The organism is Hyphomicrobium sp., assembly GCF_035572195.1.
In the GTDB taxonomy this organism is placed as follows: Bacteria; Pseudomonadota; Alphaproteobacteria; order Rhizobiales; family Hyphomicrobiaceae; genus Hyphomicrobium_B.
On the sequence record NZ_DATNBA010000039.1, the window covers coordinates 1 to 53,729 of the forward strand.

Below are 53,729 nucleotides of genomic sequence, written 5' to 3' on the forward strand. Positions count from 1 at the left end.
ATGAAGTTCATTCAAACAATTTTCCGCGAAGCCTTTCTGATCGTTCCAGAACCGGTTCAGGATAGTCGAGGATTTTTTGAGCGCATCTATTGCGAGCGGGAATTCGCGACGCATGGCATTCAAGATGTCTTTGTCCAGCACAGCCGATCCTTTTCAGCGCTCAGAGGTACGCTGCGGGGCATGCATTTCCAAAAACCTCCTCATGCAGAGGCCAAAGTGGTGAGCTGCGCGAACGGCGCTATTCACGATGTCATTGTTGATTTGAGGCCGAGCTCTGAAACCTTCCGTCGTTGGCAAGAGTTTGAACTTTCTTCTGCAAACCGCCATCAACTCTATGTGCCCGCTGGATTCGCACATGGCTTTCAAACGCTCGAGGACAATTCTGAAATTAATTATTTGATCTCAAACTTCTACGATTCGAGCGCTTCCGCGGGCGTACGCCACGACGATCCGGCACTCGGCATTGATTGGCCGCTTTCGATCACCGTGATATCCGATCGCGACCGGAACTGGCCGTTGATGACCGTCTAAAAAGACTCGCTATCGTGCCTTGCACGCAATCAAAAGGCCGGCTTGCTCCAACCGAGCTGCCGCCTCTTTAATTTCGGAAAAACGCTGGTTCGAGCGCTCGGCGATGTCTAGCAACGAGTGCTCGCCGTCAGAAAAATTGAGCAGCCACAGCATGGCCATCTCATGCACAGGGCCCTCCTTGTCACCGCCCACTGTTGAATAGAGCCCGCGGCGCCCCAGTGCGGGCTCGCATTTCGGGTTGGTGTTCAACATGAAGCGGTCGTTCTCGAGGACGTCGGTGACCGACATGATCAATCGAAATGACTCGGCCAAATAATGCGGCTTGATAAAATTCAAATTGTCGGCCGACGTGTGATACTCTGGAAACGTCCCGTATTGGCTTCTCTGAAATAGGCCTACAGGCAAATTGAAACCAGGAGAGCAGTATTGTCGTTCATCATAGCCGTACGGATTGAAATCCTGAATGGCCGCAGCCGGCGCGGCGTGATGCAAAACGTGTGTCATTGCGCGGTCGATTAGCGCGTCGCCTCTCCGGCTCTTCTTGTATGTCGGCCCTCCCCCGTCGCCAACGCATGAGACCACTAGGCCGTGCTTAATCCGCTCAGTCGCGTCCTCATTCCTCGCGAGCCACGTAATGGCTCCAATCGTTCCCGGTGCAAATACGAAGCGATAGGTAAGACGTGTCTGCCTTGCACTCAACTCTTGAGCCAGAAGGGTCAGCAGCGCCAGCCCTGAGCAGTTGTCGTTAGCTAGCGATGGATGGCAGATATGAGCTGACAGTAGCACTTCGTCATCCGTCGTGCCGTGATGAACAAACTCCGCATACGTCAGGCTGCCGGGACACAATGTCGAGTCGATAACGGCTTCGTAAATTCCCGGCTCAAGCTTATCAAGCTGGGTCTGCGACATGCAAAAACCCCAGCGCTCCTGGTAATAAGATGTTCTGTATGGCACGAGGTCGGGCTGCTCGGGCAACGTGAAGATGTGACGTTTCAATTCCTCGAGCGGCAGCTTGGTTCGGATCGGGGTGCTATAGTTCAAAACATGCAGGTTGCAAGTTTTGAAGTCGACGACGCGTTCCCCTCGCTCGTTCGAAATGTAGGCATCGCTGACATTCCATTCGGGTGGAATAGACCAATCGAAGACGGACGTGCCGGTAGGAACATCGTGGATCGAAAGGTCAATGTGGCGCCCGAGAATTTGCAACGTTTGGCGCACGCCGTCGCCGGTAATGCTTCTGCAGATCGGAAACAGCTCGGCAGCGAGATCGAAGATCTTCTGGCCGAGCGCCTCCTGGCTTGGATCACCATCGTAGGGCATGCGTTACTGCATCGCTCCATGGCCGTAGTGCGCACAACCCTGAAGCATTAGAAGCTGCAGGATTGCTCTGCTCAGGCTGCAACCCTTGCGGTATGGCGAAGATCAGAGTCGATGATACCGTCCGCCAACAGCTGCTTAATATGAGCAATGCGCTGGTAGCGAGGGCCTTCGAACTCTTCGAGGGTCAGGCCGGATGCCTTATATGCAGCGTAAACCTGCTCTACGCCCATGCGCGCGGACCAGCGCGGTTTGAAATCCGGCAAGGCGCTTGCGATCTTCTGGAAGTTGACACGATAGCATCGCTTGTCGGGACCAGCATCGCTCGCATATTCGATCCGGCATTCCGGTACGATATCTGCCACGATAGCCGCAATCTCACTGATCCGGTAATTCTCTTCGGATCGTCCGACGTTGAAAGCTTCGTTGAAGATTTTCTCGATCGGCGCCGCCAGCACTGCAATGAAGGCGCGCGAGATGTCCTCGATATGAACGATCGGCCGCCAAGGGCTTCCGTCCGATTTCAAGTAGATGAGTTTCTTGGTCACTGCCCAAGCAACAAGATTGTTGAGGACGATGTCGAAGCGCATGCGCGGAGAGAGGCCATAGGCCGTCGCGGGACGCAAGAATGTTGGACAAAAGTCATCAGAGGCGAGCCGCGAGATATCGCGCTCGGACCAGACTTTCGATTCTCCATACGCTGTTACGGCATTGAGTTCTCCGGTCTCGTCGATCATATCATCACCCGCCAGCCCGTAATTGCTGCACGAGGAGGCCATCACAAATCTGCGGACGCCCGCACGCTTTGCCAATTCGGCAAGACGTACGCTCCCACGGTGATTGATTGCATAAGTTGCGTCCCGGTTGAGATCACTCAACGGGTCGTTCGACAGTGCCGCAAGGTGGACAACCGCATCGAAGCCGGCAAGATCGCGCCATTCGAGATCGCGAATGTCCTTGCGGAGTGCGGGGATATCGGTGATCCGCCCGCCATAACTATATGTGCACCTCTCATAGAGATCGCTGTCACACCCCGTCACACGGTGGCCCGCTGCGATCAACATCGGCGTCATCACTGTGCCGATGTAGCCAAGATGCCCTGTCAACAGTACTTTCATGCACGCTACCCAATGCTCTTTCGTTAAATTGCGTCCCAAACAGTGCTGGGCGGAGACAACGGTTTCTAGAGATGAATAAGGGTGAACAAAGAGGTAGCGGAAGCCCTCTTTGGTCGTGCTGCCTGGAGCGGTTACTCCGCACGAAGTATAAAATAGCCCTTTCGGCTATGAAGAATATTTTGGCGCGCCGATAATAGAAGCTGATCGGCGCGATACTGCGCATCGTACCCGTTCCGGTAACCAATACTCCGTATGCGACTGATCTGTGGAGTTGCAAGACGGAAGATACTTAAGATGTCAGAGACGCTCCGCCACGGTTTCGGCAATGGCAAGGCATGCCGTGAGCCCGGGACTTTCGATTCCGTGAACCGTAACTAATCCGCTGATGCAATGTACGTTTGAATCGTGAATGGCGAAGTCAGCTGCGGGCTCGCCTTCTCTTGCAAGCTTAGGGCGAATACCGGTGAAACCCGCATAGAGGCTGTTGTCAGGTAGGCCAGGCCAATAACGTCTTATTTCCCGGTAGAAACACTCCGAGCGCCGCCCATCCTGATCTTCGAAGTCGTAGTTGAGGCCGTCCTGCCACTTAACATCCGGTCCGAACTTGGCATTCCCTGCCATGTCCAGTGTCAAGTGAACCCCAAGACCGCCGCTTTCCGGCATGGGATAAATCAGATGACTAAACGGCGAGCGTCCCGACAATGAAAAATAATGACCCTTCGCGAAATACAGTCGGGGCACTTTGTAGGCGCGAGACCGGGCCTTATCGTGGAGACTTTCTGCGAGCCTCGTGCCATGAAGTCCCGCCGCGATTATGAGCTTTCGGCACGTGATGCTGGTTGCTTCGCTTTGCCCGCCGATCTGAAGATGGAAGCATCCGTCGTCTAAAACTTTTGCTGCTTCAACGTTCGCGTTTAGGACGACTTGACCCCTGTTGCAGCTGATATGTCCCTCGAGCGACGACATGAATGCATGGCTATCGATGATGCCGGTAGACGGCGAAAGAAGCGCTGCCTGGCAATCAATCGCCGGCTCCAGCGCCCTCGCCTCTGCGGCCGTCAACGGTATCAGGTCCGAAACGCCGTTTTTTACCGCCTGCTCGCCGATAATGGCTAATTTCGCAATTTCACTGCTGCTGGTCGCAACCAACAGCTTGCCCACGCGGCGGTGTGGGACCCCGTTGTCGGAAGCAAACTGATAGAGCATCTGCTTGCCCTTAACGCAGAGCGACGCCTTAAGCGAACCTGTTGGATAATATAGACCCGCGTGAATCACTTCGCTGTTGCGCGAACTCGTTTCGGAACCAACCCTGGCGTTGCGTTCCAATACGAGCACGTCGTGATCGGAGCGCCCAAGTTGATACGCGATCGCCAAGCCAATGACGCCACCGCCTACGACGACTATTTCAAAGTCTGGGGCCATGATTCATCTAACCCGTCGCGCGTCGAGCCGTCACGCCGCATGGCAAGAGCGTACTGCTGCCGAAAATCTGAAATCAGAACAGACTCGTTGCTCTCGTGTGCCAGCGACGACTAGCCGAGGATCGAGATCCTGCCACTGATCGAGAGGCAGCGAAGATTTAGTTTGCCTGAAGAGTAAAGAAGCCGCCGTTAGGCTGGTTCCCGGAGGGCGTTATACCGAGGCGCGCTTCAGAATCGAACGTCCCGCGTAGGTTGCGACGTCCCCCAACTCGCCTTCGATGCGGATGAGTTGGTTGTACTTCGCGAGCCGGTCAGAGCGCGACAGCGAGCCCGTTTTGATCTGCCCGCAGTTCGTCGCAACCGCGAGGTCGGCGATCATTGAATCTTCGGTCTCGCCGGAACGATGCGACATCACTGCGGTGTAGCCGGCGCGCTGCGCCATACTGACCGCGTCAAGCGTTTCGGACAGCGTGCCGATCTGGTTGACCTTGACCAGGATCGAATTGGCGACGCCTTTCGCGATGCCGTCGGCCAGCCTCTCGGTGTTTGTCACGAAGATATCGTCGCCGACGAGCTGGCAGCGCTTGCCGATGAGTTCGGTCAATGTTTTCCAACCGGCCCAGTCATCCTCGGCCATCCCGTCTTCGACCGAGACGATCGGGTAGCGCTTGACGAGATCTTCGATATATTTGGCGTTCGCGGTGCTATCGAGTGATTTGCCCTCGCCCGCCAGCTGATACTTGCCGCCCTTGAAATATTCGCTGGCGGCGCAGTCGAGTGCCAGCATCACATCTTCGCCCGGCTTGTAGCCGGCCTTCTCGATCGCCTTCATGATGAAGCTCAACGCTTCGTCGGCGCTCTTGAGGTTAGGCGCGAAACCGCCCTCGTCGCCGACTGACGTGTTGTGGCCGGCATCCTTGAGGCTCTTTTTCAGCGTGTGGAACACTTCGGCGCCGATGCGAACAGCGTCCGCAAGCGTCTCCGCCGCGACCGGCATGATCATGAATTCCTGGATGTCGATCGGGTTGTCGGCATGCGCGCCGCCGTTGATGATGTTCATCATCGGCACGGGCAGAACGTGGGCGTTGACGCCGCCGATATAGCGATAAAGCGGCAGACTGTTCGATACCGCCGCGGCCTTCGCCACGGCAAGCGAAACGCCAAGGATCGCGTTGGCGCCCAACCGGCTCTTATTTTTCGTGCCGTCGAGTTTGATCAGCGCCGCATCGATGCCGCGCTGTTCCTCGGCGTCCATGCCTGAAAGCGCATCGAAGATTTCGCCGTTGACGGCTTCGACGGCCTTCAGCACGCCCTTGCCGAGATAACGCCCCTTGTCGCCGTCGCGGAGTTCGTTTGCCTCGTGCGCACCGGTCGAGGCGCCGGAGGGAACTGCGGCCCGTCCTTCGGACCCGTCTTCGAGCAGCACATCGACTTCGACCGTCGGATTGCCGCGGCTGTCGAGGATTTCGCGGCCGATAATGTCGACGATAGCTGTCATGAGCATTCCTAAATCTTGATGTTGGCTTGCCGGGAGGTAATGGGTGTGGGAGCCTTGAACCCGGCTTTTAGACCCTATTGGCGTCGTGGCAAAGTCCGGGCGGGCGGCCTGATCCTACCCGTATGGCTGGGTCTTTAGAATCAAGGAACACAAGCGATGAGGGAATTGAAGACTTGGGCCGGCGGCTGCCATTGCGGTCGCGTTCGCTATGAGGCCGAGATGAGCCTTGACGGGATCGTGGCGTGCAATTGCTCGATTTGCCAAAAGCGCGGTTCCCTATTGGCGTTTGTGCCTCAATCGCAGTTTCGCCTGTTGGCCGGCGATGATGCTCTGACGGACTACCAGTTCAATAAGAAAGTGATCCATCACTTGTTCTGCGCGACATGCGGCGTGGCGTCCTTTGCACAGGGCGAGAAGCCCGGAGGCGGGCCAATGGTTGCGGTGAATGTCCGTTGCCTCGACGGGGTCGATGCGGCTTCGCTCAAGCCGCGGCTATTCGACGGAAAGAACCTGTAACTCGTGACATCATCGTCAGCCCTTGTACTTTTTTCCGGCGGGCAGGACTCAACCGTGTGCCTGGCATGGGCGCTCGAGCGGTATGAGGCCGTCGAGACGATCGGCTTCACGTATGGCCAGCGCCATATCGTCGAAATTGAACAACGGGCGGTCGTGCGGTCGAAGCTCGCAACTTTAAACGAGGCCGGGCGCCGCCTCGGTCCCGATACCGTGCTCGACCTTGCGGCTTTAAAAAGCGTCAGCGATACGGCCTTGACGCGCGAGACCGAGATCACGTTCGCGGCGACGGGCTTGCCGACGACGTTCGTGCCGGCCCGCAATCTGCTGTTTCTCACCTACGCCGCTGCGCTTGCCTACCGGCGCGGTATCGGCACGCTCGTCGGCGGCATGTGCGAGACGGATTTTTCAGGCTATCCGGACTGTCGCAACGATACCGTGCAGGCTCTTGCTCATGCTCTTTCTCTCGGTCTCGACAAGCCAATGAGCGTCGAAACGCCGCTGATGTTCATCGACAAGGCAGCGACGTGGGAGCTGGCGTCGAGCCTCGGCGGGCAGAAGCTCATCGACCTCATCATCGAGGACACGCACACCTGCTACCTCGGCGACCGTTCGCATCGCCACCCCTGGGGCTACGGCTGCGGCCAATGCCCGGCCTGCGAACTCAGGGCGAAGGGATGGACGGCATGGCAAGCGCGGAAGATCTAAAGCGCGCCGCGGTCCTCGCGGCGATTAGCGTTTCTGCGCGCAACTGTTATGGCTGAATTTATGACAAACTGAACCTTCTCGCGCACCTGACCAAGTCGTTCAATGCAACACCTACTTGGTTGCATCGAAGCAGCCTCAAACTGTGAAATGCAGCTCAACGTTACGAACCGACATTGGTCCGGAGTTTTATTGTATGCTCGAACTCGTTTTCATCGTTTGCTCGATTGTGCAAGGCGCTCACTGCCACGAGTTGCAACCCATTCAACTCCAAGAAAACGCTACGATGGTTGGATGCGTTATGGCCTCTCAACTTGAGGGCGCGAAGTGGGTTGAGACGCACCCCAATTTCTACATAAGGCGGGCGACCTGCCGGCCGGCCGATCGCTACGCCAATCTGTAGGCGGCTGCCCGTATAAGGCCGAAGGTAATACCGGTAGCGGCCGCTACTGGTACGCCAAATCCGGCCGGCGCTTCGACGCCTTTGCCGATGCGGGCTTCGAGCGGTCCGCGCGGCCCCCTCGTAAGTTATTATAAACATTATATTTTCTGTTACGCTTTGCTCTGTTCCGCCCGGAACAGCCGAGGTGCGCCGGCTTCGACTATCAAAGATCCATCAAACCGATATTGCCGAATTTTTTTGGATCAGCCGATGTTAGGAATTGCCAACAGCCCCACACTCAGGACGGTGAATTTCATCGTCGGGCTAGCGCTGCTGGTGATGCTGTCCCCGAAACACGGCAGCCTGCCGGAAAAGCCTGCCGGCGTGCGCACAGCCGTTGAGCTCGTCAGCAAAAAGAAGACCGCTTTTCGCGCCGTCGTTCTCGAAGCGGCTTTCGCCTAAACCGCAATTATAATCCGAAGATCAGGCACGTCGTCGTCGCGTGCGCCAGCAATTTGCCTTGCGCATCGGTCAGGCGACCTTCCGCCGTCGCCGCTCGACGGCCGCGGGAGAGTAATGTGCCCTCGGCGCGGACGGGGCCGGTCTCTTTTGTCATGGGCCGCAGCAGCGAGATCTTGAACTCCATCGTCGTGTAGCCGGTCCCTTTGGGGAGTGTCGACTGGACGGCGCAGGCCATGCATGAATCAAGCAGCGTCGCGGTAAATCCGGCGTGCACCGTTCCGATCGGGTTATAGTGATGCAGACCGGGCTCTGAGATGAATACGGCGCGGCCCTCCTCCACCTCGGCGAGGTTGAACCCAAGCGTCTTGGCGATGGGCGGGCCCGGCAGTTCGCCGCGAGCGATGGCCTGCAAAAATTCCAGGCCGCTCATCGAGGCGAGCGTCGCCAGATCTACGACGCCGACGTCCTCGGGCGTATATTGAATTGCTGTCATGGTGATGGTCCGCTCGTTCAGGCTCGCAATGTAATGTGCGGTGCTTTGCGCGCATTACTCCCCTCGACTTGACTTGCGCCGCCCGCACCGTAGGTATCGCGACATGTATGCCGTCAAAGAAATCTTTTACACGCTTCAAGGCGAAGGCGCGAATGCCGGCACGCCGGCGGTATTCTGCCGGTTTGCCGGTTGCAACCTGTGGAGCGGACGCGAAGAAGATCGCGCTAAGGCTGTCTGCCAATTTTGCGATACGGATTTCGTCGGCACCGATGGAGAGCGTGGTGGACGCTATGCGACGGCCGTCGAGTTAGCTGATGCGTGTCGCGCGGCGTGCACAGCGGCGGAAGGACCAACGCTCATCGTTTTGACCGGCGGCGAACCGATGCTGCAAGTCGATCAGGATTTGATCGATGCGCTGCATGCGCGTGCGTTCTCCATCGCAATCGAAACCAACGGCACGCTGCCGGCGCTCGACACGATCGACTGGATCTGCGTGTCGCCAAAAGCTGGCGCGGAGTTGAGACAGACGCGAGGCGATGAACTCAAACTCGTCTATCCGCAGGATGGCGTCGATCCTTCGCGGTATCTCGACCTCGCCTTCAAGCATCGGTTCCTACAGCCGATGGATGGCCCGGCACGGGAGGCCAACACGATCAGCGCCATAGCCTACTGCAAGGCCAACCCAGCATGGCGGTTATCGGTGCAAACGCATAAAATCCTGGGTATTCCGTAGGTTTGGATGGCCTTCCGCGCCGGTTTGGCGCGGCCTCCGGCATAGTCTTAGGGTGGCACGGGCAAGCGAAATCCCGTATTGAGCGACATGCGAATTTATAAAGATTTCAAGTTTGAAGCGGCGCATTTCCTGCCTTCGGCCCCGGCGGGAACGGCGAACGCGCGCGTGCATGGGCATTCGTTCCGCGCCCGCGTGGTCATCGAGGGCGAGCCGAATTCCGAGTCCGGTTACGTGTTTCATTTCGACGATCTGTCGGCAGCGATCCGCGAAACTGAAGATGCCCTCGACCATCGTTTGCTGAATGATGTCGAGGGACTTTCGGCTCCAACGCTTGAGCGTATTGCGATGTGGATCTGGAACCGGCTCGCGAACCGCGTACCGGGACTTTGCGAAGTCCAGGTGCACCGCGACAGCTGCAACGAAGGCTGCATCTATAGCGGACCTCCGAGCCCCTCGCGGCTCGCGGCGGAGTAGAGTCTCGATGTCGAAGAAGCAGCCCGCGGCAGCAGCCGGAGTGACACAGCTCGGCAAGCAGGTCGCTCAGCCCGGAACTCCGGACGAGGCCGAACTCGAGCGCGTCGCAAATCCACATGCCGATACGCGCTACGTGGCGCGGTTCACGGCTCCGGAATTCACCTGCCTGTGTCCTGTGACGGGTCAGCCCGATTTCGCTCACTTCGTCATCGACTACGTGCCGAAGGCGTGGCTGATCGAGTCAAAGTCGCTGAAGCTTTACCTGGCGTCGTTCCGCAACCACGGCGCATTCCACGAGGACTGCACGGTGACGATTGGCAAGCGCATCGCCAAGCTCACCGAACCATACTATCTCCGCATCGGCGGCTACTGGTTTCCGCGCGGTGGAATGCCGATCGACGTCTTCTGGCAGGCGGGAACTTTACCGGACGGCATTTGGTTGCCGGATCAAGGAGTTATGCCCTACAGAGGGCGGGGCTGATCGCCCGCCCTCTTTTATCGTGCGTCGCGCCTGTAGCAACGGCAGCGAGCCGCTTAGCGCCAGTAATGATGGCGGCGCCAGTAACGATGGTGGCGGTAGTGATGACCCCATCCCCAACCGCGATAGTGGCGATAGCCCCAGCGGTGGCCCCAACGACGGTGGCCCCAGCGGCGGTGATGCCAGTGACGGCGGTAATAGGCCTTCTCTACGATACCGCTACTGCCGGCATTGGCTACGGTTTTCATGACGGCGACGTTGCCGCCAACGGTTGCGGCCTGGGCGCCAGTCGTTGCGAGACCTAAACCAAGCGCAAGGGCTACTGCTAAAAGTGCACTTCGCATTACTTTCTCCCGAGCTTTACTGCTTCGACTTACGATGTCGCATGTGCCGCACAAGCTCGCCCACTGTAGGACGACGGTCGAGTTGCGCAGACAAGCGACCTACTATTGCCTGCGGACGCAAGATGCGCTGCGACGCAGTGCGAGTGATGCAATTGAGTTGATCGTTTTCTCAACTGCACCGGCATCACCCTGCGTTATCTTAGCGGTGCACGTCCGCTTTATGACGGTCACCAATCGAAATCAGGGCTTTTCGGTAAACGCCGGGTGAACAACGCATGCCGCGCTTGGTCGGTTGCGCGTGCGTCGCCGACAAAGACGACCTCGGTATTCGATTCTCGTTCTCAGTTGTTTTCAGGCAACGGAATAAATTCCGTGTCGTCGCCTGGGACGCTCGCGAAATGGCCTTGACGCCAATCGTTCTTGGCTTCGGCAATGCGCTCCTTCGAGCTCGACACGAAGTTCCACCAAATGTGACGTGGCCCTTCCATGGGCTCTCCGCCGAGCAGCATCAGCCGCGCGTTCGTTTCAGCAAGGATCGAAATGCGATCGCCGGGCTTGAAAACGAGAAGCTCGCCAGTATCAAACGACTGCCCCGCAATATCGATGCGGCCCGATGCGATAAAGACGGCGCGCTCGTCGTAGTCGGGATCGAGCGGCAGAACAGCGCCGGGAGCCAACACCGCTTCGGCATAAAAGCAATCGTGCGGGAAGGCGGCCGGCGACGTCTTGCCGAAAAGCGATCCAATGATCAGCCGAACACGCTTGCCTTCGCCTTCGAAGCGCGGCAGATCGGCGACGGCATGGTGCGCGAAAGTTGGTGCATCTTCTTCGTGCGATTTAGGCAAGGCCATCCACGATTGAATGCCGAAAAGTCTCTGGCCGGCCGTGCGCAGTTCCGGCGCCGTCCGCTCCGAATGCACGATGCCGCGTCCGGCGGTCATCAGGTTGACTTCACCTGGCCGGATCGAGAGCGCCGAACCCAAGCTGTCCCGATGCATCATTTCGCCGTCAAAGAGATAGGTGACGGTCGCCAGCCCAATATGGGGATGCGGCCTGACATCGATGCCTTGCCCTGAGAGAAATTGCGCAGGTCCCATCTGGTCGAAAAAGATGAATGGGCCGACCATTTGGCGTTTGGCGGACGGCAGTGCACGGCGCACTTCAAAGCCGCCGAGATCGCGGGCGCGCGGAATGATCACGTGTTCGATGGCGTCGCATGATTTGGCGTCGCCTGGAACGGGGTCGTTGTCTGTGAGCCAGCTCATCGATGTACTCCTCTTTCACTCCGCGGAAGCGAAGTATTTCACGCTGGAAGAAATCTTGCTCTTTCCGCTTCGCTCGGACGGCGGCACGCATCACGAGTGCCAAACCACTTGAAGCGATTGCGCTGAACCCAATCGTAAAACCGATCGCCCACGGCGTCCGGAATCAAACGCCCCGCGATTGCCAACGCGCGCCAAGGCTGCGGCATCGTGCGGGCGGCGGCGAGCGCGCCGGCCCACCTGGTGTGCGGAATGCCGTCGCTCAGCACCATGAACGTGTCGAAGACTTCCGGATCAAGACCATAGTGACGGTAAAGAGCACGCGGCAGCGAGTCTTGAATGACGGCAAAGCGGCTCGAGCCGGACGGATCGCGGTTCAGCATCCACTGGACACCCGACGAGCAGAGTACGCAATGACCGTCGAAGATGACGATTGGTGATGCGTCGTCGAATTTTGGGACGGCGGGATCGTCGCGATAACTGTATGCGGCTGGCATGATTGCGGTTCCTCCAGCGAAGGTGGGGCGCCTTCGGGGCCGGGTCAAGCTAACCCGCGCGTCGAAAATTTAACCCGTTGCCTCAAGAAGAATTCCATTCGAGCTGCCGCGCCTTTAAAGACCGTTCGTGCAAACGCGCATCAGCCATATCGGAGTCATGAACAATGCCTGTCCATCCGCTCGCCTGCATTGCAGCCACGTTGGCGCTGACGCTTGTATCGGCCGCCCACGCCGAGGATTGCAGCAAGGCAGCAACGCAAACCGACATCAACCAGTGTGCCGGCAGGAATTACGAAGCGGCCGACAAGGTTCTCAACGACGTATTCGAGAAGGCAATCGCGAAAGCAAAACAAAACGACCACGAGGTCGAGGAGGGTGCGAAGTACAGCTATGAGGAAGCGCTGCGGACTGCGCAGCGCGCTTGGATCGCCTTCCGCGATGCCGATTGCGCACAGCCGCCACGCGAGCTGGCCGGCTCGATTTCAACGATGGATCAATTGGACTGTATGACGGACCGGACAACCGAGCGCACCGATGAACTAAAAGGCGACGTGAGCGATCAATAAGCCGCCTCCGGAATTGGGAACAAATGCAGTTCTTCGCCGTTTATGTCGGGGCGGGCGGCCTTCGATTGAGCGGTGAGGAACGAAGAATGTCAGAATCCAAAACAAGTAACTCGAAAGCGGTGGTCGCGGAGAAACTCGGCGTTGTACTTGCGTCGTCCTACATGCTGCAGCTCAAGACGCAGAATTTCCATTGGAACGTGACCGGACCGAATTTCCGGTCCGTGCATCTGCTGTTTGAAACCCAGTACAAGGAACTCGCCGAAGCCGTTGATCTGGTCGCCGAGCGCATTCGCGCGCTCGAAGCCATTACACCGGGAAGCTTCGCAGAGTTCTCGAAGCTTTCAAAACTCAAAGAAGCGCCAGCAAAGCCGCCTAGCGAAAAGGCGATGATCAGTGCGCTCGCCGAGGACAACGAGGTTCTATCGAAAATGTGCACCGAGATCGGCAGCTTTGCGGACGATGCCGATGATAGAGCAACCGGGGACATCATGAACGGTCGCATCGAAGCACATGACAAAGCGGCCTGGATGCTGCGATCGCATTTGCATTGAGACGATCTTCGCCGCCTCTGGGTTAAACCGGAGGCGGCTGCTCCACCAAATTAAAATTTAAGTACAGAGAGCGGAATGACAGCGGTCGCGTTGCGTGTCGTTCCGCCCACGCCACCGTGCGGACGTTTTGACCACCCAGACTGGCGCTGCAGAAACCTCGGCGTGAAATCTAGGGAGACCGACCATGATACCGACAATTCGATTGTCTTTTTGTGCCATCGCAAGCGCTGCCGTGGCGTTCGCGGCATTGGCGGCTCAGCCATCAATGTCTGAAGCAGCTCAGGCCAAACTGGTGGCGGGCACGTTGACGTGCAAAGGGCATGGCGGCGTCGGGTTGATCCTCGGCTCGAAGGAGACGCTTCACTGCATTTTCACCTCGGCTAGCGGTGCTCACCGTCGCCGTTACGTGGCGACAATTACCAAGGTCGGCGTCGACATCGGCTTCAAGGGCGAGAGCACGCTCATTTGGACGGTTCTCTCCTCTACATCGGACATACCGAGCGGCGCGCTCGTCGGCACCTACGGCGGTGTTACGGCAGGCGCGGCTGTCGGCGTCGGCGGTAATGCCAACGCACTCGTCGGCGGCTCCAATGACTCGATCGCTCTGCAGCCGGTCAGCGTCGCGGGCCAGACGGGGCTCAACATTGCTGTCGGCGTCGCGGGTCTGACGTTGCGACAGGGCTAATCAGCCGACCATTTCCTTTCAAGCGCATGGCGATGCTCGGGATGAGGCCGAAATGACCAACGCGGAACGCGATATCGTTGTTCGCCGGTTTGTCGTTCAAACGCTTCTGTGGCTGGCGATATCCGGCGCGATACTTTTCGCGTCGGCCGGGACGGTTCATTGGCCGGAAGGTTGGGCGTACCTCGGTTTGTGGCTTGCCGGCGCGATAATCTCGGGCCTGACGCTGGCTCAGAAAAATCCCGAAATCCTGAAAGAGCGGATGCGTTCGCCGATGCAGGCGCAGCAGAAGCGTTGGGACAAGCCTTTGCTGTGGGCGATCTTCGGCGGCTGGACCGTTCTGTTGATCGTCGCCGGGCTCGATGCCGTTCGGTTTGGTTGGTCTTGGATGCCGCTTTGGCTTGAGATCGCGGGGGCTCTGGCCTTGGTGTTCGCGATCTACGTCTTTCACATCGTGATGCTGGAAAACTCCTACGCCTCCCCGGTCGTCAAGATCGATACCGAACGCGGACATCGCGTGGTCTCGACCGGCCCTTACGCTTGGGTTCGACATCCGATGTATGCAGGCGCGATTTTCTACTTTCTCGGAACGGCGCTTCTTTTGGGCTCATGGTATGCGTTCGCGATTGGCATAGTGCTCATCGCGATCATCGCATTGCGCGCCGTGTGGGAGGAAGAAACACTCAAAGCCGAGCTACCGGGATACGCCGATTACGCCAGCCGAGTGACATACCGGCTCGTGCCGGGCGTGTGGTAGTTAGTCGTTCGATGAGTGCAAGTCTGGATGTGAAGTTGCGTTGATATCGCGCAAATGGTGAACATCTTTCACGAACGACGCCGATCATTTTTTCGCCATTGGAATCGCAAGTTTGTTCCTTGACGCAGAGACGCGAGGGGGACCAATGACCGGACTTCACCAGAACATTGAAGACATACTGGCTCGGCTGCTGGAGAAATCCAGAGGCGAGCTGGACCTTGTCCGCACGCTCGCTGACGCGATCCGCCGTGTCGACGACCATCTGTTGCGCGAGGTGCGCAGCGTGACGCTTCAGCATGAAGTCCGACGCGAGGCGATTTTCGGAGAACTTCAGAATCTTGCGACGCGGTTATGCTCGCTGCCGGCACACAACGGATCGACGGTGTCGATGGCTGCGATCGATCAGCAGACGCACACCAATGGTCACGCGGCGATCGACGCGGTGCAAAGCAACGCCGGCGGCGCGGACTGGCGGCAAGCGGCGCAGAACATCACCGAAGAGCACGACGAATTCGATTTTGAATTCGCCACGCACCGGCATTGATGATTGGTTTCGAACATACACTAACGGGCGTACGTCAAGACCGGCGTTGCGGCCAGGTAAAATTCGCGACACCAACCGGTGTCATCCTCGGGCTTGTCCCGAGGACCCATTGAGCAGCAGAAACCGGGGTTCGTTGACCGATAGATCCTCGGGACGAGCCCGAGGATGACAAGTGGTTCTTATCGCAAATCCGGGGGCACGGCTTCGGTCGCGAGCGCCTTTAGCGCCTCCTCAAGTCCGAGCACCGTTTGATCTTGCGAGCCGAGGCGGCGCATCGAGACCTTATTCTCTTCGGCTTCGCGTTTGCCGACGACCAGGATGACCGGCACCTTTGCGAGGCTGTGCTCGCGCACCTTGTAGTTGATCTTCTCATTCCTGAGATCGGTTGAGACGCGCAGCCCCAAAGCCTTCGCCTTCTCAGCGACCTCGCTCGCATAATCGTTGGCATCCGATACGATCGGCGCGACGACGATCTGCAGCGGCGCCAGCCACAGCGGGAAATGCCCGGCGAAGTTCTCGATCAGGATGCCGGTGAAGCGTTCGAGCGAGCCGAACATCGCGCGGTGGATCATCACCGGCGTTTTCTTCTCGGAATGCTCGTCGATGTAGAACGCGCCGAGGCGGCCGGCGAGGTTGAAATCGACCTGCGTCGTGCCGCACTGCCACTCGCGCCCGATCGCGTCCTTCAGAACGTATTCGAGTTTTGGACCATAGAATGCGCCCTCGCCCGGATTGATCGAGGTTTTGATCTGCCCGTTCGAGCGCCGCTTCACTTCGCTCAACACGTCTGACAACGCCTTCTCGGCCTTGTCCCACAACTCATCAGCGCCGACGCGCTTTTCGGGACGGGTCGAGAGCTTGATGAAGACGTCTTCGAAGCCGAAGTCCTTGTAAATTGCGAGCATCAGATCGTTGATCTTGAGGCATTCATCCATGATCTGATCTTCGGTGAGGAAGATGTGCGCATCGTCCTGCGTGAAGTGGCGCACGCGTAGCAACCCATGCAGCGCGCCGGACGGTTCGTAGCGATGCACCTTGCCGAACTCGGCGATCCTCAGCGGCAGGTCGCGATAGCTTTTGAGGCCATGCTTATAAATCTGCACGTGACCGGGGCAGTTCATCGGCTTGCAGCAGAACACGCGCTCGTCCGGCAGCACGGTCGTAAACATGTTCTCGCCGTAGTTTTCCCAGTGCCCCGACAGCTCCCAGAAATGCTTCTCCATCATGTCAGGAGAATTGACTTCCTGGTAACCGGCGCGGTTCTGGGCGCGGCGCATATAGGCGATCAGAGTTTCAAACAGCGTCCAGCCCTTCGGGTGCCAGAATACGGAGCCCGGCGCCTCTTCCTGGAAATGGAAGAGATCCATCTCGCGGCCGAGTTTTCTGTGATCGCGTTTTTCGGCCTCTTCGAGCTGATGCAGGTAGGCTTTAAGCTCGTCCTCGGTCGTCCATGCGGTACCGTAGATGCGCTGCAGCTGCGGCTTCGTTGAATCGCCGCGCCAGTAGGCACCTGCGAACTTCATCAGTTTGAACGCTTTGCCGATCTGACCCGTCGACGTCATGTGCGGGCCGCGGCAGAGGTCGAGCCAATCGCCCTGCTTGTAGATCTTCAGCTCCTGGTCTTCGGGGATCGCGTCGACCAACTCGATCTTGAAATATTCGCCCTTGTCCTTGAAGAACTTCTTGGCCTTGTCGCGCGACCACACTTCCTTCGTGAAGGGCGCGTTGCGGGCGATGATCTCGCCCATCCTCTTTTCGATCTTGGCGATGTCTTCGGGCTCGAACGGCTGCTGCTTGGCAAAGTCGTAGTAGAAGCCGTTTTCGATGACGGGACCGATGGTCACCTGAGTGCCGGGCCACAGCGATTGCACGGCTTCCGCCATGACGTGCGCGGCGTCGTGCCGGATCAGCTCGAGCGCGGCGGGGTCAGTGCGCGCGACGAAATTGATCGACGCATCTTTGTTGATCGGATCGGAAAGATCGGCCAGGGCGCCATCGAGCTGCATGGCGACGGTGCGCTTTGCGAGCGAGGGCGAGATTGACTTTGCGACTTCGAGGCCTGTGGTCCCGGATTTTACCTTGCGCTCAGCGCCATCGGGAAACGTAAGGGTGACGTCGGTCATTCAAGCCTCCTTTGCTCACTCGCCGCAAACGAGCGCGGCGTAAGACGATTGGTGTCCGCTAATGCTTCGCGGCGGCCCTTAGTGTCAAGACGACTTATTTGCCGCGTGGCTGGCGGCGCAGGCCGTCATCATCGCCAGCGACCGTATCGCCAAGGGCGAAACGTGTGCCGGACAGAGCGGATATCCGGCACCGGATCGACCCCGTGCGTTCCTCCCGGGCCGCAGCGCGTAAAGCGCGATAAGGCGAGCCAGAAGCCGCGCCAGGCTCCGTTCAGTTCGATGGCTTGCAGTGCATAGTCCGAACACGTTGGCCAGTGGCGGCATTGACCGCCGACCAATGGCTTAAACGTGTAGCGGTAGACATGGATCGGCGCCTTGAAGAGCGCCTTTGCAACGCGGCTCATATCGACGCTTCTATACTCGAACTCGGACGCAAAAGTTGTCTGCAGCAATGCGCAATTGCGAGCTGCACCGCAAGGGCAACGTGGCGAGCGATTTCGCGGCTAGGGAGCGGCTGGCGGCGCAGGTGCCGGCGTTGACTCTGCAGGTGGTGTGGGCGCGGGTTCCGGTGTGTCGGGCGCAGGCGCTGGATTTGCGTCCGGCGGAGTTGTTGGCGCAGGCGCCGGCATCGCGGCGCTGGCCTTCGCAGCTTCGAGATCTTTTCGCGCCGTCTCGAGTTGGACTTTCAGGCTGTCGACCTCTCCGCGCAGGGCGCGTACGGCAGCTTCGGCGTCCGCCGTTGCCTTTTCAGAGATGGTCTTCGACTTGTTGGCTGCATCGAGCGCAGCGTTGAGTTTTGAAGCGTTATCGCCGGCGGCTGAAAGCTTCGTCTTCAGGTCCTCGATTTCCTTGCCCAACGCGGTCGATTTGGTTTCAAGTTCGGAGATCTTTGCCATTGCCGTCGACACGTCGGCCTTGCCTTCTTCGACCTGTCGAAGTGCATCCGACTGCGCCGTCTTCAGCCGATCGATTTCATCCTGTGACGCTTTGCGGGCACCGGCGGCGTCGTCCACCGCCTTTCTGAGCGACGCGGCTTCACCTTGCAGGGCTGCGAGTTCGCCTTCGGCAGAAGTTTTGCCCTGCACGCCGTAGATCGCCAATCCGGCAAGTACCACGATTGCGGCCCACTTCAGTGCATTCGTCGGCAGCGCGGCATCGTCGGCTGGCTTGGCGTTGCTGTTGTCGTCCGATGCCATCAAGTTCTTCTCCTATATGCTCAAGGTCGCAGTCGGCACCTAACGTCGTGCAGGGGTCGGCGCCGTTACCTCTGCAGACTGGAATACTAGGAGGCGATACGTACTTCCACTCCCACTTTTTCGCTCGCCGGTGCAGAGTGAGAGCTTGATGATACTTAACGAAGGCGCGGGGATTGCGTTGTTCTAATCGCGATTTGAATGCCGCCGCGGTTAACGCTCCTCACCGCTTCCGGTTCAATCCAGAGGTGGCCGTCGCAATGGATCCCGAAAAACTGCGGCGCAGGGTCCGAAGGCTAGCGGCCCGCCTCGATCGGGGTTTCGGTGCGGGCGGCGATGTCGTCCAGGGCCTTCTCGACGGCGTCGAACACGAGAAGGGTCGAGGCCTGACGCGCCTTATAGTTACGTACCGGCTCCAGCACCGCGAGGTCGCGCCAGCGCGCGGCGGGCGGCGGGCCCCCTTCTTTCAACATCGACCGCATCGTTTTCCCGACGAGGCGAAGCTCGTCCGGTGTCGAGCCGACGATCTCCCGGGCCATGACCGACGCCGCCGCCTGGCCCAAAAGGCAGGCTTTGACGGAGTGGCCGTAGTCGGTCACGCGACCGTCCCGCAGTGAAAGATCGACAGTAATCGTCGATCCGCAGAGTTTCGAATGTCCGGTGGCGGTAGCGTCAGGATGCGGCAGCCGGTCGGTGCGCGAAATGGCACCTGCCAGCTCGAGGATGCGCGTGTTGTAGATCTCATCGAGATCGGTCATGTGTTCCGGCGGTGCCTGGGCGATGGTGTCGAGTCTCGTCGACCCGGTTCGGGCATCGTATATAAGACGTGTCAGCAAGGAATGCGAGAACCAGGGCAGCATCCGGAAGAGTAGAACGAGCCTATGAAAGGGCTGTCTTTCTCGACCCAAGTCGCGACACTTTCTCTCACCGGGCGCCTCTCGGATTGAGCCATTTTTGAGATTCTGATGACCAACGACAACGAAGCATCGGCGCCGCTCGGCGCGGGCGAGACGATCGAAACGACGCTGAACTTCTCTCCGAGGTTCGGACGCGACGGGCTGATCCCTGCGATCGTCACCGATCTCCGGTCAGGCGACGTCCTTATGTTCGCCCACATGAACGACGCCGCGCTTAGCAAGACGCTGACGACCGGGGTTGCGCACTTCTGGAGCCGGTCGCGCGCCAAGCTCTGGATGAAAGGCGAAGAAAGCGGCAACCTCCTCAGGGTTGGCGAAATACGGACCGACTGCGACCAGGACGTCATTTGGCTGGCGGTCAACGTCGAAGGCGATGGAGTTGCGTGTCATACCGGGGAGCGATCCTGCTTCTACCGGCGCTTAGTCGGCGGTGCCGACCGCCCTGACCAGACCGCCCTCGAAATTGCTGCGCTGCCGCACCCCCGCAGCCGCGACTAGCATCCCAAAGCGACGCTTATTCAAGCGTTTGCCATTGCCGACGTTCATATCTTGATTACCTATTAGTAGTGGCCCCTTAATTCGCCAGCAGTACCATCGGCAGAGGTCTGGGACCTCGGGCGGCGGTTTCTGTGTTTACGTTCGGACACCGCAATCAGGAAAAGTCAGGGGTGCCAGTTATGGCAGGAATGACGGGCGTGAAAATCGGATTGGCACTCGGTGGCGGCGCGGCGCGCGGTTGGGCCCATATCGGCGTCCTGCAGGCCTTGCAGAAGGCCGGTATCGAGCCCGACATTATTGCCGGGACATCAATCGGCGCGGTCGTCGGCGGCTGCTATGCGGCCGGTCATCTCGACAATCTCGAAGTGTGGGCCCGCGAACTGACGCCGAAGCGCATCTTCGGTTATCTCGATTTCAACCTCGCCGGAACGGGCCTGATCAGTGGTCAGCGTCTCTGCGACCGGCTCGAGCAGCACCTCGGCGATCGCAATATCGAAGATTTGAAGACGCGGTTCACGGCGGTCGCGACGGAGGTCGGCACAGGCCACGAGCACTGGCTATCGCGCGGACGGCTCGTCGATGCGGTGCGTGCCTCGTATGCGCTCCCCGGAGTCTTCAAGCCCGTCAAAATCAATGGCCGGTGGCTCTTCGACGGTGCCCTCGTCAACCCCATTCCCGTATCCGTGTGCCGGGCGCTCGGAGCGCGCTACGTCATCGCGGTCAATTTGAATTTCGACATTCTGGGTCGCGGCAGCGTGATCTCAACGCCGGAAGCCTTCTACGCCGACGAGGACGATCAACTGCATCCGGCCGTCGACGAGACGAAACAAGAAAAGAGAGGCGTCCGCGCACTTCTTCACCGCCAGTTCTTTGGCCGTGGCGACGGAGCACCCGGAATTTCAACCGTTATGGTCGATGCCTTCAATATCGTCCAGGATCGCATCGCCCGCTCGCGGCTGGCTGGCGACCCGCCCGATGCGATGATCTCTCCGAGGCTTCAGGACATCGGACTCTTCGACTTCCATCGTGCCGAAGAAGCAATCCGGCGCGGTGCCAATGCCGTCGAGAGACAACTTGACGACATGGTTCGCGAACTCGAAACGCGCCACACGAAGCGGCCGCAAGGCCAACTCGAGCGCGCCCGCGCCCAAGCCGGCATTCTCGCAGACGCGTTTCAGCCGGTCGCCAAATAGCCGCGCATCGCCGTCACTTCGAGTTCGACCTCGGCGGTGTGATGTTTGACGACATCGCCGATCGAGATGATGCCGACAAGGGCGCCATCCTCGATGACCGGAAGATGCCGGAACCGGCCGTTGGTCATCATTTCCATGATTTCATCGATCGTGCTGGCGCTGCTGCATGACACGACATTGCGGGTCATGCCTTCACTCGCGGGCATCGCCAAAGCTTGCGCGCCGTGCTCGGCAACGAGGCGAATGATGTCGCGCTCGGAGATGATGCCATCGACTTTTCCATTGTCGCCGACAATGACGATGGCGCCGATTTTCCGATGTGACAGCCTCGAAGCAATCTCGTGAATGGAATCATTGTGCCGCGCAGTCATTACGCTGCGGCCCTTTGATTTGAGGATTTGTTCAATAATCACGGGTTCAGTCTCCGTTCTTGAGCACGTAGGGCCGAACCGAAGATCGCGTGGTACGCTTGCGCGTCGCACGAAGGTTCCCGCAAGCCTGTCCTCTGTTCTGCCGGCGCTACGCTGCGCTTTCTCTTCCTAATTTCGTCGGCTCTCGCGACGAACTGAGAGAAGGCTGAGGCAATTTCCGCACGATTGCAAGGTGTCAATCAACTTCGATGGAATTAGGTGAACCATTTTGCACTGCAGTATCGAATGCAGAAAACGCGAGGAGCCCGAATAGATATCCGCCGACGTGCGCTTGCCATGCGATCGTTCCCGATGCTCCGAATTTGCCGAAGCCGAACGTCGTCAAGAGATTGATGCCGATGAACACGAGCGAGAAGAACACGATGCGCCGGTCTGTCAAAGCCCTGATGAGTGAAACACGCGGAATAGCGGCCGGGTTCTGACGCAGTAAATATCCTTCCCCGCGATCGATGGCATTGAACAGGAAACGCATGACGCCGCCCATCATCGCTGATACGGCGCCCGACGCTCCGATGACCGGAGCCGCAAGACCGGGATTGAGTGCAAGGAAGAGAAGCGCGCCGGCTATCCCGCCAGAAATCGAGAAGGTCAGAAAACGCAGGCTGCCGATGCGCATGCAGAGGACCGAGCCGAAGGCGAGGAGCCAGAGCGAATTAAAAGCAAGATGGATGAGTTCGGCATGAACCGCCATGTGCGTCACAAACGATGTAAAGACGGCGGGTTCGCCGCCGGGCAACTGTGCCGCTAGCCCGGAGTAGCGCGCAGGGATGAAGGCAAGAGCAAGAACCCACCATGTGAATTCATCCTCCGTCATCAATGACAGCGCGACGTGAACTGCGATCAGTACGGCAAGAACTGCCAAAACCCCTGCGGGCACATTGAAAATCGGTTCTCGGTCTTCCACGTCGCCCCACTTTGATCTGATCGGCTCAATTTAGCGGTCCTGCCGGACCCGTCGTTGTTAACGGCGAGGCCAGCAGCCGGCAACCGGCGTCGTACAATACCGCGCTGGCAATCCCGCGCTGGGTTCCTTGTTCCCGATGGCATGAACGATGCTTTTTCAACGACATCTCCGGCCCGTCATCAGTGGCGTGTGCCGGAATGAAACGGGTCGGCCCTCATACGAGGGCGTCCGCCAAGCAATGCATTCGAGGCCGGGCATCGCCAGTATGAGAGAAGCTGTCAGTCAGTCGCTGTTTACATACTGGAACGGACTAAGGCGCGATCGCCTAGCGCCGAAGCGCTTCGAGATCGAGCCATCGTGCATTGCGGGCTATCTGCCCGACACCTTCATCCTCGAGCGTGTCGATCCCGCGACGGCGCGATTCCGGCTCGCCGGCACGCGCATCTCGGAGGCGTTCGGCGCCGAGTTCCGCGGTACCAATCTCTTCGATCTTTTCGATGAGCAGGACGGGGAACTATTGCAGCGGCAGATCGCGGCGGTCACGTCGCAAGGCGCCGTCGGCCTGTTCCTGATCAGCGCCGATAATGGCAGCGGCCTATCGACGACGTTCGAAGTCCTTCTGCTGCCGCTCACTCATACGCGCGATACGGTCGACCGGTTTCTCGGATCGATTGCGCCTATCGAAAAGCCGGACTGGCTGGGCACGGTGCCGTTAACTCACCGCAAGATCCTGAGCCACTCTCTTGTCTGGCCGGAAGGACGGCCGCACGCCGTCATCGAGAATATGCACCGCCAGGCACCATTCCTGCCGACCATAAGGCAGGCGAAGATCGTGCGCTCGCACCGCCGCCAGTTCCGCGTCTACGAAGGCGGCCTGAACCGGCTTAACGACGAGTGAGGAGGCGCCCGCGAGGAGCTTATGCTCCCGGTATCCTGGTGTGGGTCCCTTAACCGGGGCCTGACGATTATGACCCGTCGGTTAGAGCTTCATTAAGAAGCTGGTCGGCATAGTCGACGGACAGCCGCTTCCCGAGAGTGTCTCGTGGACGACGGACCCAAGTTTTCACCGCCCGCAAGTCTCGAGGATCGGCGATGGCCGTGCACTCTACAATTCTCCGGGGAGCCCTGCAGCTGGCCGATGCGGCCAAGACGGGCGACATGCGCCGGCATCGCCGTTTGCCACTCGCCTTGCGGGGCCGTTTCATGCGGGCCGACCGCAATGAATACACCTGCGCGCTGAAGAACATTTCTGTCGGCGGAGCGGCGATCGTCACGCAACAGATCCCTGAGGCCGGCGAACGGGTCGTTGTCTATCTTGAACAAATCGGGGGCCTCGAAGGCACGGTCGCGCGAACCATGCCGGATGGCTTTGCCTTTGTTTTCAAAGTGACAGAGCACAAGCGGGAAAAGCTCGCGGCACAGATAATGTGGCTCGTGAACCGCGATGATTTTCCGGACGAGACCGAACGGTTGCACGAACGCGTGGGAACCCGCGGCCGGAGAACTACGTTGAAGGTCGAAGAAGGCGTCATTATCGACGTCGAATTGCTCGATCTTTCGGCATCAGGTGCATCGATTGGCACGCCGGCTCGGCCGCCTATCGGAAGCTTCGTCGTAGCCGGCAAGACCCGGGCGATCGTTCGGCGTCATCACGAACACGGCATTGGACTCCAGTTTCTCGCACTGCTTTCGCCGGAAGCGTTGCGTGAAAGTTTTCCCTAAACGATTTTGCGTTGGTCGTGTGATGCCTAAAATTGCCCGCCGAGTTGCCAAATTCATCCAGTTAAATTTTTATCGACCTTTAGTACGAATGCAGCAGCGGGCATTCATGCTAAAGGTAAGTCTCTCGCGTAAAGTATCGTACCGTGTTCGAGGGCGTATCATGAAGTACGGTAGCGTAAGCGTAGCCACTGGCGTGGCTGTGGCGTGTCTCGCTGCGGCGATTCCGGCTGCAGCACAGCAAGTGGCAATGATTAATCCGGCGACCCGCGCTCCGGAATTCATGCGTATTTATGGCAGTTCGCAGCCCCCGTACGGGTTCGTGCGCTTCTGCGAAAGAGATCCCCAGGAGTGCCTTCCGACGCTAGCGAGCGATGCGCGCTTTGAAGCGACGCCCGAGCGGCTAAGCGATCTCGACGAGCTGAACCGTGCCGTCAATCACGAGATTGAACCGGCGACGGACATGGAGATATATGGCGTCGCTGAGTACTGGACGCTGCCCACGACGCGAGGTGATTGCGAAGATTACGCGCTGCTGAAGCGCCATCGCCTTATCGCCCGTGGTTGGCCGTCGGCCGCCCTTCTGATGACCGTCGTACGTGACGAAAAGAACGAGGGACACGCGGTGCTCACTGCGCGCACTACGCAAGGCGATTTCATCCTCGACAACAAGATCGACGTCGTGCGGCTGTGGAACCAGACGCCGTATCACTACGTGATGCGCCAGTCATATTTGAATCCGAAAGTCTGGGTATCTCTCGATCCAACCGATGCGACGACACCCGCCGCCATTGCCGGCGTTCAGTCGACGTCGCCAGCCGGCCCTTATGATGGCCTGGAGGCCATCCCGTAAATTGAATACCTCGTAATTAGCCTTGCAGGCCAGGATCGTACCCAACCGTTCCCAATGCTGTCCGAGCCTGTTTCACGGGCCGGGTGCTCTCCCCAGGCACCCCGGCCCGCTTTTTTACCAAGACCGCGCCGATCCGAGGCTTCGGCGTCGCGCTTCGTGCGGCTGGATTTCAGGTCTGAGGGACGAGACCGGCAGCGTAGCGTTTCCAGTTCGCAACGTACCGCTTAGCGGCGCCGCCGAAGCGCGCGACTTCGTCGTCGTTGAGTTGGCGGACGATCTTTCCCGGCGATCCCATCACCATCGAACGCGCCGGAATGTCCTTGCCTTCCGGGATCAGCGTGTTGGCGCCGATCACGCATTCCTCGCCGATCTTTGCGCCGTTCAGAATGATCGATCCGATGCCGATCAGGCTGCCGCGGCCGATCGTGCAGCCATGCAGCATGACCATATGTCCGACGGTGCAATCGGCGCCGATGGTCAGTGGAAAGCCCGGGTCGGTATGCAGCACCGAACCGTCTTGTACGTTCGAGCGCTCTCCGACGGCGATTAGCTCGTTATCGCCGCGTAGTACCGCGCCGAACCAGATGCTGGCCTCGTGTTCGAGTTTTACTTTGCCAAGCAGGACGGCATTCGGCGCGACCCAGAACTGGCCGCTGGCGGGCGTTACCACGCCGACGCCATCAAGGTTGTAGAGGGCCATCAATGCCTCGGACTTAAACGCCCTCTAGGTCCATATCCAGAATGGCCATTTGGAACTGATACGAGGTCTCGCCGTCCTCGACCTCGCGGTAGAGCGTCGCGACGAACTCATCGTTGATGAAGACCTCGGCCATGTCGTCTTTTTTCGGCTGCGCGCGCACTTCAAGATTCTGCGCGCCGAACGTCTTGCGCAGATAGGCCTGCACCCGAACGAGCTCTTCTTTCTTCAATTTAGCTACTCCTGATGAATCTTAGAGGCCGCCGAAATTGTCGACCCAGCCCTGCTCCATCGAAAGGGCAGGCTCTGCGCAGCCGGCGCTGCCGACGATCTTGGCAGGTACGCCCGCAACGGTGACGTGAGCCGGAACGTCCGATAGCACGACCGAGCCGGCGGCGATGCGCGAGCATTCGCCAACCTTAATATTACCAAGCACCTTGGCTCCTGCTCCGATCAGCACATTGTCACCGATTTTCGGATGCCGGTCGCCCTTCTCCTTGCCGCTGCCGCCGAGCGTCACCGCATGCAGGAACGAGCAATTGTCGCCGACCGAAGCCGTCTCGCCGACAACCAGGCCCGTCGCGTGATCAAGCATGATGCCTTTGCCGAAATGCGCGGCGGGGTGGATATCGACTCCGAACATGCGCGACGACTGGCTTTGCAGATAGAGCGCGAAGTCGCGGCGTCCGCGCTTCCATAGCGCGTGCGCGAACCGATGCGTTACGAGGGCGTGAAAGCCCTTGAAGTAAAGAAGCGGGTCGAGAAATCGCGTGCATGCGGGGTCGCGGTCGTAGACGGCTCCGAGGTCGGCGCGGAAAATCGCTCCAAGGTCAGCATCTCCGTCCAGCACACTCTGGAACGTCTGCGAGATAAGGCCGGCGTCGACGTCGGTATGGTTGAGCCTTTGGGCAAGCCGGTGGCACACGGCTTCTTCGAGCATCTGGTGGTTCAGCACGGTCGCGAAGATGAAGCTGCCGAGAGCAGGCTCGGCTTTCATGGCGTCTTGCGCCTCGGAACGTATTTGCGCCCAGATCGGGTCCACGACCTGGATCTTGGGTGTTGCTGTTTTGGTGTTCGACACGTGAAGGCCTCTTATTGCAGGTGGGCATATGCAGCGCCGCGCCCCGGCCCACCGCCTTAAGGAATTATCGACAGGCGATTAACAATGCCAGGCACCGCGGTCAATTGGCTATCGCCTAAGATGATAGCACTTTGGAGCGCCGCGTGCATCTGCCGCCCCGGCCGCATAATTGCCGAGCGTCCATTTGCGACTTAAATGGCCAAAACAAATGAGAGGTGTTCGGAATGCCTGAAGCAAAGGGCGGCGGCCCGGCGTTGCGCTACACCAAGGACGGCGCGATCGCCTGGATTGCGGCCGACAATCCGGCACGGATGAATGCGCTTACGGCGTCCATGTGGCAGGCAATCCCCGATGCCATTTCTGCCGCGACGTCCGATTCCGGCGTGCGCGTCGTTGTCCTGCGCGGCGCGGGCGACAAGGCTTTCTCGGCGGGAGCCGATATTTCAGAATTCGAAAACGCGCGAACGGGTGACGCAGCCAAAGTCTACGATGCGTTGAACGATGCGGCGTTCAATGCGTTGATCGATTGTCCGAAACCGACCATCGCGATGATCCACGGATTTTGTCTCGGTGGTGGCCTCGGACTGGCGCTTTGTTGCGACATGAGGATTGCCGACGAGACGAGCCAGTTTGCCATTCCGGCCGTCAAGCTCGGCATCGGCTACAATGCACGATGGGTTCGCCCTATCCTCGCCGCCGTTCCGATGGCGCGAGCCAAGGAGCTGCTGTTTACCGGGAGGCGCTTTCGTTCGGCCGATGCCGAGGCGATGGGGCTCGTTTCGCAGCTCGTTCCGAAGGCGGAGCTTGAAGCAACCGTCAGGGCGCTGGCGCTCGAGATAGCGGAGAATGCACCGTTGTCCGTTGCCGCCGCGAAGCGCGTGATCGATGAGATTTCGCGTCATCCGGAAAATCCGGATACGGAAGCGCTCGATGCGGCGGTCGGAGCATGTTTTGCGAGTCAAGACTACGCGGAGGGCCGCCGGGCCTTCCTCGAAAAGCGTAAGCCGGTGTTTACAGGCAAATGAAGCAGTGTTTTAAATTTTTAAAGTTGGCGATGGTCGCGGCTACCTTTGCAGTCGAGAGCGCGCCCTCGGCTTCAGCGGGCGATGCGGCGCTGTTGAATGCCTGCTTCTCGCCTCAGGCGCTGGCCGGTGTGGCGGGCGAGGAAGTGGCCCACAAGGGCATCCATATTTACGATGCTCCGGCAAAGATCGAAGGTTTTTCACCGGCGACGCCTGTTGTAAACAATCTTCGTGGTTCGATCCGGCGCGTCGATCTTCCGGCGGGCGAAAAGGTCATCGCCCTGACCTTCGATCTTTGTGAGCAGCGTGGCGAAATCGCCGGCTACGACGGTCGCGTGATCGACTATCTGCGCCAACAGGGCGTCAAGGCGACGTTCTTTGCCGGTGGCAAGTGGATGGCATCGCATCGGGAGCGCACCGAGCAGCTTATGCTCGATCCGCTGTTCGAAATCGGCAATCACACAGAGACGCATCGTAATCTCCGGCTCACGACGCCAGAAGTTGCGCGCCAGGAGATTCTTGCGCCACAGAAAATCTATGAAGACACGCGCGCGCATCTCGCGATGAACCAGTGTGTTGCATCGCCGGATACCTCGATGAGCCAGATACCTGCTCAGCCGAAGCTCTTTCGCTTTCCTTATGGCGCCTGCAACGACGCGACACTAAAGACCGTCAATGACGCCGGAATGCTCGCGATCCAATGGGATGTCGCGACGGGCGATCCCGACCCGCACGTCTCGGCGACCGCGATCGCCAATGCGATGGTGCACCAGGCGAAATCCGGGTCGATTGTCGTCGGGCACGCCAACGGGCGCGGCTGGCACACGTCCGAAGCCTTGCCGATCGCCATTCCGAAGCTCAAAGCGGAGGGCTACAAGTTCGTGACGGTCAGCGAATTAATGACCCTCGGCAAGCCGGTCATCGTATCGGAATGCTACGATCGAAAGCCTGGCGACACGAAGCGCTATGATTTTTTGTCGGGCCTGCAGCATCCACTCAATCCTGGTTCGCAGAACGCGGCCAAACTCGCGTCGGCGCCGATATCGATTTCCAAAAGCACCAGGAACCGCGTCGCGGCGCGCAGCAAAATTCCTAAATCGGCCGGCGTCAGAAACTGACATGACCGATGCGATCGCCAAAGCCGCTCAAGTGCCGAATGTCAGATTCATAGAGATGACATCAACGGGCGCGGAAAAGCTGGGCGCAGAGTTTGCCGCGATCGATCCCTGGGCTCGGTACGCTTACTCGGCGGCGGCGCTGACGACGTATCTCGGAACTGACGAGAGCGATGCGCCGCGTTTCGAAATAGTCGTCGATGACGAACTCGCCGGCGCTATCGGCGTGCGACGGAGCTGGCTGCGCGGACCCTATCTGCAATTTCTCGGCATCCTCCCGGTCTTTCAGCGTCGCGGCATCGGAAGGGTGGCGCTCGATTGGTTCGAAGGCGAAGCGCGGGCGGCGCAAGCGCAAAATCTGTGGGTTGCGGCGTCGGACTTCAATACGCGCGCGTTGGCCTTCTACGAGCGCAGCGGATTTAGGCGGGTCGCAACGCTCGAGGATTTCGTCGTCGACAACAGCGCGGAAATCCTGCTGCGCAAACGCCTGACCGGCGCTCCACTTCTGGGCTCCGCAAGCAGATAACGTGCCAAATTTGAGCGCGCGACGTTCAACTTTGTTGCCCGTTCAATTCGCGCCTGCCTATGCGAGCAAGTTATGCAAGGAAAAAATTTTAGGCTGTTTTGTGCGGTGCATTCGGCGTTTGAGAGCATTGTTGGACCAGCGCACGATCTGCGGTCTTCACTTTTATTCTCTCGAAGCGCCTGTAAAAGCGGGCGTCTTTTACGTGTGTTACGGGAAATTTCCGAGACGTGCGGAACTCGCGCATTCTACTCGGGTTCATCTCCTCATCGATGCAGCGGGGTTCAATCGATCGCTCCGTACAAAAATCTCTCTGCATCGCAAAATGCTTTTCGCTTGTCATCGATGCGGACTGCTGCCTAGCCTTGGTTACGCTTCGATGAAGAAGCGAAACGGAATCCAAGACCTCTCGTTCGGTGAGGTGGGACATGAATATGCAAGTAAGACTTAATGCCTTTGCTGCATTTCTGTCGTTTGGGTTCGTGATCGCGGTCGTACTCGGAATTCTCTGAGACGGTCGTCCGGGAGGAACGCCTGAAAAAGTAATCCCGCATCAAACGCTCCAAGGAGCCAACGAGACGGGCAACTTTTTTCTGGTAAATCTGGCGCGAGCCAAACGACAATGGGCGCGGTACCTCATAGGTCCCGCGCCTTTTTTGATGCTTGTCTCGGAGCCTACGCGGCTGCAGTCGCCGTTTGCCTGACGGGATCGTAGTTCAGAACCGGAGCCAGCCAGCGCTCGGTTTCCGAAACCGAGAGGCCCTTGCGGCGCGCGTAGTCTTCTACCTGATCGCGCTCGATCTTGCCGACGCCGAAGTAATGGCTATCGGGATGCGCGTAATAGAGACCCGACACGGCGGCGCCCGGCCACATCGCAAAGCTCTCAGTCAGCATAATGCCTGCGGTCTTCTCGATATCCATCAGCTTCCAAAGCGTCGCCTTCTCCGTGTGATCGGGCTGCGCGGGATAACCGGGTGCTGGCCGGATGCCCTGATACTTTTCCAGGATCAGATCATCGTTCGTGAGTTTTTCGTTCTTCGCATAGCCCCACAACTCCTTGCGCACCTTCTGATGCATCGCTTCCGCGAAGGCTTCCGCCAAGCGATCGCACAGAGCCTTTGTCATGATGCGATTGTAGTCGTCCGTTTTCTTGATGTGCCGTTCGATCGCCTGCTCTTCACCGATGCCGCTCGTCACGGCAAAACCACCGATGTAGTCGGCAAGGCCGGTCTCCTTCGGCGCGATGAAGTCGGCGAGCGCCGTGTGCGCGCGATTGCGGGATGGATCGCGCGCAATCTGCTGACGCAGCGTATGGAGCATCGTGAGTTGCGATGTTCGCGTGTCGTCGCGATAGACTTCAATATCATCGCCGACGCTGTTCGCCGGCCAGAAGCCCACGACGCCGGATGCCGTCACCCACTTTTCGGCGACGATGCGTTTAAGAAGTTCCTGCGCGTCATCGAAGAGTTTTTTCGCCTCCGCCCCGACCTTATTGTCGGTCAGGATTTGAGGATAACGACCCGCGAGCTCCCAGGCCTGGAATAATGGTGTCCAATCGATATAGGGCACGAGGGACGCGAGGCTGAAACTCGGGAACGTCCGCGTGCCGAGGAAACTCGGCTTCACTGGAGTGAAGTTTTCCCAGTCGATCTTGAAGCGGTTGTCGCGCGCAGCATTCAACGTGATGCGCTGCTTCCTCGCTTCGTTGGCGACGTGTGCATTGCGGACTTTTTCGTAATCCGCCTTGGTGGCTGCAATGAAAGGCGGCTTCTCGGCTGGCGACAGTAGCTTCGAGACGACGCCTACGGCGCGGCTGGCATCAAGCACGTAGACGGTCTGACCGCGGTGATAGTTCGGGTTAATCTTGACGGCGGTGTGGACTTTGCTCGTCGTGGCACCACCGATCAACAGCGGGCACGAGAAACCTTCGCGCTCCATCTCGGCAGCGACGAAACACATTTCGTCGAGCGACGGCGTGATAAGGCCCGAAAGCCCGATCATGTCGACCTTCTCCCGTTTTGCGGTCTCGATGATCTTAGCAGCAGGCACCATCACGCCGAGGTCGATCACCTCGTAGTTGTTGCACTGGAGGACGACCCCGACGATGCTTTTGCCGATGTCGTGCACGTCACCCTTGACGGTCGCCATCAGAATTTTACCGGCTGCGGCCCGTTGATCGAGACCCGACAGCTTTTTCTCCGCTTCGAGGAAAGGTTGTAGATAGGCAACCGCCTGCTTCATCACGCGGGCACTCTTGACGACCTGCGGCAGGAACATTTTGCCGGCGCCGAAGAGGTCGCCGACGACGTTCATGCCAGCCATCAGTGGCCCCTCGATGACTTCGAGCGGTTTGTCCGCCTTGGCGCGCGCTTCTTCGGTGTCGGCTTCAATGAAGTCCGTGATGCCGTGGACGAGCGAGTGGGTTAGACGCTGTTCAACGGACGCCTCGCGCCAAGTGAGATCCTTCTCCTTGGCTTTGGCGGAGCTGCCGCCCTTGAACTTGGGCGCCGCTTCGAGAAGCCGATCCGTCGCGTCCGGACGGCGATTGAGGATAACGTCTTCGGCGAGTTCACGCAGCTCAGCGGGTATATCGTCATAAAGCGCCAACTGACCCGCATTGACGATTCCCATGTCCATGCCGGCCTGGATGGCATGATACAGAAAGACAGAGTGCATCGCCTGGCGCACGGGTTCGTTGCCGCGGAATGCGAACGACAGGTTCGAAACGCCGCCTGAGATATGCACCAACGGCATCTTCTGTTTGATCTGGCGCGCCGCCTCGATGTAGGCGATGCCGTAGTCGTTGTGCTCCTCCATGCCCGTTGCGATGGCGAAGATATTCGGATCGAAAATAATGTCCTCTGGCGGGAAGCCGATCTTTTCCGTCAGCAGCTTGTAGGCGCGCTCGCAAATCGAAACCTTGCGCTCAACCGTATCGGCCTGGCCCACCTCGTCGAAGGCCATCACGACTACGGCGGCTCCGTAGCGCAAAACCTTGCGAGCCTGTTCGAGGAACGGCCCCTCGCCTTCCTTCATGCTGATCGAGTTGACGATCGGCTTGCCCTGCAGGCATTTGAGGCCGGCCTCGATGACGGTCCATTTCGAGCTGTCGATCATCACCGGCACCCGGCTAATGTCGGGTTCCGACGAAATGAGATTGAGGAACGTCGCCATCGCCTTTTCGGAATCGAGCAGGCCTTCGTCCATGTTGACGTCGATGATCTGTGCGCCCGCCTCGACTTGCTGGCGCGCGACGGCGAGGGCACCGCTATAGTTGCCCTCCTCGATCAGCTTGCGGAACTTGGCGGAGCCCGTAACGTTCGTGCGCTCGCCTATGTTGATGAACGACTGCGCTGCATTGGTGGTGGTCATTGCTCTTATTCACCCGTGTACGAATGGTTCGAGGCCAGAGAGACGCAGTTTTGGTGCGTTCTTCGTAAGCTGACGTGGTTTGTGGTCCTTGGCGTGGTTAGCGATGTGCGCGATGTGGTCTGGCGTAGATCCGCAGCAGCCGCCGACAATGTTGATCAATCCATCAGCAAGCCACGGTTCGATCTTGCAGGCCATGTCATGTGGGTTTTCATCATATTCGCCCATGGCGTTCGGCAGGCCCGCATTCGGATAAGCCGAAATGCGCGTGTCCGCTATGTGGGCGAGTTCGGCGATGTAAGGCCGCATCAGCTCGGCACCGAGCGCGCAATTCAATCCGATCGAAAACGGCCGCAGATGACGCATCGAATACCAGAAAGCTTCCGCCGTCTGGCCCGACAAAGTCCGCCCCGAGCGATCCGTGATCGTGCCTGAAATCATGATCGGCAGCTCGATGTCCTTTTCCTCGAAGACCTCGAGTGTCGCGAAGCCCGCGGCTTTGGCGTTGAGCGTGTCGAAAATGGTTTCGATCAGGATGATGTCGGCGCCGCCATCGATCAGCCCACGCACCTGCTCCTTGTAAGCGTCGCGCAGTTCGTCGAAGTTGACATTGCGGTAGCCGGGGTCGTTGACGTTTGGTGAAATCGACGCCGTGCGGTTCGTCGGACCGACGGCACCCGCAACGAAGCGCGGCTTCTCGGGCGTTTTAACGGTCCAGGCATCGGCAGCGCGGCGGGCGAGTTTTGCCGCGTCGACGTTCATCTCGTAAGCCAGGTCCTGCATGTGATAGTCGGCCATCGAGATGCGTTGCGCGTTGAACGTATTGGTCTCGATGATATCGGCGTTCGCGGCCAGATACTCGCCGTGGATTTCCTCGATGATCTCAGGCTGCGTCAACACGAGCAAATCGTTATTGCCCTTGACGTCCTTGGAGTGATCCGCAAAGCGCTGCCCGCGATAGTGGTCTTCGCCGAGTTTACGCTGCTGGATCATCGTGCCCATGGCGCCATCGATGATCAGAATACGTTCGTCCGCGGCCTTCTTAAGCGCGGCCCAGCTTGGCTTGCGTCTCATGTTACGCCTCGTGTTTCATTTCCAAAAAATTGCGGTCTTGGCTCGTATCACGCCGCATCTGCTTTCGCCGCCTTGAGCGGACGAAGCCCCAGGAGATGGCAGATGGCGTAAACGAGATCGGCGCGGTTCAGCGTGTAGAAGTGGAATTTCTTGATCCCCGCATCGACGAGATCCATGACCTGCTCTGTCGCGACCGCTGCGGCGACAAGGTGCGTGGTCGTGTCGTCGTCCTCGAGCCCTTCGAAGCGCCGCGCGAGCCACGTTGGTACGGTTGCTCCGGCGCGTTTGGCAAAGTTTGCGACCTGCTTGAAGTTGTGGATCGGAACGATGCCCGGCGAAATCGGCACCCAGATTCCAGCCGCGCGGGCCCGTTCCAGATAACGCAGGAAGTACACATTATCGAAGCCGAATTGAGTGATGATGCGGTCGGCACCGGCATCGACCTTGGCCTTGAGATTATCGATGTCGGCCTCCAGGGACGCGCTGTCTGGATGCTTTTCCGGATAGCCCGCCACCGAAATCTCGAAATTCCCGATGCGCTTCAAACCTGACACGAGATCTGCTGCGTTCACGTAGCCACCTGGATGCGGCACATATTTGGTGCCCGCGCCCTGAGCGGGATCGCCGCGCAGTGCCACGATGTGGCGAACTCCTGCATCCCAGTAGGCCTTGGCGACGGCGTTGACTTCGTCTTTCGTCGCATCGACGCACGTCAGATGCGCGGCCGGCTTCAAGCCCGTCTCCCGGATCAGTCGGGAGACAGTTGCGTGCGTGCGTTCGCGCGTAGATCCGCCGGCGCCATACGTGACCGAGACGAATTCCGGACGCAACGGTGCAAGGCGCGTGATCGACGACCACAGCGTCTCTTCCATCTTTTCCGTTTTGGGCGGAAAGAACTCGAAGCTGGCGACGATGTCGCCCGATCCAAGCAATTTGCTTTTGCGCTCGTTGATCTCGGTCATCAGCGGGCCTCCTGCAGTGTCCCGGCCGAAGCCGTGTCCCTCGACGTTTTCGCCAGTGGTTCGCCGGGTCGCTCCGCGAGCCAGATCGTGACGGTCAGGATTTCATCCTGACCACTCGACTTGTGTGTCAGGTCACGCACGGCTCCCGATACAAGTCCGGCATCTTTCAGCCAGCCTATAATCTGGTTGTGCGAAAACCCCAGGCGCTCGTGAGCCTCCTGTACACGCAAAAATTCAAGCTCGTGCGGAGCGAAATCGACGATGAGCAATTTGCCGCCCGGGGCCAGCACGCGAGCGGCTTCGCGGATCGCGAGCGCCGGATCGGACAAGAAATGCAGAACCTGGTGCATGACGATCGCATCGGCCTGACGGTCGGCCAGTGACAATGCATAAATATCGCCGTGGCGAACCTGCGCGTGGGCGAAACCCTTGGTATTGAGATTGGCGCGCGCATAGGTCAGCATCGTCTGGTTCACATCGAGGCCGAGGCCGCGGTGGAAGCGGTCGGCAAAAAGCTCGAGCGTTCGGCCGGTACCGGTGCCGAGATCGAGGAAGAATGAGAACGGTCCTTCGCCCAGCGCTTCCTGCATGGCCTTTTCGACGTCGCGCTCAGCGACGTGGAGCGCCCGGATGTGATCCCAGTCCGCCGCATGTTTTTCGAAGAAGATCTGAGCCGCAGCTTCGCGGTCACGTTTCAGCGCATCGGCGCGCTCGCGATCGAGCCGTACCGAAGCTTCGGCCGGATCGACGTCGGCGACCAAGCGCAGTGCCAAGCGACCGCCGACCTGCCGATCGGATAGATGGAAATAGACCCAGCTCCCTTCCCGAAAGCGCTCGATCAGCCCGGCTTCGTAAAGCAATTTCAGATGGCGGCTGATGCGGGGCTGACTCTGCCCCAGGATGAGAGTGAGGTCCTTGACGTTCAATTCCCCTCCGGCGAGCAGCAGGAGGATGCGCAGACGCGTCGGCTCGGCCGCAGCTTTCAGCGCCGCAACCAAGTGCGATGTTCTTATTTCGCCAGAACTGATCATCGCCACTAAGATATAAAGATATGTTTATATGTCAAGTGTTAAAGTGCGCTTGTGGACCGGCAACAAACAATCCCGAACGGCGACGCCGCTTAACGCTGCCTTAGCGAACTTTCGCCTAACGTCATGTGGAGCGATGAGCCCAGCCCGAGTGATGCATATGCAGCGTCAGACGTATGAATTCATTGAAGTTTCGGACGGACAGTTTCCGCTGCCGATCACACTCAAGCAGAACAACCGAAAGCTTGCGCGGGTGCCTGGGCTTGTTCTGATGACGACGCTGGCAGGGCTGATCGTTGTCCCGCAGATCGTGCTGGCAGCTTACGCCTTAGCTTCACCTGAGGTTCGGGCATCCCTGATCGACCACCCGTGGGCGACCGTCGAACTCGCCGTCGCGCTTCTCTTCTGGGTGGGTCTGGTCTGCTGGCCCTTGCGCAGCATGTTGATGGCCACGATCTGCCACCGCTTGGTCGAAATCCGCGACCGGGAAGTTAGAGTCATTGACGAAACACCGTTTTCGACCGTTGCCTGGCGGGCGCCGCTCACAACCTATGAGGGTATCGCGCTCGACGTGTGCTCATCCCTTTCCGGCGTTCGCTATGAGGCGACCCTGGTACACCCGAATAGCAGCCGCAGCGTCGTCTTGATGGTCGCGGAGCGCATTGGTGACCGGGAAATCGAGGAACTCTGCCGTATTTTTGGTCTGCCTCGTCTGCCGGCAGGGCGCATGCGCGGTTTCGGGCCGCCGGGCAGCCGAAATCCAGGGGCCGACCTCGCCGCTGTGGCGGCTTAGACAGCCGGCTTTGTTTTGACGATATTATCGCTTTGATACCGCGGCAGAAGACTTGTGTGGACAGGTCGTGGGTTGCACAGTCCGGCTCGGACTGAATGCCAGACCAGAATTGACGGGGGCGACGGATGCGAGGGTTTAAGTTGCAGCAGGTATCATGGACGCGGGTGCGTTCGGCCTGCTGGTTACTGGCGGCGATCGCGTGCTTTGCGGCAGTGACTGCAAGTGGCGCGAATGCGGAGTCACCGGCCGTCTATATGCAGCGTGTTCAAAACGAACTGCTCGCCGCTCAAAAAAGCGGAAGCGTTTCTGCGTTCGGAAACGTATTGCGCCAGAATATGGACGTGGCCGGCATCGGCTTGACCGCGCTTGGACCTCACGCACGTACGCTTCCGAAGTCCGAACGACCCACCTACTACAGCGGCATGATCAATTTCATCGCCAAGTACGCCGCCAAGACGAGCCCGCAGTATCCGGTCGCGAGCGCAACCGTGACCGGTCAGGGGCCGGGCGATGCGGGCGGCACGAATGTCGACAGCCGCATAACATTGCGGTCGGGCGACGGCTATGACGTGCGCTGGCTCGTGGTGAAGTCGGGTTCGGGCTATAAAGTTCGCGACGCGCAAGTCGTCGGTTTCTGGATGACGTCGTTTCTCAACGATCTCTTTCAGAACTACATCTCGGAGAACGGCAACAATCCGCGGGCGCTCGTTCTGGCTTTGAGCCGCTAGGCCGGTACTACTCTTCGCGCATCACACGAAAACCTACGATGGTCAGCGCGGCGCGATGCGGCAGCATTCGACGCGCGCTGGGCCGGCGCCACTTCGCGTCGTCCGGGGCTGATGCGCCTTTGATCATTCGCGCCGGGCAGTTGAAATCGCCACTCTGAGAAGCGAGAATCTCTCGTCCTGATGGCGGGAGCCTGTCTTGCCAGCAATCGGCGACGATCTCGGCGACATCCCCGAAGGTGAGAGCCTGTGCGCCGGCGGTGCGCATCGCGTACTCCCATTCGACGGCGGTTGGCAGCCTGTATCGCTTGCCGGTGCGCGCCGTCAGCCAACTAGTGTAGGCATCGGCGTCGGCGGCGGTAACGCAGCGTGCGTAGACCGCGTCGTCCGGCCGAGGCCCTACGGCGTTGCCGTCATTCGAGGCAACCGTCTCGCCGCAGACGCCCGCTGCTCGTTCCGTGTCTTTCAAAAAGACGCGATAGGAGACCGATGTCACCGCGGTTTTCGAGAGCGCGAAGCCGGGCCAGATGCGGGCTCTATACGCAGGGCGCTCGGCGCGTGTGGCGTCTCTATCGGTATCGGCTGCCCCGATCGTGACGGTACCGGCCGTGACATGCACCATCTCGGGGCAGTCGGAGCAATCCTTGAACGACTTGACGCTGCTGTCGTCAGGTTCGCTATCAGTGGAAATTCCCAGCATGGGGGCAATGTGGTGCAACGAGCGTTCGCTCGAACGTAGCGCCGATGCACCAGCCTCGGAGAACGTGACGCCCTCGCCTGCCGTGGCGGTGGATGCCGCACGGTGACCGCCGCGAGCGTGCCGCTCCGCAGGATCGCCGCCGTCGCCCGGTCCAAGTTCGCCGTCTTCATCTTCGGGATCACGGGTTGTGCCTGCATGGCGCGGTGGCACCCGCCAACCGTCCTCGTCGAAGGGAGTCCGGTTGATGTGGGCCGCGTAGACCCAGGTCGAGCCACCCAGTGTGGCAAGAACAATTGCCATTTGCGCCCATCGCCGTGCCAAGCGCGACGATCGCGTAAATTCCAAACAGAGGACGCAAACAGCCATCGCCGCGTAAGCGTATTTAACGAAGTCGAGCAATGACATGCTGGAACGATCCTGATGCAATCGAAAAGAGGCCGCACCACGCTCAGGAGCAGTATCCGTGCCATCGCCGGCTGTATTTTGCGACGAACCGCGTAGCTTGAAATGGCCGGCAAGTGCCAGATTGGTGCAGGCGCGCGTTAAGACGAGAGGTTAGCCCGACATCGCAGTCCTTCACGCGTTTACCTGCGGGTTCTCGTCACAACCCCACCGCCGGCTGGATTTTGCCGTATTGGCGCTGGGATTGCGGAGACAGTGACGTTTGCAGCGGAACACTCGCGAGTCGGGAGCGTTTGTTCCGGAGTAGGACTTGGTTGACCCGAGAACGAACCCGGCGTGCGGTTAGGCGCGGTCGCTACATGCGCCAATTTTTGGCTTTGCGTATTCATATGAACCTCGGACGCGTCTTCACGTTTCGCGAGGTCAAATTGGGAGGCAATGATGATCTTTTCGAAATTCATGGCGACTTGCGGCGCGGCCGCTCTTGCGATCACGCTTGGCCTTGGTATGGACGGCGCGTACGCAACCGAACAGCCGGGCGCCACGCCGACGACAGCGGCAGGCGAACAGGCAGCTCAGCCCGCGCATGAAGAAGCTGATGCGGCTTCGCCGGCGGCAAGCCTGGCGGCCGACCAACTCAAGGTCGGGGCGGCTGTCTTCGGTTCCGACGGCGCGAAGATCGGCGAACTCAACCGGGTGACGTCCGATGCTTCAGGCAAGGTCGAAGAAATTCGCGTTACGGCCGGTGGAGAAGCCGGCCTCAACGCCAAGGTTTTTGCGGTTCCGGCCGACAAGATCACCGGCGTCAAGGATGGCGTCAGGCTGTCGCTGAGTTCGGACGACGCGAAAAAGCTACCGATCATCGACAACGGCAACGGCTAGCGATTTCTAGCCGAAGATGCCGAGAGCAAATGACTGGGTCACGCTCCAAAGCGCAACGTGGCCTTTTCGTTTTGCGCGATCGGCGCCCCTTACCGCTCGAACCGTTTGTACTTGATGCGATGCGGCTCGACGGCCTGGTCGCCAAGCCGGCGCTTCTTGTCTTCCTCGTAGTCAGCGAAATTGCCTTCAAACCATTCGACGTGGCTATCGCCTTCGAAGGCGAGGATATGCGTCGCCAGACGGTCGAGGAAGAAGCGGTCATGCGAGATGACGACGGCGCAGCCTGGAAAGTCCTCGAGCGCGGCTTCGAGTGCGCCGAGCGTTTCGGTATCGAGATCGTTGGTCGGCTCGTCGAGCAGCAAAAGATTGCCGCCCTCCTTCAGGAGTTTCGCAAGATGGACGCGGTTGCGCTCGCCGCCTGACAGCAGGCCGACTTTCTTCTGCTGGTCGGCCCCCTTGAAGTTGAACCAACCGCAATAGGCGCGCGACGGCATTTCCTTTTTGCCACCGAGCAGCATCTGATCGAGGCCGCCGGAAATTTCCTCCCAGACGGTCTTCTTGTCATCGAGGTGGGCGCGCGATTGATCGACGTAGGCGATCTTGACCGTATCGCCGAGCCGGATCGTACCCTTGTCGGGCTGTTCCAAACCCGTCAACATTTTGAACAGCGTCGTCTTGCCGGCGCCGTTCGGGCCGATCACGCCGACGATGCCGCCGGGTGGCAGCTTGAACGAGAGCCCGTCAATCAGCAGCCGGTCGCCGAAGGCTTTGGAAAGTTCTTCCGCTTCGATAACGATGCCGCCCAGCCGCGGACCGGTGGCGATCTGCATGCTGGCGCGACCTGTTTCTTCGCGGCTGGCTTCATCGGCGAGCTTTTCATAGGCCGTGATACGGGCCTTCGATTTCGCCTGGCGCGCCTTTGGCGAAGACCGGATCCATTCGAGTTCGCGCGACATAGCCTTCTGCTTGCCTTCCTCCTGCGCCTTCTCGACGGCTTCGCGTTTGGCACGCTGTTCGAGCCAGCTCGAATAATTGCCCTTCCACGGCACGCCGTGACCGCGATCGAGTTCGAGTGTCCATTCGGTGATGTTGTCGAGGAAGTACCGGTCATGGGTGACGAGGATCACGCAGCCCGTGTATTCCTTCAAATAACGTTCGAGCCAGGCGACGCTTTCGGCGTCGAGGTGGTTAGTCGGCTCGTCGAGAAGCAGGATGTCGGGTTTCGACAGCAAGAGCCGCGTCAGCGCCACGCGGCGTTTCTCGCCACCCGACAGCTTCGTCACATCGGAATCGCCGGGCGGCGAACGCAGCGCGTCGAGCGCCTGTTCGACTTGCGCATCGAGGTCCCAAAGATTTTGCGCATCGATCTGGTCCTGCAGCGCTGTCATCTCGTCCGCAGTCTCTTCCGTATAGTTGGCGGCGATCTCGTTATAGCGATCGAGGATGGCCTTCTTCTCGGCCACACCCTCCATCGCATTGCCGAGCACGTCCTTCGAGGGGTCAAGCTCGGGCTCCTGTGGCAGGTAACCGACTTTGACGCCATCGGCGGAACGCGCCTCGCCGATGAAATCGTCGACAATGCCGGCCATGATCTTGAGCAGCGTCGATTTGCCGGCACCGTTCAAGCCGACGACGCCGATTTTGGCGCCGGGCAGAAACGAGAGCGAGATGTCCTTCAGCACCTGCTTTCCACCCGGGTAGGTCTTGGAAAGCTTGTGCATATGATAAACATACTGATGTGCGGCCATCTTCGGCGCCTCATGGGATCGAAGTTTCAGGAATTGGCCGGGTTCTAACCGATCGTCGCGACTTGCTCAATTGCATCATTGCGCCCATGTCCTAGTGCCGCGGGCGAGCACCGACCGGCAGGAAAAAAGACGTTGAGACCGCAACAATGTCGGATCAGATCAGCGACAACGGCAAGCCGAACAAAGCCAGGACCGTCTGTGCCCTAACGGGCAACGAACTTTCGCGAAACAGGGCTGTGCACCTGGATGCGGTTCGGCCTTCCCTCGTCGAGAGGATCCGCAAGGATCACCCCGATCTCAAGGACGACGCTTTCATTTCGCGTGCGGAGCTCGATCGCTACCGCAGCCTTTATGTCACTGAATTGCTTCGCGCGGAGAGCGGCGATCTCGACGACATCGAGCGTCAGGTGGCGGAGAGCCTCGCCACGCACGAGACCCTTGCCGCAAACGTCGAGGAAGAATTCTCAGCTGACCGCTCGCTCGGCGAACGCCTCTCGGATGCCTTGGCCAGTTTTGGCGGAAGCTGGAGTTTCCTGATTGTCTTCGCGGCGTTTCTTGCCGCGTGGATGCTCTACAATTCCTATCGCGCCGGAACGGCCTTCGATCCCTATCCGTATATTCTTCTAAACCTCATCCTTTCGACGATCGCGGCAATCCAGGCACCTATCATCATGATGAGCCAGAAGCGGCAGGAGACGAAGGATAGGCTGCGGTCGCTGAACGACTATCGTGTCAATCTCAAAGCCGAACTCGAGATCCGGCATTTGCATGAGAAGATCGATCACTTGCTCAATAAGCAGTGGCAGCGCCTGGCCGAAATTCAGCAGCTTCAACTCGAAGAGATGCAGGAACGGCGAAAATAGCCGGTATTGCGAGGCCGGCGGGCGCAGCGAAGCATTGTCCGATGTCTTCCGTCGTCGCGGGCGTCATCAGGCCTTGCGGCCAACTAGACCCGGTAACATTTCTACGCGCCGCCGCCAGCGCCGGGCGATCTCATCGGCAATGACCTCGGCGGAGTGAAGAGGCTCGTAGGTCCACCTTTCAAGAGGCTCGCCTGCGAGGGGGAGTAGACGTGTCGCGCCGTAGGCGGCAAGTGCTGAATGAAACCGATTGAATTTAGCGCTTCCACCCGACGGCGCGAAAACATAGATCGGCCGCCCCGTCGCCGCAGCTTCGCACGTCATGCTGACGCTATCGGCGGTGATGACGAAAAGATCAGCGTGCGCCAGGAAGTCGGCATAGGGATTTTGGCCATTGCCGTCCCAAATGAGCGCCGGCACGCCGTCCAGGGCGGCCCTAAGCCTGTCGACAAAGTGTTCCGGGGTTCGGCGCGAGGCCGTCACCATCAAGCCAGTTCCACTTCTAGCGATTGCTTCGAGACCCTGAGCGAGCCGGTTCTCGTCGGCAGCGGTGTATGCATAGTCGCCGTTGGGACCGCCGATGAGGCATGCAACGCGCGGGCACGGTAACTCGGCGATGGCTGGCGGAACGTTGGCGCGGAGTGCCTTTATCCTCGCGCGCGAAAAACGGTGCGGCGCCGTCAGAGTGCGAAGGACGTTGGCGCCGCGGCGGCGATCGTGCTCGGGGACCCAAATCAAGTCGGCGCTCTTCGGTCCGGTCCGCGGGTCCATCAGGATCACCGTGTACGTCGCAAGACCGGCGCGGCGTTTGAGCGCCCGGATGTAAGGGATCGTCGTCCGGCCCGTCGCGAAGGCGAAGGCCGGCCAAGGAGGACCAAGCCGCGAGCCTTCGACGCCGAAAGCCTCCTGCCGCGCCACCGGCCCCCAGGGTGCCGCCCATTTGGCAATGCCCGAAGGGCTGACGCGCTTAATCTCGGCCTCGAGGCCCAGGGCCTCGACAACGCCAAGGCACTGCGCTTCGTGGCCCGCCTTGCCGTCCGAGAAGATCCAGGCCGTCTGATTTTCAAGACGTCGGGAGTGGGCAACCAAGCTTGTCATGGCGTGATGTTGTGGTGGTTGGCGACCGGGGTGTCGAGACCCGCAGACGCAATGCCGGAAATTAAAGAAAAGGAATGCCCGCAGCCACATTCCTGATATTACAATCGAGCTTTTAGCCCAAGATTGCCCCATGCCGATAGAGCTCGACGAAACAGACTGGCGGATCATCAAAGAACTCCAGGCCGACGGGCGTATGACGAATATCGCTCTGGCCAATCGGATAGGTCTTTCGCCGCCACCGTGCCTGCGCCGCGTGCGCGCGCTCGAAGAGGCCGGCCTCATCCTGGGTTATACGGCGCTGATCGATGAAGCGATGCTTGGCTATGCGCTGACGGCGTTTGCGATGGTCAGGCTGCACAATCAAGCGGAATCGGATCTGCGCACCTTTGAAAATCGCATCCTCGGCTGGCCTCTGGTTCGAGAGGCCTACATGCTTTCCGGCGACAGCGACTTCATGCTCAAATGTATCGCGCGCGATTTGCCGGGTTTCCAGGATTTCGTGCTCAACGAGTTGACGGCCGCGCCGAACGTCGCCAGCGTAAAGACACATTTGACGATCCGCCGTGCCAAACGCGAACCGGGTGTGCCAATTGGAGCGGCCGCCCTGGAAGGAAGCTGAATAATTGCGGCTGACTTGGAGCGTTACCGATGAAACCCTCTTTGAAGTGCGCAATCTCTTTCTTCGCAGCCGCACTCGCCGGCATCGCCTCTCAATTTCTGCCGCGTACTGCGGCCGCAACGCCGGATGATCTTTTCAACCGCTTCTTCTCCAACGTGCTCGACGGACGGCCGTGCTATGCGCGGACCTATGACGAAAAGCATCTCAAGGCGCATGCCGCGCAGCGCGTTCAGCGGATTGAGATCGATTTGTCCAAAACCAATTCGGACGGCACGCCGAATACTTCCGACCGTTTCGAACTCGGCTTCGCTCTGATGCTGACGACGAGTCCGGAGTGGTATGGTCAGGCCGCGAGCTGCAAGACGGGCGCGGTCGACTTCGAATGCTTTCTCGAAGCCGACGGCGGATTGTTCCGGCTGACGCCGATGGACGGTGGGGGGCTGCGGCTGAAGACCGGCGAAACCGGTCTTGCACTCGAAGGCTCCGATGCCGTCGAACTCTCGGGCAAATCGGGAGAGGACCGGGCGTTCGATCTCGTCCCATCAAAAGAGGAATGCGAGGCGGCAACGACTTTCTTCGAGAGAGGCAACGAGTGATTACGGCGCCGCGCCCGAGTTCCAGCTCACCTTCAGCACTTCGAACGTCCGTGTGCCTTTCGGCGTTGTGACGTCGACGCTCTCGCCCTTTGATTTGCCAATCAGCGCCCGGCCGATCGGCGACGATATCGAGATCTTGCGATCGCGCAGATTTGCTTCCGTATCGCCGACGATGGTGTAGGTGACCTTGTCACCCGAATCCTCGTCCGAAAGCGTCACCGTCGCGCCGAATTTGATCGTGTCGCCGGACATCTTCGAGATGTCGATGACCTCGGCGCGATTGATCTTGTCTTCGATCTCCGCAACGCGAGCTTCGTTCATCCCCTGCTGCTCTTTCGCAGCATGGTATTCGGCGTTTTCGGACAAATCGCCGTGCGCACGTGCCTCGGAGATCGCCGCGATGATGCGCGGACGCTCGACGGCCTTCAAGCGCTGCAGCTCATCTTCAAGGTTCTTCAACCCCTCGAGCGTGATCGGCACCCGTTCCATCATCTTCTCCCACGTCTCCGAACGGCTCTGTCTCTCGGCGGAGTATTCACCCCCGCACACTTAACTGTAAGGCTGGCAAAAGGAAAACGGTGAAGCCGGCTGTGGGCGGGTGGCGTTTCGGCCACCCTGCATCCTACGGCTCAGCGATGCGCAAACGCCTGAAGTGGAGACACCTGAAGCGCGTCGGATTTCAAGGCCTTGATGGCTCGCGTAACCGCTACCGCCCCTGACAAGGTTGTATAGTAAGGGATGTGGCGTAGCAAGGCGGTGCGCCGGATGTCCTTGCTGTCGCTCAGGGCCTTGGAGCCCTCGGTTGTATTAAAAACAAGGTCAATATCGCCGTTTTTCATTGCATCGACGATATGCGGCCGGCCCTCAAGAACTTTATTGATGGCATCGCACTGGATACCGTTGGCTTCGAGATAGCGCTTCGTTCCGCGCGTCGCGACAATATTGAAACCCATCGCGGCCAATTCCTTCACCGGAGCGACGATGCGCGCCTTATCGCTTTCCTTCACCGACACAAAAACCGTACCGGTTGACGGCAATATCTGCCCGGCGCCGAGCTGACTTTTGCCAAACGCCATCGCAAAATCGCGGTCGATGCCCATGACCTCGCCCGTCGAGCGCATTTCAGGTCCGAGGATCGGATCGACGCCGAGGAAGCGGGCGAACGGGAATACGGCCTCCTTGACGGCGATGTGATCGTAGTCGGGCTTTTTGAGATTGAAAGCGGCGAGCGGCTTACCGCCCATGATCTCGGCCGCGATCGAAGCGATCGGCAGGCCGATGACTTTCGAGACGAACGGCACTGTGCGCGAGGCTCGCGGGTTCACTTCGAGAATGTAGACGTGTCCGTCCTTGATTGCGTACTGCACATTCATCAGTCCGACGACGCGCAAGGCAAGAGCTAGCTCGCGCGTCTGGCGTTCCAGCTCCGCGATGATCGCCGGCGCCAACGAATGCGGTGGCATCGAGCAGGCGCTGTCGCCGGAGTGGATGCCCGCTTCCTCGATGTGTTCCATGATGCCGGCAACAAAGGTGTCCTTGCCGTCCGACAGACAATCGACGTCGACCTCGACCGCGTCGGTCAGATAGCTGTCGATCAAGAGCGGCCGCCTGTCTGAGACGACAAGCTCCGAAGGCCGATCAAGGGTTGCCGAAAGCCGTGCGACGTAGCGGTCAATCTCGGCGCCGTCGTGGACGATTTCCATCGCCCGCCCGCCAAGAACGTAGGACGGACGAATGACGACCGGATAACCGATCTTTTCGGCGACGGCGCGAGCTTCGCCCGGCGTCTTGGCTATGCCGCTGTTGGGTTGCGAGAGCTTCAGCTTTTCGATCAGGTCTTTGAAGCGGTCGCGATCTTCCGCCAGATCGATGGCATCGGGAGAGGTTCCGAGAATAGGCACGCCCGCTTCCTCTAGGGCACTAGCAAGCTTCAGCGGCGTCTGGCCGCCGAACTGGACGATGACGCCCTTGACCTTGCCGTTGGCACTTTCGACGCGGATGACTTCGAGCACGTCTTCGGCGGTCAACGGTTCGAAGTAGAGCCGGTCGGACGTGTCGTAGTCCGTCGAGACGGTCTCGGGATTGCAGTTGATCATAATCGTCTCGAACCCGGCCGCCGTCAGTGCGAAGCAGGCGTGACAACAGCAATAGTCGAACTCGATCCCCTGCCCGATGCGGTTTGGACCGCCGCCGAGGATGATGATCTTCTCTTTATCGGTCGGCGCAGCTTCGCATACCGGCGCGCTGTCGAGGCCGGTTTCGTAAGTCGAATACATATAAGCGGTGGGAGACGCGAATTCCGCCGCGCACGTGTCAATGCGCTTGAACACCGGAACGACGTTGAGTGCCTTGCGGGCTTTCAGTACGTCGGCTTCGCTGACATTGGCGAGCTTTGCAAGACGCGCATCGGAAAATCCCTGCGCCTTGAGGGCACGCAGCTGCGTGGCCGTTTTAGGCAGCCCATACGTCATGACCCGCGCTTCGGTATCGATGATTGCCTTGATCTCGGTGAGAAACCAGGGATCGATCTTGCAATACTGATGAATTTCATCGAGCGAAAAATCAGCGCGAAACGCCTGCGCGACCTTCAACAATCGGTCCAGCGCCGGGCGGGAAACCGCGGCCCGCACGACGTTCTTGTCGTCGCCCTGGCCAAGGCCTTCAAGTTGCACGTCGTCGAATCCGGTGAGCCCGGTTTCCATTGAGCGAAGTGCTTTCTGCACGCTCTCAGCGAACGTCCGGCCGATTGCCATGGCTTCGCCGACCGATTTCATGGACGTCGTAAGCGTCGAGTCGGCGCCTGGAAATTTCTCGAAGGCAAAACGCGGGATCTTCGTAACGACGTAATCGATCGTCGGCTCGAACGAGGCCGGCGTTGCACCACCGGTAATGTCGTTCTGGATCTCATCGAGCGTGTAGCCGACGGCGAGTTTGGCCGCGACTTTCGCTATTGGGAATCCGGTGGCCTTCGACGCAAGTGCGGATGAACGCGAGACGCGCGGGTTCATTTCGATAACGACGAGGCGTCCGTCGGCCGGATTGACGGCGAACTGCACGTTCGAGCCACCTGTCTCGACACCGATCTCGCGCAGCACCGCGATCGAAGCGTCGCGCATGATCTGGTATTCTTTGTCGGTCAACGTCAGCGCCGGCGCGACGGTGATGCTGTCGCCCGTGTGGACGCCCATCGGGTCGACGTTTTCGATGGTGCAGATAATGATGCAGTTGTCCGCCTTGTCGCGGACGACCTCCATCTCGAATTCCTTCCAGCCGAGAACGCTCTCTTCGACCAGAATCTGCGCCGTCGGAGAGGCATCGAGCCCGCGCTCGACGATCTCGAAAAATTCTTCACGGTTGTAGGCAACGCCGCCACCGGTACCGCCGAGCGTGAACGACGGTCGAATGATCGCCGGCAGACCGACGAACTCCAGCGCCGCCGTTGCCTCGTCGCGGTTGTGCGCCAGTTTCGATCGCGGCGTTTCCAAGCCGATTTCTTGCATCGCCTCGCGGAAGAGTTGGCGATCTTCGGCCTTGTCGATGGCTTCGGCTTTGGCGCCGATCAGTTCGACGCCGTAACGGTTGAGAATACCTTGCTTGTGCAGCGCCAAGGCGGTGTTCAGTGCCGTTTGCCCGCCCATCGTCGGAAGGATCGCGTCGGGCCGCTCTTTCTCTACGATCTTCGCAACCACTTCCGGCGTGATCGGCTCGATGTAGGTCGCGTCCGCCAGATCCGGGTCTGTCATGATCGTCGCCGGATTCGAATTGACGAGGATGATCCGGTAGCCCTCGGCCTTTAGTGCCTTGCAGGCCTGGGTGCCGGAATAGTCGAATTCGCAGGCCTGACCGATAACGATCGGGCCGGCGCCGATGATGAGGATGGATTTGATGTCTGTGCGTTTGGGCATGGGCGCAAGGGTTTGGCCGAAACGGGCACGGATAATCCGGCCAACTCGGGGTGAGGAATCTGACGTCGGGCTAGGCGGGCCTTATAGGCAATGCCACACGAGGGTGGAACCCTGAAAATGTCGCGGCACAGGGTTCCTGGGTGTCAGGTGCGGATTCGAGCGGCTTGCGGCTTGTCATAATTGGCCTCCCCCACAGCCGGCAAGAACACGGTGAGCAGTCCAATCAGCGGCAGATACGAACATACTTGATAAACGTAGTCGATGCCTCTGGCGTCGGCGACCACGCCCAGTACTGCCGCAGCTATGCCAGCCATCCCGAATGCGAAACCGAAGAACAACCCGGCGATCATTCCGACGCGCCCAGGCACAAGTTCCTGCGCAAACACGATGATCGCGGGAAAGGCCGACGACAGGATAAGGCCGATCAGCACCGTGAGGGCTATCGTCCAGTTCAGATCGGCGTACGGCAATGCGAGCGTGAAAGGCAGCACGCCCAAGATCGAGAACCAGATCACGGTCTTTGCGCCGAAACGGTCTCCGATCGGACCACCGAGTATCGTTCCCGCGGCAACGGCACCGAGAAATACGAACAGCAACAACTGCGATTGCTGCACGGAAACGCCGAACTTGTGCATCGTATAGAACGTGTAATAGCTCGAAAGGCTCGCCATGTAGATGTACTTCGAGAAGACGAGCATCGCCAGAACCGCAAGCGCCATGCCGGTGCGGCGGCGTGAAAACGGCATACCCACCGCATCTCCGCTCGCCTTTGGCCCAGCGCGGGCGCGGACATCCCACTTGCTGACCCTCCACAAAATGACCATGCCGAGGAGCGCTGCGACGGCAAACCAGGCGATGCTGGACTGTCCGCGCGGCAGCACGATGAAGGCTGCGAGCAGCGGCCCGAGCGCCGTCCCGAAGTTGCCGCCGACCTGAAAGAGCGATTGCGCCATCCCGTGGCGGCCGCCAGAGGCTGTTCGCGCGATGCGCGACGACTCGGGGTGGAAAATTGCCGAGCCGATGCCGACAAAAGCCGCACCCGCCAGCAACCCAGGATAGCTGCGCACGAACGCGAGCAGGATAAGGCCCAGCAGGGTCGATCCCATGCCGATGCTCGTCGAATTGGTGATGGGCCGGCGATCAGTGAAACTACCGATCAGCGGCTGCAGAAGCGACGCCGTGACCTGAAAGGACATCGTGAGCAGGCCGATCTGCCAGAATGCCAAGCCATAGTCGTGCTTCAACATCGGATAAATCGCAGCCAGTAGCGATTGCATGACGTCGTTGAGCAAATGGCAAAAGCTTACGGCCAGCAAGATCGAAAAGGACACGCTGGCGGCCGTCGTGCGGACGGCGGCGGCAGAATCGGTCGCGGTCATGAAGATTATCTCCGATGGCGCTTCTAACGCCATCGTCAACGCCGGTCACCTGCACGCCACGGCATAGCAGCTATCGATGCCAGTGACGGATCGTAGCGGTTCAGCCGACGTGGCAGATCATTTGCCGTCGGCCGGTGCGTCCTTCTGTGCAGGTGCAGGTGTTGTCGCAGGCGCAGCGGGGCTAGCGGGTGGCGCGGCCTCAGCGACGTCTTTCGGCGGGTCGATCTTCATGTCCAGCGGGAACGAATAAGTCGTCTTGAAAATCGGTTTCTCCTCGTGGCCCGGCACAAGAAGGGCGTTGCTGACCGGCAGCCCCGTCAGGGCGTCGACGTAGAACATGCGGAAAGCCTGGTTCGTCGCGGTCGAACCCTTTTCCGGCTCGGTCTCGAGCTTATAGGAGAGCACGTCGCGGCCATCGAACTTAGTACGGCCCTTACATGAATAGCTGCCGATATCGGTCTGCTGCTTCACGACGGAATCCTGCATCTGGTTCTTGAGGTGCTCGGCTACGTCCGACCGGAGCGGGTGCCAGCTGCCCTCGTCCTGCCTGGACCACGCGTCCTTGCCGACGAGGATCAATTCCGAAGCCTTTTTGGTCAATTCGACCGTCACCTTCTGATGCATACGATCGGGTAGAACGTAGTCGATCTGCATCGACGTCGGCCCGTTTTCGGTGAGCATCTTCGTATCCATGTGGAACCACGATGACTTCCTCAGCTTCTGAAGAGCCAAGGAAACCTCGTCGCTGCACGGATTGGCGTTCGGTTTGGCCGGTGCCGGTTCGGGCGGCGTGGGCTGTGCCAGGGACGCACCTGTCATTGCAGCAAGTATGATGGCGGCGAGCGCGATGTGGCGCATATGCAAAATCCTGAACGAATGGCGACGTCGTAGAGAAATCGCGGACCTCAACGGAGCTTTTGCACGGGCGCGTTTGCCGGCGCAATAATTTCGACGTCAGTCGGATAGGAATACTTGACCTTCATGACCGGATCGGCGGTGCCAGCCAGAGCGGCAACGACGTTGAACGCCGGAAGCCCGGACGCCGGATCGACGTAGATCGTCCGCGCCATGACTTTTTCCAAGTCCGCTCCGGCTGGAATTTTTTCAGCCGTCCGGTAGGCAACGAGATCTCGATTGTCGAGCTTGGCGGCGCCGAGACATTCAAAGCTGCCGAGCTTTTGCGGCGATGCTCCGAGCGCGGTTCTTACCTCAGCGACAATCGACTGCGTATACTGGGGCTGTAGTTCTTCGAAACTGCCGCTCGTCCCGGCAAAGGCTCGGTCGCCGACCAGCATCGTCTGTTGTTCGCCGGGCATCGCCGGGGACGTGACCGTCTGCAGCATCTTGTCAGGCGGGATGTAGTCGACCCTCATTTGGGCTTCGCCCTCGGCAGTCGGCTGGCTGAACTCGACACGGAAGGCCTTCGACGTGCGTTGCTTCTCGAAAGCGGCGACAACGTCTTTCGTGCAGTCGGCAGCAAAAGCAGGACCCACCGCAACGAGCGGCAGGAGAACGAAAAAAAGACGGCGCATCAGTTTCCTCCGAATAGGCTTTTGGGAGGTTTATACGCAGTCCGGCGCGCGGCGCGATCTTAAAGTTCAGCAAGGTTGATGCGGGCGGCAGCGCGCGGACCAACTTCGCGGTTACTGTCATCCCGGACGAACGAAGGCGCAGCCGAAGATCGATCCGGGACCTAGGGTCGGGTTTTCCGGCTTATGAGGCATGAATTCTGGGTCCCGGCTCTGCGCGATCGCGCTCAGGCACGATCGCTCCGGCCGGGATGACAATGCAGCGTGATCGCACCGCTTCTGCCCGTACGCGGGGCAAGGGAGTTTGAGCAGCCGCTATTTCCGCCGCATTCTTTCGCACGGGTCGGGGCGGTCGGCTCGTGGGGTAAAAACGAGGTAATCGGCTGCCGGTTTGCCGTCAGGGTCGCGCGGCACATAGGACCCTGGGTCGGTATTGCCATCCTCGACCTCGACGAACATCAGCGACACGACCTTTTTGCCGGAAGCCCGCTGACGAAGATACCAGGGCACGCCGCGGTCGGTACGGACGTGTTCAGTGCCTGCGATCAGGAAGGCTCCGCCATGTCGATCGGACGCCTTCAACACGGCGTCTGCCAGATGCGCGTCGCGATAGCGCTGGGCGTACGCCATGCCGCCGAATGCCGACTTCGGCATCGCGCCGCAGTGAGAGTCCTCGATCTCCTTGATGGATGCAGCGTCTAGTCGCGCCCCAAGTGGACTATCGAGACCGAGGCGGGTGCGTTCAGCGGCGGGAAGTGAACTCTCCCCTTTTTTCGCCGTCTTCATGATCGCCGCGCGAGGGACATCGCCGGGGTAGATCGCAAGCTTGTCTGCGATGACGGCTTTGAATAGCGGATCATAGATGTCCTTTGGCCACCCCGATTTGTCCCAATCGAGGAAGCGTTTCAGGTCGCCGACGGTCGCAAGGCGAGTGGCGTTGCGATTGAAATCCGCAAACCGGTCGGGGCCCGCCTGCTGATCGTCTCGGATTTGTTCGAAGACGATAGCGGGGACATTTTTCGATCCGCTGACCGCAAATTCGGTAACGGCCGCCGCCTGCAACAGGTGGTGTGCAGGGTTGTCATGCATCTCGCCAAGTAAGAGTGCGCCGTGCGCCGATAGAGCCGCCGTCACGTCGGACCTGAACCTCATCCAAGGTTCATCCGAACACGATGACTTGGCGGTCGCCGGATCGACCGGCGCCGTCGGGTAAATGCGTCCGCAGAGGCTATGCGTGCAGGCTTTCGATACCGCGGCGAGTTGCTGAAGAAACGGTCCCGGCTGATATTTGCAGGCCAGCGCCGCTTGGCCGGGTACCAACAAAAATAAAGTCAGGCAGGCCAGAACTCGCAACGCCATGGGAAAAGTGTCCGCGTTGAAGTCGGCGAGCAATCACCGCTCGCGTCTTGCCGTTTGTCCCTTGTCGGCGCGCATCATATTGACGAACCTCGTGAAGAGATAATGGCTATCCTGCGGACCGGGGGACGCCTCGGGGTGATGCTGCACGGAAAACACGGGCTTTCCCTCCAGTGCAAGCCCACAATTCGAACCGTCGAACAGCGAAACGTGCGTCTCAACGACGCCCTTCGGCAGACTTTTGCTATCGACCGCGAACCCGTGGTTCATCGAGACGATCTCGACCTTGTTGGTCGTGAAGTCCTTCACCGGATGGTTGGCGCCGTGGTGGCCCTGATGCATCTTGCTGGTCGTGCCGCCGAGCGCCAGTCCCAGCATCTGATGTCCGAGGCAGATGCCGAAAAGTGGTTTGCCGCTGTCGACCAATTTTTTGATTTCAGGAACGGCGTATTCGCCGGTCGCTGCGGGATCTCCCGGGCCATTCGACAGAAATATGCCATCGGGATTACGCGCCAGCACGTCCTCGGCCTTTTCGGTTGCGGGGACGACCGTAACCTTGCATCCGGCTGACGCGAGGCACCTTAGGATGTTGCGTTTCAGACCATAGTCGATTGCGACGACGTGGAATTCCGGGTTCTCGTTGCGTTTGTAACCCTGGTTCCAGAGCCAGCGTTGCTCGTCCCAAGTGTAACTCTGGCCGCTCGTGACCTCGGGAACAAGATCGAGCCCCAGAAGCCCGGACCAAGCTTTCGCTTCGGCGTTCAGCTTATCGATATCGAACACGCCCGAAGGCTCGTGCGCGATGACGCCGTTTGGCATCCCCTTCTCGCGAATTCGAGCCGTCAGCGCCCGCGTATCGACGCCGGCGATGGCAATGATGCCGCGAGTTTTGAGCCACCGGTCGAGGTTTTCGGCGGCGCGATAGTTGGAAGGCTCCGTGATCGGCGCGCGCAGGATGCAGCCGCGCACGCCCGAGCGCGACGCGAGGTTCGAAGTCTCGGTATCTTCCTGATTGGCGCCGACGTTGCCGATGTGCGGAAAGGTGAACGTGATGATCTGACCGGCGTAACTCGGATCGGTCAGGATTTCCTGATAACCGGTCATGGC

Annotated in this window: 56 protein-coding genes and 1 pseudogene; 27 read left to right on the plus strand and 30 right to left on the minus strand. The window is 59.4% G+C overall.

What is annotated here, in order from left to right:
- Window positions 1-531, plus strand: a 531-nt coding sequence (gene rfbC / locus VN623_RS03550; RefSeq protein WP_325568188.1) for a dTDP-4-dehydrorhamnose 3,5-epimerase, incomplete at its 5' end; no start/stop codon positions are given.
- A 9-nt stretch (window positions 532-540) separates the two neighbouring features.
- Here the strand turns inward: rfbC and VN623_RS03555 are convergent.
- The 4 genes from VN623_RS03555 to eno form a co-directional block, all read right to left on the minus strand.
- On the minus strand, window positions 541-1,851 hold the full coding sequence (locus tag VN623_RS03555; protein ID WP_325568190.1) for a DUF4910 domain-containing protein: 1,311 nt from the start codon (window positions 1,849-1,851) through the stop codon (window positions 541-543).
- Between the two features lie 71 nt (window positions 1,852-1,922).
- Entirely contained in the window at window positions 1,923-2,966 is a 1,044-nt protein-coding gene (locus tag VN623_RS03560) for an SDR family oxidoreductase (RefSeq protein WP_325568192.1), read from the minus strand.
- Between the two features lie 297 nt (window positions 2,967-3,263).
- Window positions 3,264-4,388, minus strand: a complete 1,125-nt coding sequence (locus tag VN623_RS03565; protein WP_325568194.1) for an NAD(P)/FAD-dependent oxidoreductase — start codon at window positions 4,386-4,388, stop codon at window positions 3,264-3,266.
- A gap of 210 nt (window positions 4,389-4,598) precedes the next feature.
- Entirely contained in the window at window positions 4,599-5,885 is a 1,287-nt protein-coding gene (gene eno, locus VN623_RS03570) for a phosphopyruvate hydratase (protein WP_325568289.1), read from the minus strand.
- 156 nt (window positions 5,886-6,041) lie between these two features.
- Between eno and VN623_RS03575 the strand changes: the two genes are divergently transcribed.
- From VN623_RS03575 to VN623_RS03585, 3 genes are all read left to right on the plus strand, one after another.
- Window positions 6,042-6,401: a GFA family protein gene (locus VN623_RS03575; protein ID WP_325568196.1), complete on the plus strand. Its 360-nt coding sequence runs from the start codon at window positions 6,042-6,044 to the stop codon at window positions 6,399-6,401.
- 3 nt (window positions 6,402-6,404) lie between these two features.
- On the plus strand, window positions 6,405-7,106 hold the full coding sequence (gene queC, locus VN623_RS03580; protein ID WP_325568198.1) for a 7-cyano-7-deazaguanine synthase QueC: 702 nt from the start codon (window positions 6,405-6,407) through the stop codon (window positions 7,104-7,106).
- Window positions 7,107-7,755: 649 nt separating this feature from the next.
- On the plus strand, window positions 7,756-7,947 hold the full coding sequence (locus tag VN623_RS03585) for a hypothetical protein (RefSeq protein ID WP_325568200.1): 192 nt from the start codon (window positions 7,756-7,758) through the stop codon (window positions 7,945-7,947).
- 7 nt (window positions 7,948-7,954) lie between these two features.
- Here VN623_RS03585 and VN623_RS03590 read toward each other — a convergent pair whose 3' ends face one another.
- Window positions 7,955-8,440: a PaaI family thioesterase gene (locus VN623_RS03590; protein WP_325568202.1), complete on the minus strand. Its 486-nt coding sequence runs from the start codon at window positions 8,438-8,440 to the stop codon at window positions 7,955-7,957.
- A gap of 103 nt (window positions 8,441-8,543) precedes the next feature.
- Here VN623_RS03590 and queE point away from each other — a divergent pair, with 103 nt between their 5' ends.
- The 3 genes from queE (at window position 8,544) to queF (ending at window position 10,128) form a co-directional block, all read left to right on the plus strand.
- Window positions 8,544-9,173 carry a 7-carboxy-7-deazaguanine synthase gene (queE, locus tag VN623_RS03595; protein ID WP_325568204.1) on the plus strand — a complete coding sequence of 210 codons (630 nt, stop codon included), beginning with the start codon at window positions 8,544-8,546 and terminating at the stop codon, window positions 9,171-9,173.
- A gap of 87 nt (window positions 9,174-9,260) precedes the next feature.
- Window positions 9,261-9,647, plus strand: a complete 387-nt coding sequence (locus tag VN623_RS03600) for a 6-pyruvoyl tetrahydropterin synthase family protein (protein WP_325568291.1) — start codon at window positions 9,261-9,263, stop codon at window positions 9,645-9,647.
- A 7-nt stretch (window positions 9,648-9,654) separates the two neighbouring features.
- Complete coding sequence (gene queF, locus VN623_RS03605; protein WP_325568206.1) at window positions 9,655-10,128, plus strand: preQ(1) synthase; 474 nt, start codon at window positions 9,655-9,657, stop codon at window positions 10,126-10,128.
- Window positions 10,129-10,181: 53 nt separating this feature from the next.
- On the opposite strand, the gene VN623_RS03610 is transcribed toward queF, so the two are convergent.
- The 3 genes from VN623_RS03610 to VN623_RS03620 form a co-directional block, all read right to left on the minus strand.
- Window positions 10,182-10,469 carry a hypothetical protein gene (locus VN623_RS03610; RefSeq protein WP_325568208.1) on the minus strand — a complete coding sequence of 96 codons (288 nt, stop codon included), beginning with the start codon at window positions 10,467-10,469 and terminating at the stop codon, window positions 10,182-10,184.
- A 341-nt stretch (window positions 10,470-10,810) separates the two neighbouring features.
- Entirely contained in the window at window positions 10,811-11,734 is a 924-nt protein-coding gene (locus tag VN623_RS03615; RefSeq protein WP_325568210.1) for a pirin family protein, read from the minus strand.
- A gap of 38 nt (window positions 11,735-11,772) precedes the next feature.
- Entirely contained in the window at window positions 11,773-12,228 is a 456-nt protein-coding gene (locus VN623_RS03620; RefSeq protein ID WP_325568212.1) for a thiol-disulfide oxidoreductase DCC family protein, read from the minus strand.
- A 164-nt stretch (window positions 12,229-12,392) separates the two neighbouring features.
- Here VN623_RS03620 and VN623_RS03625 point away from each other — a divergent pair, with 164 nt between their 5' ends.
- The 5 genes from VN623_RS03625 (at window position 12,393) to VN623_RS03645 (ending at window position 15,328) form a co-directional block, all read left to right on the plus strand.
- Window positions 12,393-12,794 (plus strand): lysozyme inhibitor LprI family protein, encoded by a 402-nt coding sequence (locus VN623_RS03625; protein WP_325568214.1) that lies wholly within the window; start codon window positions 12,393-12,395, stop codon window positions 12,792-12,794.
- A gap of 86 nt (window positions 12,795-12,880) precedes the next feature.
- Entirely contained in the window at window positions 12,881-13,345 is a 465-nt protein-coding gene (locus VN623_RS03630; RefSeq protein WP_325568216.1) for a DNA starvation/stationary phase protection protein, read from the plus strand.
- Between the two features lie 265 nt (window positions 13,346-13,610).
- A complete protein-coding gene (locus VN623_RS03635; RefSeq protein WP_325568218.1) occupies window positions 13,611-14,030 on the plus strand; it encodes a DUF992 domain-containing protein in 420 nt (139 codons plus the stop codon).
- A 52-nt stretch (window positions 14,031-14,082) separates the two neighbouring features.
- Window positions 14,083-14,784: an isoprenylcysteine carboxylmethyltransferase family protein gene (locus tag VN623_RS03640; RefSeq protein WP_325568220.1), complete on the plus strand. Its 702-nt coding sequence runs from the start codon at window positions 14,083-14,085 to the stop codon at window positions 14,782-14,784.
- A 145-nt stretch (window positions 14,785-14,929) separates the two neighbouring features.
- Window positions 14,930-15,328: a hypothetical protein gene (locus VN623_RS03645; RefSeq protein ID WP_325568222.1), complete on the plus strand. Its 399-nt coding sequence runs from the start codon at window positions 14,930-14,932 to the stop codon at window positions 15,326-15,328.
- A 179-nt stretch (window positions 15,329-15,507) separates the two neighbouring features.
- Here VN623_RS03645 and thrS read toward each other — a convergent pair whose 3' ends face one another.
- The 4 genes from thrS to VN623_RS03665 all read right to left on the minus strand — a co-directional run bounded on the left by thrS (window position 15,508) and on the right by VN623_RS03665 (window position 19,402).
- Window positions 15,508-17,451 (minus strand): threonine--tRNA ligase, encoded by a 1,944-nt coding sequence (thrS, locus tag VN623_RS03650; protein WP_325568224.1) that lies wholly within the window; start codon window positions 17,449-17,451, stop codon window positions 15,508-15,510.
- Between the two features lie 128 nt (window positions 17,452-17,579).
- Window positions 17,580-17,855, minus strand: a complete 276-nt coding sequence (gene yidD, locus VN623_RS03655) for a membrane protein insertion efficiency factor YidD (RefSeq protein ID WP_325568226.1) — start codon at window positions 17,853-17,855, stop codon at window positions 17,580-17,582.
- Window positions 17,856-17,954: 99 nt separating this feature from the next.
- On the minus strand, window positions 17,955-18,647 hold the full coding sequence (locus VN623_RS03660) for a hypothetical protein (protein WP_325568228.1): 693 nt from the start codon (window positions 18,645-18,647) through the stop codon (window positions 17,955-17,957).
- A gap of 293 nt (window positions 18,648-18,940) precedes the next feature.
- A complete protein-coding gene (locus VN623_RS03665) occupies window positions 18,941-19,402 on the minus strand; it encodes an iron-sulfur cluster assembly scaffold protein (RefSeq protein ID WP_325568230.1) in 462 nt (153 codons plus the stop codon).
- Between the two features lie 207 nt (window positions 19,403-19,609).
- Here VN623_RS03665 and hisI point away from each other — a divergent pair, with 207 nt between their 5' ends.
- Window positions 19,610-20,059 carry a phosphoribosyl-AMP cyclohydrolase gene (hisI, locus tag VN623_RS03670; RefSeq protein WP_325568232.1) on the plus strand — a complete coding sequence of 150 codons (450 nt, stop codon included), beginning with the start codon at window positions 19,610-19,612 and terminating at the stop codon, window positions 20,057-20,059.
- A 179-nt stretch (window positions 20,060-20,238) separates the two neighbouring features.
- Window positions 20,239-21,252 (plus strand): patatin-like phospholipase RssA, encoded by a 1,014-nt coding sequence (gene rssA / locus VN623_RS03675; protein WP_325568234.1) that lies wholly within the window; start codon window positions 20,239-20,241, stop codon window positions 21,250-21,252.
- Here the strand turns inward: rssA and VN623_RS03680 are convergent.
- Window positions 21,234-21,665, minus strand: coding sequence for a CBS domain-containing protein (locus VN623_RS03680; protein ID WP_325568236.1), 432 nt, complete (start codon window positions 21,663-21,665; stop codon window positions 21,234-21,236). The genes rssA and VN623_RS03680 overlap by 19 nt on opposite strands.
- Window positions 21,666-21,858: 193 nt before the next feature.
- The gene (locus tag VN623_RS03685) at window positions 21,859-22,587 is read right to left on the minus strand and encodes a rhomboid family intramembrane serine protease (protein ID WP_325568238.1); all 729 of its coding nucleotides are present in this window, start codon (window positions 22,585-22,587) and stop codon (window positions 21,859-21,861) included.
- Between the two features lie 265 nt (window positions 22,588-22,852).
- Between VN623_RS03685 and VN623_RS03690 the strand changes: the two genes are divergently transcribed.
- The 3 genes from VN623_RS03690 to VN623_RS03700 all read left to right on the plus strand — a co-directional run bounded on the left by VN623_RS03690 (window position 22,853) and on the right by VN623_RS03700 (window position 25,159).
- Window positions 22,853-23,485 (plus strand): PAS domain-containing protein, encoded by a 633-nt coding sequence (locus VN623_RS03690; RefSeq protein WP_325568240.1) that lies wholly within the window; start codon window positions 22,853-22,855, stop codon window positions 23,483-23,485.
- Between the two features lie 194 nt (window positions 23,486-23,679).
- Window positions 23,680-24,309: a PilZ domain-containing protein gene (locus tag VN623_RS03695; protein WP_325568242.1), complete on the plus strand. Its 630-nt coding sequence runs from the start codon at window positions 23,680-23,682 to the stop codon at window positions 24,307-24,309.
- 160 nt (window positions 24,310-24,469) lie between these two features.
- A complete protein-coding gene (locus VN623_RS03700) occupies window positions 24,470-25,159 on the plus strand; it encodes a transglutaminase-like cysteine peptidase (RefSeq protein WP_325568244.1) in 690 nt (229 codons plus the stop codon).
- 169 nt (window positions 25,160-25,328) lie between these two features.
- Here VN623_RS03700 and VN623_RS03705 read toward each other — a convergent pair whose 3' ends face one another.
- The 3 genes from VN623_RS03705 to cysE are packed head-to-tail and all read right to left on the minus strand — an operon-like array spanning window position 25,329 to window position 26,937.
- A complete protein-coding gene (locus VN623_RS03705; protein WP_325568246.1) occupies window positions 25,329-25,859 on the minus strand; it encodes a gamma carbonic anhydrase family protein in 531 nt (176 codons plus the stop codon).
- Window positions 25,860-25,872: 13 nt separating this feature from the next.
- A complete protein-coding gene (locus tag VN623_RS03710; protein ID WP_325568248.1) occupies window positions 25,873-26,088 on the minus strand; it encodes a DUF3126 family protein in 216 nt (71 codons plus the stop codon).
- Window positions 26,089-26,109: 21 nt separating this feature from the next.
- Window positions 26,110-26,937, minus strand: a complete 828-nt coding sequence (cysE, locus tag VN623_RS03715; protein ID WP_325568250.1) for a serine O-acetyltransferase — start codon at window positions 26,935-26,937, stop codon at window positions 26,110-26,112.
- Between the two features lie 224 nt (window positions 26,938-27,161).
- On the opposite strand from cysE, the gene VN623_RS03720 reads away from it, so the two are divergent.
- From VN623_RS03720 to VN623_RS03730, 3 genes are read left to right on the plus strand one after another with little or no spacing between them, the layout of a single operon-like run.
- Window positions 27,162-27,962, plus strand: a complete 801-nt coding sequence (locus VN623_RS03720; protein WP_325568251.1) for an enoyl-CoA hydratase — start codon at window positions 27,162-27,164, stop codon at window positions 27,960-27,962.
- A gap of 29 nt (window positions 27,963-27,991) precedes the next feature.
- A complete protein-coding gene (locus VN623_RS03725; RefSeq protein WP_325568253.1) occupies window positions 27,992-29,077 on the plus strand; it encodes a polysaccharide deacetylase family protein in 1,086 nt (361 codons plus the stop codon).
- Window position 29,078: 1 nt separating this feature from the next.
- Window positions 29,079-29,600: a GNAT family N-acetyltransferase gene (locus VN623_RS03730; RefSeq protein WP_325568255.1), complete on the plus strand. Its 522-nt coding sequence runs from the start codon at window positions 29,079-29,081 to the stop codon at window positions 29,598-29,600.
- 672 nt (window positions 29,601-30,272) lie between these two features.
- Here VN623_RS03730 and metH read toward each other — a convergent pair.
- From metH to VN623_RS03745, 3 genes and pseudogenes are all read right to left on the minus strand, one after another.
- Window positions 30,273-34,040 (minus strand): annotated as a pseudogene (metH, locus tag VN623_RS03735) (methionine synthase).
- Window positions 34,041-34,087: 47 nt separating this feature from the next.
- The gene (gene metF, locus VN623_RS03740; protein WP_325568257.1) at window positions 34,088-35,002 is read right to left on the minus strand and encodes a methylenetetrahydrofolate reductase [NAD(P)H]; all 915 of its coding nucleotides are present in this window, start codon (window positions 35,000-35,002) and stop codon (window positions 34,088-34,090) included.
- Window positions 35,002-36,000: a metalloregulator ArsR/SmtB family transcription factor gene (locus VN623_RS03745; RefSeq protein ID WP_325568259.1), complete on the minus strand. Its 999-nt coding sequence runs from the start codon at window positions 35,998-36,000 to the stop codon at window positions 35,002-35,004. The genes metF and VN623_RS03745 overlap by 1 nt, the downstream gene beginning before the upstream one ends.
- 190 nt (window positions 36,001-36,190) lie before the next feature.
- On the opposite strand from VN623_RS03745, the gene VN623_RS03750 reads away from it, so the two are divergent.
- Window positions 36,191-36,823 (plus strand): hypothetical protein, encoded by a 633-nt coding sequence (locus tag VN623_RS03750; protein WP_325568261.1) that lies wholly within the window; start codon window positions 36,191-36,193, stop codon window positions 36,821-36,823.
- A gap of 254 nt (window positions 36,824-37,077) precedes the next feature.
- Window positions 37,078-37,551 carry an ABC transporter substrate-binding protein gene (locus VN623_RS03755; protein ID WP_325568263.1) on the plus strand — a complete coding sequence of 158 codons (474 nt, stop codon included), beginning with the start codon at window positions 37,078-37,080 and terminating at the stop codon, window positions 37,549-37,551.
- 7 nt (window positions 37,552-37,558) lie between these two features.
- On the opposite strand, the gene VN623_RS03760 is transcribed toward VN623_RS03755, so the two are convergent.
- Window positions 37,559-38,548, minus strand: a complete 990-nt coding sequence (locus VN623_RS03760) for a formylglycine-generating enzyme family protein (RefSeq protein WP_325568265.1) — start codon at window positions 38,546-38,548, stop codon at window positions 37,559-37,561.
- A gap of 543 nt (window positions 38,549-39,091) precedes the next feature.
- Between VN623_RS03760 and VN623_RS03765 the strand changes: the two genes are divergently transcribed.
- On the plus strand, window positions 39,092-39,532 hold the full coding sequence (locus tag VN623_RS03765; RefSeq protein WP_325568267.1) for a PRC-barrel domain-containing protein: 441 nt from the start codon (window positions 39,092-39,094) through the stop codon (window positions 39,530-39,532).
- A gap of 89 nt (window positions 39,533-39,621) precedes the next feature.
- Here the strand turns inward: VN623_RS03765 and ettA are convergent, their stop codons facing one another.
- On the minus strand, window positions 39,622-41,280 hold the full coding sequence (gene ettA / locus VN623_RS03770; protein WP_325568269.1) for an energy-dependent translational throttle protein EttA: 1,659 nt from the start codon (window positions 41,278-41,280) through the stop codon (window positions 39,622-39,624).
- A gap of 146 nt (window positions 41,281-41,426) precedes the next feature.
- On the opposite strand from ettA, the gene VN623_RS03775 reads away from it, so the two are divergent.
- Complete coding sequence (locus VN623_RS03775) at window positions 41,427-42,143, plus strand: DUF1003 domain-containing protein (protein ID WP_325568271.1); 717 nt, start codon at window positions 41,427-41,429, stop codon at window positions 42,141-42,143.
- Window positions 42,144-42,209: 66 nt separating this feature from the next.
- On the opposite strand, the gene VN623_RS03780 is transcribed toward VN623_RS03775, so the two are convergent.
- On the minus strand, window positions 42,210-43,238 hold the full coding sequence (locus tag VN623_RS03780; protein ID WP_325568273.1) for a mitochondrial fission ELM1 family protein: 1,029 nt from the start codon (window positions 43,236-43,238) through the stop codon (window positions 42,210-42,212).
- A gap of 130 nt (window positions 43,239-43,368) precedes the next feature.
- Here VN623_RS03780 and VN623_RS03785 point away from each other — a divergent pair, with 130 nt between their 5' ends.
- Complete coding sequence (locus VN623_RS03785; protein WP_325568275.1) at window positions 43,369-43,857, plus strand: Lrp/AsnC family transcriptional regulator; 489 nt, start codon at window positions 43,369-43,371, stop codon at window positions 43,855-43,857.
- Window positions 43,858-43,886: 29 nt separating this feature from the next.
- Window positions 43,887-44,453, plus strand: a complete 567-nt coding sequence (locus VN623_RS03790; protein WP_325568277.1) for a hypothetical protein — start codon at window positions 43,887-43,889, stop codon at window positions 44,451-44,453.
- On the opposite strand, the gene greA is transcribed toward VN623_RS03790, so the two are convergent.
- From greA to VN623_RS03805, 3 genes are all read right to left on the minus strand, one after another.
- A complete protein-coding gene (gene greA / locus VN623_RS03795; RefSeq protein ID WP_325568279.1) occupies window positions 44,454-44,942 on the minus strand; it encodes a transcription elongation factor GreA in 489 nt (162 codons plus the stop codon). It abuts the gene before it with no gap.
- Between the two features lie 140 nt (window positions 44,943-45,082).
- On the minus strand, window positions 45,083-48,358 hold the full coding sequence (carB, locus tag VN623_RS03800) for a carbamoyl-phosphate synthase large subunit (protein ID WP_325568280.1): 3,276 nt from the start codon (window positions 48,356-48,358) through the stop codon (window positions 45,083-45,085).
- Between the two features lie 143 nt (window positions 48,359-48,501).
- Window positions 48,502-49,635 (minus strand): MFS transporter, encoded by a 1,134-nt coding sequence (locus tag VN623_RS03805; RefSeq protein ID WP_414653159.1) that lies wholly within the window; start codon window positions 49,633-49,635, stop codon window positions 48,502-48,504.
- Here VN623_RS03805 and VN623_RS03810 point away from each other — a divergent pair.
- On the plus strand, window positions 49,634-49,804 hold the full coding sequence (locus VN623_RS03810; RefSeq protein ID WP_325568295.1) for a hypothetical protein: 171 nt from the start codon (window positions 49,634-49,636) through the stop codon (window positions 49,802-49,804). The genes VN623_RS03805 and VN623_RS03810 overlap by 2 nt on opposite strands.
- 50 nt (window positions 49,805-49,854) lie before the next feature.
- Here the strand turns inward: VN623_RS03810 and VN623_RS03815 are convergent, their stop codons facing one another.
- The 4 genes from VN623_RS03815 to carA form a co-directional block, all read right to left on the minus strand.
- On the minus strand, window positions 49,855-50,595 hold the full coding sequence (locus VN623_RS03815; RefSeq protein ID WP_325568281.1) for a hypothetical protein: 741 nt from the start codon (window positions 50,593-50,595) through the stop codon (window positions 49,855-49,857).
- Window positions 50,596-50,642: 47 nt separating this feature from the next.
- Complete coding sequence (locus VN623_RS03820) at window positions 50,643-51,269, minus strand: hypothetical protein (protein WP_325568283.1); 627 nt, start codon at window positions 51,267-51,269, stop codon at window positions 50,643-50,645.
- Between the two features lie 312 nt (window positions 51,270-51,581).
- Window positions 51,582-52,625, minus strand: a complete 1,044-nt coding sequence (locus tag VN623_RS03825; RefSeq protein ID WP_325568285.1) for a ChaN family lipoprotein — start codon at window positions 52,623-52,625, stop codon at window positions 51,582-51,584.
- A gap of 33 nt (window positions 52,626-52,658) precedes the next feature.
- Window positions 52,659-53,729: glutamine-hydrolyzing carbamoyl-phosphate synthase small subunit (carA, locus tag VN623_RS03830; RefSeq protein WP_325568287.1), on the minus strand; the 1,071-nt coding region annotated here is incomplete at its 5' end.

Bases quoted from the DNA above. Each gene is read 5' to 3' on its own strand.
- VN623_RS03765 (WP_325568267.1), top strand. From the start codon at position 39,092: ATGATCTTTTCGAAATTCATGGCGACTTGCGGCGCGGCCGCTCTTGCG.
- VN623_RS03695 (WP_325568242.1), top strand. From the start codon at position 23,680: ATGGCCGTGCACTCTACAATTCTCCGGGGAGCCCTGCAGCTGGCCGAT.
- VN623_RS03820 (WP_325568283.1), bottom strand. From the start codon at position 51,269: ATGCGCCGTCTTTTTTTCGTTCTCCTGCCGCTCGTTGCGGTGGGTCCT.
- VN623_RS03815 (WP_325568281.1), bottom strand. From the start codon at position 50,595: ATGCGCCACATCGCGCTCGCCGCCATCATACTTGCTGCAATGACAGGT.
- VN623_RS03785 (WP_325568275.1), top strand. From the start codon at position 43,369: ATGCCGATAGAGCTCGACGAAACAGACTGGCGGATCATCAAAGAACTC.
- thrS (WP_325568224.1), bottom strand. From the start codon at position 17,451: ATGACCGACGTCACCCTTACGTTTCCCGATGGCGCTGAGCGCAAGGTA.
- VN623_RS03825 (WP_325568285.1), bottom strand. From the start codon at position 52,625: ATGGCGTTGCGAGTTCTGGCCTGCCTGACTTTATTTTTGTTGGTACCC.
- VN623_RS03810 (WP_325568295.1), top strand. From the start codon at position 49,634: ATGACGTCGTTGAGCAAATGGCAAAAGCTTACGGCCAGCAAGATCGAA.
- VN623_RS03775 (WP_325568271.1), top strand. From the start codon at position 41,427: ATGTCGGATCAGATCAGCGACAACGGCAAGCCGAACAAAGCCAGGACC.
- VN623_RS03565 (WP_325568194.1), bottom strand. From the start codon at position 4,388: ATGGCCCCAGACTTTGAAATAGTCGTCGTAGGCGGTGGCGTCATTGGC.
- VN623_RS03725 (WP_325568253.1), top strand. From the start codon at position 27,992: ATGGTCGCGGCTACCTTTGCAGTCGAGAGCGCGCCCTCGGCTTCAGCG.
- VN623_RS03720 (WP_325568251.1), top strand. From the start codon at position 27,162: ATGCCTGAAGCAAAGGGCGGCGGCCCGGCGTTGCGCTACACCAAGGAC.
- VN623_RS03750 (WP_325568261.1), top strand. From the start codon at position 36,191: ATGCAGCGTCAGACGTATGAATTCATTGAAGTTTCGGACGGACAGTTT.
- VN623_RS03630 (WP_325568216.1), top strand. From the start codon at position 12,881: ATGTCAGAATCCAAAACAAGTAACTCGAAAGCGGTGGTCGCGGAGAAA.
- metF (WP_325568257.1), bottom strand. From the start codon at position 35,002: ATGACCGAGATCAACGAGCGCAAAAGCAAATTGCTTGGATCGGGCGAC.
- VN623_RS03640 (WP_325568220.1), top strand. From the start codon at position 14,083: ATGACCAACGCGGAACGCGATATCGTTGTTCGCCGGTTTGTCGTTCAA.
- yidD (WP_325568226.1), bottom strand. From the start codon at position 17,855: ATGAGCCGCGTTGCAAAGGCGCTCTTCAAGGCGCCGATCCATGTCTAC.
- VN623_RS03790 (WP_325568277.1), top strand. From the start codon at position 43,887: ATGAAACCCTCTTTGAAGTGCGCAATCTCTTTCTTCGCAGCCGCACTC.
- carB (WP_325568280.1), bottom strand. From the start codon at position 48,358: ATGCCCAAACGCACAGACATCAAATCCATCCTCATCATCGGCGCCGGC.
- rssA (WP_325568234.1), top strand. From the start codon at position 20,239: ATGGCAGGAATGACGGGCGTGAAAATCGGATTGGCACTCGGTGGCGGC.
- VN623_RS03555 (WP_325568190.1), bottom strand. From the start codon at position 1,851: ATGCCCTACGATGGTGATCCAAGCCAGGAGGCGCTCGGCCAGAAGATC.
- VN623_RS03705 (WP_325568246.1), bottom strand. From the start codon at position 25,859: ATGGCCCTCTACAACCTTGATGGCGTCGGCGTGGTAACGCCCGCCAGC.
- VN623_RS03660 (WP_325568228.1), bottom strand. From the start codon at position 18,647: ATGGCATCGGACGACAACAGCAACGCCAAGCCAGCCGACGATGCCGCG.
- VN623_RS03560 (WP_325568192.1), bottom strand. From the start codon at position 2,966: ATGAAAGTACTGTTGACAGGGCATCTTGGCTACATCGGCACAGTGATG.
- VN623_RS03805 (WP_414653159.1), bottom strand. From the start codon at position 49,635: ATGCAATCGCTACTGGCTGCGATTTATCCGATGTTGAAGCACGACTAT.
- VN623_RS03730 (WP_325568255.1), top strand. From the start codon at position 29,079: ATGACCGATGCGATCGCCAAAGCCGCTCAAGTGCCGAATGTCAGATTC.
- ettA (WP_325568269.1), bottom strand. From the start codon at position 41,280: ATGGCCGCACATCAGTATGTTTATCATATGCACAAGCTTTCCAAGACC.
- VN623_RS03700 (WP_325568244.1), top strand. From the start codon at position 24,470: ATGAAGTACGGTAGCGTAAGCGTAGCCACTGGCGTGGCTGTGGCGTGT.
- VN623_RS03625 (WP_325568214.1), top strand. From the start codon at position 12,393: ATGCCTGTCCATCCGCTCGCCTGCATTGCAGCCACGTTGGCGCTGACG.
- VN623_RS03780 (WP_325568273.1), bottom strand. From the start codon at position 43,238: ATGACAAGCTTGGTTGCCCACTCCCGACGTCTTGAAAATCAGACGGCC.
- greA (WP_325568279.1), bottom strand. From the start codon at position 44,942: ATGGAACGGGTGCCGATCACGCTCGAGGGGTTGAAGAACCTTGAAGAT.
- VN623_RS03590 (WP_325568202.1), bottom strand. From the start codon at position 8,440: ATGACAGCAATTCAATATACGCCCGAGGACGTCGGCGTCGTAGATCTG.
- VN623_RS03760 (WP_325568265.1), bottom strand. From the start codon at position 38,548: ATGGCAATTGTTCTTGCCACACTGGGTGGCTCGACCTGGGTCTACGCG.
- VN623_RS03575 (WP_325568196.1), top strand. From the start codon at position 6,042: ATGAGGGAATTGAAGACTTGGGCCGGCGGCTGCCATTGCGGTCGCGTT.
- VN623_RS03665 (WP_325568230.1), bottom strand. From the start codon at position 19,402: ATGACCGATCTCGATGAGATCTACAACACGCGCATCCTCGAGCTGGCA.
- queF (WP_325568206.1), top strand. From the start codon at position 9,655: ATGTCGAAGAAGCAGCCCGCGGCAGCAGCCGGAGTGACACAGCTCGGC.
- VN623_RS03690 (WP_325568240.1), top strand. From the start codon at position 22,853: ATGAGAGAAGCTGTCAGTCAGTCGCTGTTTACATACTGGAACGGACTA.
- VN623_RS03600 (WP_325568291.1), top strand. From the start codon at position 9,261: ATGCGAATTTATAAAGATTTCAAGTTTGAAGCGGCGCATTTCCTGCCT.
- hisI (WP_325568232.1), top strand. From the start codon at position 19,610: ATGACCAACGACAACGAAGCATCGGCGCCGCTCGGCGCGGGCGAGACG.
- eno (WP_325568289.1), bottom strand. From the start codon at position 5,885: ATGACAGCTATCGTCGACATTATCGGCCGCGAAATCCTCGACAGCCGC.
- VN623_RS03615 (WP_325568210.1), bottom strand. From the start codon at position 11,734: ATGAGCTGGCTCACAGACAACGACCCCGTTCCAGGCGACGCCAAATCA.
- VN623_RS03645 (WP_325568222.1), top strand. From the start codon at position 14,930: ATGACCGGACTTCACCAGAACATTGAAGACATACTGGCTCGGCTGCTG.
- VN623_RS03610 (WP_325568208.1), bottom strand. From the start codon at position 10,469: ATGCGAAGTGCACTTTTAGCAGTAGCCCTTGCGCTTGGTTTAGGTCTC.
- queE (WP_325568204.1), top strand. From the start codon at position 8,544: ATGTATGCCGTCAAAGAAATCTTTTACACGCTTCAAGGCGAAGGCGCG.
- VN623_RS03755 (WP_325568263.1), top strand. From the start codon at position 37,078: ATGCAGCGTGTTCAAAACGAACTGCTCGCCGCTCAAAAAAGCGGAAGC.
- VN623_RS03585 (WP_325568200.1), top strand. From the start codon at position 7,756: ATGTTAGGAATTGCCAACAGCCCCACACTCAGGACGGTGAATTTCATC.
- VN623_RS03620 (WP_325568212.1), bottom strand. From the start codon at position 12,228: ATGCCAGCCGCATACAGTTATCGCGACGATCCCGCCGTCCCAAAATTC.
- VN623_RS03635 (WP_325568218.1), top strand. From the start codon at position 13,611: ATGTCTGAAGCAGCTCAGGCCAAACTGGTGGCGGGCACGTTGACGTGC.